The organism is Flavihumibacter cheonanensis, assembly GCF_022352215.1.
Taxonomy (GTDB): domain Bacteria; phylum Bacteroidota; class Bacteroidia; order Chitinophagales; family Chitinophagaceae; genus Flavihumibacter; species Flavihumibacter cheonanensis.
The window spans coordinates 345,217-402,887 of the sequence record NZ_JAKRWF010000001.1 but is presented as its reverse complement, the minus strand read 5'-3'; the positions used below and the strand labels follow the sequence as shown (position 1 = coordinate 402,887).

Genomic DNA, 57,671 nt, shown 5'->3' with positions numbered 1-57,671 from the left:
TACCAACAATGCATAGGTGGTGCTGATCAGCGTCCTGGCAAGTTCGCGATCCTCTTTAGCAAGGGCTTCTGCCAGTTTATTTTTTAGGCCATTACCTAAACCGACATCAAAAAAACTGAACCAGGCAATGATGGAGCTTAATGCCAGCCAGATTCCATACTGGGTGGCGTTCACATAACTGATGGTCAATGGAACGATCACCAGGCTGATCAGTACACTTCCTCCTTTCACGAAAAGCGACCCTACAATATTTTTGATTGCAAGGCTGGTTCGGGCATTATCCGACTTTAAAAAGGCAGGAAGGAATTTACTGCTTAAATTTCTCGCTCTCATATTTCTTGGGTTCCGGCCAAAGCTTCGCCTCCTCAGTCCCATCCATGCGGTTGAGACCGGGTACGATCGATCCGTTCAATTTTTTTATCTGTCTGGAAATGCGGAAGAATACTGCTCCGGATTATTTACCCGGATTGTTGCCATACCCATATCCGTTCCCAAACAATCTAATACCCCAGCCACGACCTTTTACAGCGTTAAATACATAACCAGGGTTTTTAAGTGCCTCCAAATGCCCGTTATACAAGAGCATGGTAAGGTCTGCTTTGGATGTAACTCCTTGTCTGATAACGAATAAACTGGCGTCAGCAATATGTGAAAGTGCCTGAATATTTACATCATCACTAAAAGCCGGACCAACAATTACGATATAATCAAAACTGGCATCCAATTCTTTGATGAGCCCTTCCAATTTGCCACTCATAAGCCATTCAGCAGTACCATCATTGGTTGCCCCAACTGGTAAAATACTGAGTCCGGATGTGGTTTTATCTGTATGCAGCAAATCACCCAAAGAGGCGCCTCCGCGCAGGTATTCAACCATGCCTTTCGCGCTATCCAACTCATACAGTGAACTGATTTCATGCGAATAAAAATCAAGATCAACCAATACCACCCGGGCATTGGTCATCGCCAGGCTGATAGCCAGGTTAGAACCTATGTAGGCTTTTCCCTCACCCCGGGAAGAAGAGGTAATTATTACTTTTTTTACCTGTTTGTTATTAGCGCCAAAAAACAATTTATTACGAAGGCTTTTCAATTGCCCGCTGATCCTGGATCCTACTTCATTCCTTACAATAAATGGATCTTTGGAACTATCGTAGAGGATTTCCCCTTCAACAGGAATGGGAGAAAGCTTTTCCAATTCAGAACGGAAAAGTATCTTTTTATTCAGTCCCTCTTTCAGACTTACCCATACTATACCCGCCCCTAATGCAAATACCAGCGCAGCCAGGTAAAGCAGGAACTTATTCGGACTAACCGGTTGAACAGATGAATATGCTTTATCAATAATGCGGGTATCGCCTTTGTTTGTTGACGTGAACGACAAAGCCGCTTCTTCTCTTTTCTCCAGCAGGAAAGCATAAAGCTGGTTTTTAATGGCCTGCTGCCTACTGATCTCAATCAGTTGCTTTTCCTTTTGCGGAATTGTGCTCAACATGGCAGAGTAACGGTTACCCGTACTCGCAATACTGTTCCGAGTAATATTCAGGTTGATCTTCTGGTTGCGGATATTTTCAAGAATACCCGGCTTCAGTGTTTCGATTTCCTCTTTCAGATTCACCAGTATAGGACTATTCTCGCCTGTTGTACGCTTTAATTTTTCAAATTGTAACTGGGTATTATTCAGTTTATCCAGCATCTGGTTTAATGCAGGGTCGTTCACGCCTACTGCAGATGGTATGATACCTGAGCTTGTTGACTCTTTCTGCACAATGAATTTCTCCACTTCATTCAAAACAGCGATCTGATTTTTGATTTGTTCCAATTGCTGATCATACTGACCAACATTTTCGAGATACTGTCTTCCCTGTGTACTGATATCAATTACACCGGTATTGGTACGGTACCTTTGAATTTCATTTTCAACTGAATCCAGCTGGCCTGCAACTGAACGGATGCGATTCTCCACCATGGCAACTGTACTGGCCGCACGCTGGTTTTTATCCTCAATCTCTGCTTCGGTATAAACTTTCACCAGTTCATTCAAGATATCTTCGGCCCGATCAGGAACCTGGTCCTTAATCGAAATATTGATAACCGTAGCGAGTTTACTGGCCGGCACTACTTTGATCCTGTTCATCAACGAAGCCTGTACTGCCTGACTAGGATATAAGAGAAAATAGAGATTGCGTGTTACTGTATCTCCGTTGTATTTATAATTTGGAATAAAACTGATCTCTCCCCACTTGGTTGTTACCCATTGGTTAATCGGGAAATTATCCTTGCCAATGGTTACCGATCTGGCATCCCGGTTAAATGTAAAAGGAATCTTTTCAACCTTTTTGATTCTGGAAGGATCCTTAAATCGCAACTTTATGGGAGAAGTCAGGTAAGCCGGCGCTTTCTGAACTTTTTTCTCTTCCATCACATCTGCGTATAAACCGAGGTTGTTTACCACATCCGAAATAAAAGAATGAGAGCGCAATATCTCAATTTCATTTTCAACCAGTTTTTTACCACGGAAAAGGTTGAGGTCCTGTAACATCTCGGATTCATTCAAACCTTTTGATTCATCCTTGATCACAACAGATGAATACGCTTCATAAACCGGAATGGTAATTTTTCCATAGATATAGGCAGCTGCAAGGAACAGGGTAATTAATAACAGGTATAATGGCCAAAAAGGCAAATATTTCTGGAGCAATTGCTTAAAAAGATCGTCCTCTTTCGCTTTGAAAGTTTTGTACTGAGTTGGAGGCATTGGAAACTTTTTCAGAGTTAGGAATGTTACTATCTGGCCACTCGATCAATGATGATGGCAAGTAATGCAAAACCACTAAGCAAAGCAGGTAGCAGGGTGGTAAACCTACTAGTACTCTGCACTTTGGCTTTATTCGCCTCTACATAGATGATATCATTGTTCTTCAGAAAATAATACGGAGACCTGAACAGGGATTCATCGTTCAGGTTTATCCTTCGCGTAATTTTTTTATTCCCCTCTTCTCTGATCAGTAAAACATTGTCTCTTTTTGCAGTAAGGGTAAGGTCTCCAGCCATACCTATTGCCTCCAGTAAACTTATGCGTTCATTGGCTACTGAAACCACGGTTGGTTTTCCAACCTCTCCCAACACGGTTACCTTGAAGTTCAGTATCCGCACATTCACAATCGGATCTACCAGTAATTTTCTGCTTTTCAAAGCCAGTGTGAGAGAATCCGTAAACTGCGCTTTTGTCAAACCTGCTGCCTGCAATCTTCCAAGCATAGGAAACGTAATTACTCCTTCAGGATCTACCAGGTAGCCAACAGGCGCCATCGAATTATTAGTATTGCTAAAATAACCAGCCGGGGTAGTATTTAATGAATTGAACGGAAGATTGGCATCCGGGTTCAGTGAACTGATGGTGATTCCCAGGATATCTGCCTTCTGGATGATTGGATCCAGGTTGGCATCCACTAAAGGATACTGAGAAGGCACTGACTCATTGAAGTAGCGGGCTTTTTCTACACTGGCACAGGAGCCAAGAAAAAGCAGTGCAGCTACCAGAAACATCCAACTAAATTTAGTGCAGACGGGTAACAAGAAACGATTCATGAGGTAACAGGGGTTTAATGGTAAACATGAGCTTTCACATCCGTAAAAGCCTGAAGTATTTACTACGAATTTTTACGCTTGTTTAAGATGCGTAAAAGTAATACTTCACCCGACTTTTTGCAAATGTTTAGCAGGTTTTACCAATGACCAAATTCAGTTCTTGCATAGGGTGGCACCGGATCAAAATAACACGCTGAAAATCAGCTGTTTGTTAGTTTTCAAAGCTATTAAGGGTTTACCATTAACGTATCCTGTAGTAAAAAATTGCAACTGTTTCAGTGTATTTCGAACAATTTGAGGAAAGTCTTCATCGTTTTATCGTTGCAACTGTGAATTTTTTTTACCACAGATTCTTGGCACAGATTTTGGTAAAATTATTTTCAGTTCTGAAAATCCAATATCATGAAATCCAGTACCCGCACTCATGTAGTGAAAACGTGTGCGTTCGCGTATATGCTACTTTTCAGCATCGCGTCCAAAGCACAAACCGGCATCATCTTTTACGATGATTGTGAAGCTTCGAACAAACCAGTTATGGTGGGAACAAATGGAAATGTTTCCGCGGGCTGGACTAGCAGACAAGGAAGCTCCACCAACAGTTCAATCTCCCGCTCAAGCGCCTATGCCCGGAAAGGCGGTTTCAGTTACAAACACACATTAAGTAATTCAACCAATGACGGTTGGAATTATATGAAAGCCGAATTGGCCTGGAACTTTCTCCCTGCTGGTTCACCGCTTGGCACCGTCGGGGACCAAACTGCGTATTATCGTCAACCACTTGGGCTTCGCTGGATGGCTGCTTCCACTCTAATTCCTTCAAGCAACAACGATTACAACACCATTACATCCATCCTTTTCAATACAAAACCTGTTGAGGATGACTGGCCTACGCCAACCTATCTGGGAATGGAAGCTGGACGATATGTATTCATCATTACTAAGCTTTCTTCTTCCGGTGCAGCAACTATTACTAAAACAGATGTTGGTCCGGTTGTTAAAGACCAATGGGAAGACTGGGTGATGAACCGCGATTTCACTTCTTCTTCTTCTGGATTTGTTCGTCTTTACAAAAATGGCAAACTGGTTGCAGAATACATCGGTCCTAACTGGAAAGATGATGGCCGCCACAGTAAAGAACCTTACATGCAGATGGGACTCTACAAATGGGCGTTTGGAAACAACCACAACCCTGTTCCAAATGTAAACTATGTTGAAATGTATATGGATGAAGTTCGTTTTGGCAATCAAAACGCCAAGTTGGAAGACTTCCTCCTCGATGGCACTACTGCTCCCCCTCCCGCAAATCAATTACCCACTGTAAATTTAGGAACCAATCGAACCATAACTTTACCTACCAACTCAATTACTATTACCGGAACTGCTGCAGATGCTGATGGAAGTATCAGCTCCTTTCGCTGGTCACAGGTTTCCGGCCCTAATACAGCAACTATTACCAATGGAACATCTGCCTCTGCTACTTTTTCTAATCTGGTGCAGGGCACTTATAGCTTTCGCCTTACTGTTATGGATAATGCAGGGGGTACCTCTGCGGCAACTGTTTCAGTTACCGTAAATCCGGCTCCTGTTGATAATATAGCTCCGGTTGCCAATGCAGGTTCCAACAGAAATATTACTTTACCCACCAGTTCCACTACCCTCTCGGGTTCAGGTACAGATTCGGATGGAACGGTTACGGGTTTTCGGTGGCGACAAATAAACGGCCCGAATACTGCAAATATTGTAAGTGCTACTACAGCAGGAACATCAGTTACCGGTTTAATCCAGGGTACCTATACGTTTCGGCTAACCGTCACCGATAATGATGGCGCAACACATTCAGATGATATGAATGTTACCGTAAATCCGGCACCCAACCAGGCGCCTACTGTTAATGCAGGAAGAAATGTTACTATTACCCTTCCAACTTCCAGCGCCAACCTCTCTGGTTCCGCAACAGACGCAGATGGCACCATCGCATCCTATAACTGGAGACAGGTAAACGGTCCTTCTACTGCAACTATAGCAAATGCAGGAAATGCAAGCACTTCTGTATCCGGACTGGTAGCAGGTGTATATACGTTTCGCCTGACTGCCACCGATAATGATGGAGCTACAGCAACTGATGATATGACCGTTACTGTGAACACTGCTGCCCCCGCCAATGAAGCACCAGTGGCCAATGCAGGCAGCAACCGCACCATTACACTTCCAACAAATAATACTACACTCGCCGGTTCAGGTACTGATAGTGATGGAACAATTGCATCCTATCGCTGGACACAGGTAAGTGGTCCCAGCACCGCATTGATCAATCCGGTTACAGCTGCAAGTACTACTGTTTCTTCTTTAGTAGCAGGCACCTATGTGTTCAGATTGACTGTAACAGATAATGCCGGTGCAACAGATGCTGATGAAACAACTGTAGTAGTGAATCCTGCTCCCGTTCCCAATGCAGCTCCAACTGCCAATGCAGGAAGCAACCGCTCTATCACACTACCAACTAATTCAACATCACTCTCCGGCTCAGGTGCTGATACCGATGGCACTATTACTTCTTATAGATGGAGCCAGGTGAGTGGCCCCAATACAGCTACCATTGCAACTACAACAGCAGCCAGCACAGGAGTTTCCAACCTGATTGAAGGAACCTATGTATTTCGTTTAACCGTAACCGATAATGATGGTGCGCGTGATGCAGATGATGTTACCGTAACAGTTAACCCTGCACCTGTGGCAGCAGTGAAAAGAGCTCCTGTTTCCAATGCCGGCGGCAAGAAAACAGTTAATACAAAATCAACTTCCCTGGATGGTTCTTCTTCCTATGATCCGGATGGAACAATTGTATCCTATAGCTGGAGACAAATGAATGGTCCTAACACAGCCACTTTCAGTTCTGCCAGATCCGCCAGTACCACGGTTAGTAACCTGGCTACCGGTACCTACAGCTTCCAGTTGGAAGTTACCGATAACGATGGATTGAAAGCTACCAGCACCATGACGCTGGAAGTATTACCTCCTCCAGTTGCGCCAGTAGCAAAAGCAGCCAACAAAACCATTTCATTGCCAACCAATCGTATTGAACTGGATGGCTCCGGGTCAACTGATTCTGATGGTACCATTCGTTCCTATCGCTGGTCGCAGCAAAGCGGTCCTGCAACTGCCTCCATCCTCACTCCTACAGGAAGTAAAACTGTTGTTGGTAACCTCGTTGCTGGTACTTACCAGTTCCAACTGGAAGTGACTGACAATGCCGGACTGAAGGGCACTGCTACCGTATCTGTACGCGTACTTCCTAACAGAGCCCCGGTTATTGTTACCAGTGATAGTGTAGAAGTAGTGCTGCCCGCAGATACTGCTACCCTGAATGCCAGTGAATCCTATGATCCGGATGGTCAGATCCGCCTCTTCCAGTGGAAACTGGTAAATGGTCCGAGCAATGCTGCTATGCGCAATCAGAATACTTCTGTATTAAGCCTAAGCGGACTAGTATCAGGCATCTACACTTTCGAAATCCTGATTCGTGATAATGGAAATATTACTGTTAGAAAAGAAGTGAATGTAATCGTTCGTGGTACTTCAGGAAAAGAAACCCTTTCCATGAAATTGTATCCGAACCCGGTTGCAAGCAATGGAGTGTTGAACCTGCGCCTAGATGATAACTCGTCCGGCAGAGGTACCGTACAGTTCTACAGCATCAGCGGTGTATTGGTACAGCGCGATGAAATCAACAAACAGGGTACCCATTTCAACAAGACCTACAATATCTCAAACTTCCCGGCTGGCACTTATGTGATTCGGGTACAGTTTGATGGAATGGCTCCCGAAACGCGGAAATTCCAGAAACAATAAGAAGACGTACTGGCAAATAAAAAGAGGCTGTTGCAATTACTGCGACAGCCTCTTTTGTTTATGTACGAACTAACCCTTTCTTATTTTGCCTTCACCACGCGGATCTGCTGTGTTTCAGTTGCAGTCACCACCCGAACGATATAGGTACCCGGATTATAATCCAGCAATTCACCAAGAGAGAACTGGTTATTTCCTTTCTGCAATTGCAGTTTACGGGAAGATAACAACCGCCCTGATGCATCATGCAGATTGATAGTAGCCAACGCGGCTTCGTTCATATTGATCGTTGCATTAGCAGAACCAGCTACCGGGTTCGGATACACCCTGAACTCTTTCACATTGTTAAGACGATTATTTACTGTAACCACCTGGCTGAACAACTCTTTCCCATCCTGCTGAATTGCACGAATCCGGTAATGGCTTACAGTCGCATTTGGTTTGTTATCGGTGAAATCATACTGAATGGTTCCGGATTGACCGGTTCCATATACTTCATAAATCGGCTTGAACGAATTCCTGGTTTCTCCTCTCTCCACAACAAACTGATCAAACCGCTCATTGGACTCCGCCTTCCAGCGTAACTGATGGGCACCTCCCGCACGGGAGACAGTAAGGGAAAGTGGGTCGACGGGAAGTGAACCAAAGGTGATCGGATAATTTAGAAAGTTATATAATGAACCTCCGCCAGGTTGGGCAAGTGTGCCATTAATTACTGTACCCTCACTTAGGCCTGAATGACCAAAATATGAAATACCTGTTGGATCAGGATTGCCTGCGTTTCTATTAAAATTAATAAGAAGAAGATCGCCTGAAATTGAAACAGAAGATATTGTATAAGCACCTAAACCTTCAAGCCTAAAATCATTTCTTACTACACCATTTGGTGGTAGTTCATCCAAAGCATACGTATCTGTAGGTCTTTCTAATCTGATTGCAATTTGTGTTTTAATTCCCCCAACATTAATAGCAGTAAAATCTGCAGCAATAGGACCAAAAGACCTAGTATTTGCTGAAATTGGCTCCCCATATAATTGTTGTGCCATAATTCTATATACACGATCCGCTATCTTGGAATATCCATCAACGTAACAATAATGACAATCAGGAAGTCCTGTACTTGTCTGATCTACACCATTGGTAGAAATTAATTCAACATTACTATTTTCATCTGCAAATTCTTTTTGTGCCTGCATTATATCTAGGCCATAATAATCATCAAAAAAACCCCCATCTGTTGGAGTATTATCACCAGTTACATTATAACACCCTAGTCTAACTTGAAACACATAAATTCTTGACAATCCGGGATAATCTGATAACCAATTAGAATACATTGAATTTAAGAACAGCTTATAATTAGCTTTAGAAGTAATAATTGCGTTAGTTGGTAATCCCATATCAGTCTCCCCTTGCCACCATAAAATTGCACGAATATGGTTTTTTAACCCAGCTTCTTCAGTCCTCCTCATTAATCTCCAATAATTATTATCATTAGCAGAATAAGTATCAAATTGCCCAATAGGTGTTACTTTGTTGAAATATGGACTAAAAGCTCCATACGCACCATTAAAAATACAAACTGGAATTCCCTTAAGTGTAGCAATCCTTGTCCCAAGCCTCATTCCCCAAGACCCCGTGAATCCCGCAGTATTATTTCCACCAACGCCATTACCAACATACCAAGCTTTTGCCATTGAAGAATGTGTTCCACTTGTTGGATACCCATACACTCGTACAAAATTTCTATTAGGCTCTAAGTTTGGTTGTAAATTTATATTTTCAGCACACCATGGTGATGCCTCCGCATTTGATTGCCCATTGATTATATATGCATCACCTGCAACTACTTTATCTGCACTAGCCAATAAAATTTCTGATCCATTAAAGCCGTACAATTCGTATCGATAATCAAATAATTCTGCAGGCAATTGATGAGATAGTGAAAAGTTTGCCGGAGAACTTGTTGTAGAAATATTTTGAGTAAGAGTTAGCTTTAGGATGTATCCGCCAGGACCATTTCCATCATCATCTCGTAATACTTTAACTCTAACTTGTGAATAATTAACACCTTGATTTATAGTCCCAATAAAATTGACCGTGGCAGTTCCATTTAATGCAGGATTGGCTGGTACAACCCGAGGATATAACTGATTATTGACCGGAAATGCAGTTAATGTTCCTTGTGAAAAGGTCGGTAAAGGTGCTTGCGCTTTCGAACTGCTAACAAAAAGGCATAGGATCAAGGTTAGCACAGAACTGATACGCCAAATCTTTTGATTCGTCTGTTTCATTATCCGTAAAAGGTTTTGTGGTTGAGGCACTAATCATCTGAGCAAGGCGCTTCAATACGGATAATGGAGTTACTCGGCTTAACTCTGATAAGGATGACTCAAAAATAGGCCTAATTATCAGATTTTCTAATGGTAGAAATAAAATATTTTTCAACATTTAATTGATACAACATCAATCTACATAGGCATTTCAGAATTCTGCAATATTTACCGTCATCCTTTACTTATTTACACCAAAAACAGATAAAGATTAATCATATTAGTAATTTTACGATCGTATTTATACGAGTAAAAACTTTTCCACAAGCCTGTTGATAAAACAAAAACTGCCCCCAGATGGAGGCAGTTTTTAGTTCTATATATCGGGTGGATATTAATATCCCATATCACCCATGCCACCACCATGGCCATGTGGAGCAGGCGCTGCTTCTTTAGCAGGCTTGTCTGCAATCACACACTCAGTGGTCAACAACATACCAGCAATGGATGCTGCATGCTCCAGGGCAACACGACCTACTTTAGTTGGATCGATTACTCCCGCTTTGAACAGGTTCTCGAAATTCTCAGTACGAGCATTGAATCCGAAATCACCTTTTCCTTCGCGGATCTTGTTCACAATCACACTTCCTTCCAGTCCGGCATTCTCAACGATGGTACGGATTGGAGCTTCCAGCGCGCGACGAACAATCTGTGCACCCAGTTTCTCATCTTCATTGCTGCTGCGGAAACCATCCAGCGCACTGATTGCACGGATGAAGGCAGTTCCACCACCAGGTACGATTCCTTCTTCAACTGCAGCACGAGTTGCATGCAACGCATCATCCACACGGTCTTTCTTCTCTTTCATTTCAACTTCAGTAGCAGCGCCTACATTCAGTACAGCTACACCACCGCTCAACTTAGCCAGGCGCTCCTGCAACTTCTCACGGTCGTAGTCAGAAGTCGTTGTTTCAATCTGCGCCTTGATCTGGTTGATACGTGCGTTGATATCTTCTTTTTTACCCTTACCACCAACAACAACGGTATTGTCTTTGTCTATGGTGATTGAAGATGCCTGTCCCAGGTAGCTGAGGTCAGCATTCTCCAGTTTGAATCCCTGCTCTTCAGAGATCACGATACCTTTTGTCAGGATCGCGATGTCCTGCAGCATTTCCTTACGACGGTCGCCAAAGCCAGGAGCTTTTACAGCAGCCACTTTCAGGGTACCACGCAGTTTGTTTACTACGAGGGTTGCCAGTGCTTCACCTTCCAGATCTTCCGCGATGATTACCAGCGGACGACCACCCTGTGCTACTTTCTCCAGGATGTGCAGGATGTCTTTCATTGCGCTGATCTTCTTGTCGTAGATCAGGATATATGGGTTCTGCAGTTCAGCTTCCATTTTTTCGCTGTTAGTAACGAAATAAGGAGAGATATAACCGCGATCGAACTGCATACCTTCTACTACTTCTACAGTAGTGTCAGTACCTTTTGCTTCTTCAACAGTGATCACACCATCTTTACCAACTTTTGCCATCGCTTCAGCAATCAGCTTACCGATTTCAGCATCGTTGTTAGCAGAGATAGTAGCAACCGCTTCGATTTTCTTGGAATCGTTTCCAACAGTCTGGCTCTGCTCTTTCAGGGCCACAATTACTTTTTCAACTGCTTTGTCGATACCGCGCTTCAGGTCCATTGGATTGGCACCTGCTGCTACGTTTTTCAGACCTTCTGTGATGATTGCCTGAGCCAGTACAGTTGCAGTAGTGGTACCATCACCTGCTACATCAGCAGTTTTGCTGGCAACTTCTTTCACCATCTGGGCACCCATGTTCTCGATGGGATCTTCCAGTTCAATTTCTTTTGCTACAGTAACACCATCTTTGGTAACAGCAGGAGCACCGAATTTCTTTTCGATTACTACGTTACGACCTTTAGGTCCAAGGGTTACTTTCACCGCATTAGCGAGGGTATCCACCCCTTTCTTCATTTTGTTTCTCGCGTCGAGGTCGAAGAATATTTGCTTTGCCATAGTAGTTGACTTAAATAAGTTGTTGATTGATTGAATTAGATAATTGCCAGAATATCACTTTCCCGCATGATCAGGAAATCGCCGCCGTCGAGTTGCAATTCGGTACCGGCATATTTTCCGTACAATACTGTATCGCCCACTTTAACGGTCATCGGCTCATCTTTTTTACCGGTTCCGGCTGCCACGATGGTGCCACGCTGGGGCTTTTCTTTTGCCGTATCAGGAATAATGATACCGCCTGCAGTCTTCTCTTCAGCAGGGGCGGGTTTAACTACCACCCGGTCGTGCAAAGGAGTAATGTTCAACTTCTTAGCCATATTACTTGGTTTTTATTAAGTGAGTTATTGATTTTGGAGCAATCGCCCCATAGGCAGGCAATGTGGAACGAATTACATGCCAACTTGCCCAACCGGCTCAAATAAAGCCATTTTTGCAGCCGGGGCGCAATTTTTTGACCGGTTTGCCGTTCATTGAACTGACAGCACTGCAATCCGTGCCAATTTTTCAGGTTATGTCACTGCCTCGTAACATAATAGCTTCCTATATTCTGCTGCTGCTGAGCAGCCTTACGCTGTTATCCTGTCAGAAGTCGGAAACAGACGCACCGGTCCTGACAGCTGATCCGGCCCTGGTACAAACCTGGCGCTACCCCTGCGGACCTGCCTGTGACGCCAGTGCCTGGGTGCTGGTAATGCAGAATGGTATCGCGTATGAAGCTCCTAATCTCCCAACTGATTTTCAAATTGATGACCAGCCTGTTTCAGTTCAATACCGCCGAACTGGTAAAAAAAGCACGTTCAATCCGGGAACCGGACTGGAGATCATTTCCATTGTTGCGATAAGACCTCGTTAATTGAGCATCCCCCTTTTGGTAAGCGTCCTGAAATGCCCTAGATTTGCGGCCTTAACAAAGCTCTTGGAGGTATGATCAGCAGAAGAATTATTCGGGTAAAAGTGATGCAGACCCTGTACGCGTTGGATTCCTTTACCCAGCCCTCTAAGCCCGGTGAACCCGTTCGATTATTACAAAAGCAATTCGATCAGACCAGGCAGTTACTTACCTATATCCTTCATTTTATTACGGAAGTGGCCCGTTATGCCGAAACCGATGCCCGGAATCGTGCCAGTAAACATTTGCCCAGCGCAGCTGACCTGGAAGTGAATACCAGGATCGCCGGCAACCAGTTGCTCTGGAAAATCCTGGAAGATACTTCCCTGAAAGCAGCACTCGAAGATGATAAAGTGGAGCGTTTCCTCGATAAGGAACTGGTACGTAAAACCTATCTTGAATTGGTTACTACCCCCGAATACGAGCTCTATATCCATGCTGAAAGCCGGGAATACAAGCAGGAAAAAGCAATTCTTGAATTTATTTATACAAACCTGCTGATCGGGAGGGAAGAATTTACTTCTCACCTGGAGGAAATCTTCAATAATTGGGACGATGACTGCGAGATGGTTCACCAACTCGTGCAACAATACCTGGCCAAACCGGGAAGCTTCAATTTCCAGCAGATGGTGAGTCCCGAAAAAATGGATTTCGCTAAAAGCCTGTTGAATGCGGTGCTTGATAAGGGGGATATCACCCTGGAAATGATCAAACCCAAACTAAAAAACTGGGACCCCGAGCGGATTGCCACCCTCGATATGATCCTAATGCAAATGGGGGTATGTGAGTTACTCTATTTTGAAACCATCCCGCCAAAAGTGACCATTAACGAATATATTGACCTGGCTAAAGAATACAGTACCCCGCAAAGCGGACAGTTTGTCAATGGAATACTTGATAATATTCATAAAGATCTGGTCAGAGATAATAAATTGCATAAAGTAAGCTTCAAAAAATAACAGACTATGCGTTTTCTCCTTTTATCCATGTTCACATTGGCAGCAGTGGCCTGCCAAAACAGCCCGGCTTCTGAAGCAACTTCTACGGATGCACCGGTTACTGCACCTGCAGAAGCCACCAATCTGCCTGATAGTTCCCAGTTTACCAGTATTGAATGGCTGGACCAGGACAAGGATTATGGCAAAGTGACCGAAGGTCAGCAGGTAGAAGTTGCTTTTCGTTTTAAGAACAGTGGCAGCAAGCCCCTGGTTATTTATTCGGTATCTCCTGCCTGCGGTTGTACGGCTGCAGAACCTCCCAAAGAGCCTATCCTGCCAGGAGCAGAAGGTGTGATCAAAGGTTCATTTGATAGCAAGGGACGTGTAGGTACCAATAACAAATCCATTCATGTTCGGGCTAATACAAACGGCAGCATGGATCATCACCTGCAATTTAAAGTAGAAGTAGCGGCAGCAGCAGCCGGAACAAAATAATTCACAATTCACAATTCATAATTCATAATTCAAAATGTCCAACTTAATTTTTCTTCAGGCCGGCGGTGCCGGTGGTGGTACTTTCCAATTGATTTTACTGGGAGGTATGATTCTCGTTTTCTGGCTGTTCATGATTCGCCCCCAGGCCAAAAAAGCAAAGGAAGCCAAGCAGTTCCAGGACAATATGCAGAAAGGAGACAAAATCGTTACCATCGCAGGTATTCATGGCACCGTTAATAAAGTAAACGAAGATGGCACCCTGATGCTGGAAACCTCTCCTGGCAGCTACATGAAGATTGAAAAATCTGCTATTTCCCTGGAGTGGACCAAGAATATCAACAAAACAGCAGCTGCTGAGAAAGCATAATGTTGAAAATAGGCATAACCGGCGGTATCGGCAGTGGTAAATCGATCGTAGCAAAGGTGTTTGAACACCTGGGCATTCCGGTTTACAATGCAGATACCGCCGCAAAAAGCCTGATGGAAAATGACCCTGCCTTACGGGCATCCATAACCGCTTTATTCGGTCCTGATGCCTACCTCAACGGTACCCTGAACCGTTCCTATATTTCCTCTCTTGTCTTTAAAGATAGAAGCAAACTGGAGGCACTCAACGCCCTGGTACATCCTGCAACCATCCGCTTTGGGAAAGAATGGATGAGCAGGCAAACTACCCCTTACGCTATTAAAGAAGCAGCCCTGATATTTGAATCCGGCACACAGGATGAACTGGATTATGTCATTGGAGTATATGCTCCCCAGGCACTGCGCATCCATCGTGTGATGCAACGTGATAACCTAACCCGTGAGCAGGTTCTGCAGCGCATGGCCAACCAGATTGATGAATCTGTAAAAATGAGACTCTGTGATTTTGTTGTAGTAAATGACGATCAGCAATTAGTGTTGCCACAAGTGCTGAAACTACATGAACGCTTGAAATAATTTTTTGGCGCTGAGATCGAATTTTCGTAATATCATATAAGCGAGTTTTCCTCCTTCTGATAAGTAAAGTTTATCATTCCTGAATGGTCAGGAACGATTCCAGAACGGTTCACTGACGGTTCATGAACGGTGATAGAACGATGCCAGAACGGTCAAACAACGGTGCCGGAACGGTGAGTGAACGATCAAATTAAGCTGAATGGACAACAAAAAACACCCGACAGGTTACCCGTCGGGTGTTTCTCTTCTCACGTCTAACGTCTGACGTCTCACCTCCTTACCCTCACTTCAACTTCGCCAGCACTGCTTTAATTCGTGCCATCCCTTCCTCAATCTTAGGCAGACTGTTCGTGTACGCGATACGTATGCATTTATCTTCTCCGAATGCTTTACCTGTAACAGTTGTTACATGCGCATTCTCAAGTATGTAAAAACAAAGCTCATCCGAATTATTTACTGTAGTTGTGCCATCGGATTTTCCAAAATAGGAGCTGATATCCGGGAACACATAAAATGCACCATCCGGCTCATTGCAGGTGATTCCTGGAATCTCTGCAAGTCGCGCCATGATTACCTTCTTCCGCTCTGCAAACTCTTTCACCATTGCCTTGCTGGGAGCCAGGTCAGTTGTGAGTGCTACAATCGCCGCACGCTGTGTTACTGCATTGGCACCACTGGTGATTTGTCCTTGTATTTTTTCACAGGCTTTCACAATCTCCGGAGCGCCGGCAATAAAACCCAAACGATAGCCGGTCATTGCAAAACCCTTGCTTAACCCGTTGATAATAATCACACGATCCTTGATATCCTCAAACTGTGCGATGCTCTCATGTTTACCCACGTAATTGATGTATTCATAGATCTCATCACTCATGATATATACCTGCGGATGTTTGCGGAATACATCTGCCAGGGCAGACAACTCTTCCTTTGTGTACACAGCACCGGTAGGATTGCAGGGAGAAGAAAACATGAATAGTTTGGTCTTCGGTGTAATGGCCGCTTCTACTTCTGCCGCCGTTACTTTGTATCCGGATGCTGCAGAAGTGCGGATCATCACAGGTACCCCTTCCGACATCTTCACAATTTCAGAATAGGATACCCAATAAGGTGTTGGGATGATCACTTCATCACCCGTATCAACCAATGCCATGATCAGGTTCGCGATACTTTGCTTAGCACCTGTAGATACCAGGATATTCTCCGGTTTATAATCGAGGTTATTATCACGTTTCAGTTTGGTGCACACTGCTTCACGCAGATCCGGGTAACCTGCAACCGGAGGATAATGGCTCCAGTTTTCATCTACTGCTTTTTTCGCTGCTTCCTTGATGTGTTCTGGTGTATCAAAATCAGGTTCACCCAAACTCAGATCGATTACGTCAAATCCTTTGGCACGAAGTTCACGGCCCATTTTGGCCATTCGCAGCGTTTCGGGTTCGCTAAAGCGCTGCAACCGGGATGATAAAGACATTTTGTGTTGCTAAATTGGTTTGATTAAGAATGATTGCTTGACAATTGGTAAAAATACGAATTGGCCGGTTTATTCCAGTCATTTCTTTTGCCGAACGGCCAGTATCCGGGGCTGCTTCTCTCCTGTTGAACCAGTTTCACCGATTCCGATAAAGCTATACACTTCTCCCCTGGTCAATAAAAGATCAGCAGTTTCCAATAATACGTTGTTCTTGTCTGTCAGTTCATACCGCCAGGTTCCCGGGAACACATTTACAGAAAAGGCGGTTCCGGTAATTCCGGTGGCTTCCAGGAAGGCACGGCGATTGGCCACCTGAAGGGTATCCTCATTATTGATGAGTATCAAATTCAGGGAATCGGTTCCGGCTATACAATTGATGAAACGCACTTTTGCCAGGGTGTCTGAAAATTCTGGCTCATCTTCAATGATGGTCCATCGCCCAAAACCATTTACCGCTGTGTCAAAATGTAGTACGGTATAATAGCTGTTCGGGTCCCAGATCAAAAACTTATCATCTGTAAGGGTCTCTCCGCCAATCTTCCAGCCAATAGTTTGAACTCCGGGCCGGGCTTTTATATAGCCATTTTCATTTACCTGTCCGGCTTCTCCAAAAGCCAGGTCAGCCGGTGCCAGTGGTTCTCCATCTAGCAGCAGGTTCACTTCCGCAGCATCCAGGGCAGCATTTACCAGCAGGATATTGGTTTTCGGTCCCTCATCGGTTTTGTCCTCCTGCTTCAGGCAGCCTGCAAGTGTCAGGCAGCTAATCCATCCCGCCAGGATCGTATTCCTCCAACTCATAGTTTCTTTTTAGTTCCAGGAGGCACAAATTCCGGAATTTTTCCGGTTCCGGCAGCAATAAACTCCCACCCTGTCAATATTTCATCCGAAATCCTATATTTGCCACTCTTTAAAAAACTACAAAAAACGAAACAAGTATTGCGATGAGAATACTCGTGAGCATCTTTACTGCTTTCTTAATTCTGATTTCTTTGTACCAGTTATCTTTTACCTGGTTCGTAAATCAGCATGAAAAAGGCATCGAAGAAAAGGCACTGCGGTACGTAAACAACACCTACCCTAAACCAGAACAAAAGTACCCCGGTAACCAGGAACTCCAACTCCAGTACCAGGATACGCTGAATGAGATCAAGAAGTCAACGGTTCGTCGTCTGCAGGACAGCACCCGCAATGAAAAAATTACCTGGTGGGGGCACACTTACCAGAAAGCAAAAGAGAACGAATTGCTGCTGGGACTGGATTTGCAGGGCGGTATCAACGTAACTATGGATGTTGCGCTGGACGGACTGATCAAAGGATTGAGCAACAATCCTGCTGATGCGAACCTGAAAAAAGCGATTGATGAAGCAACCCGCAGAAAGGCAAATTCTGATGCGGATTTCATTTCCCTGTTTGCACAATCCTTCAAGGAAGTGAATCCGGGTATCCGAATGGCGCCCCTGTTTGCTAACAGCACCCGTAACCGCCTGAAAGTGGATGCATCGGATGAAGCTGTTGTAAGTTATATCCGCGAACAGGCTACCGCTGCCATGAAGCAGACTTATGATGTGTTGACCAAACGTATCGACAAGTTCGGGGTTGCACAGCCAAATATTTCACTCGATGAAACCAAGGGTATCATTACTGTGGAACTGGCTGGTGCAAGTGATCCTGAGCGGGTTCGTAAATATCTTCAGTCTACCGCCAACCTGCAGTTCTTTGAAGTATATAATATTGGTGAACTGGACCGTAGCCTGGAAGCTTCTGACAAAGCCCTGGCTGCTTACCTGAAAGGAACTTCTGCAACCGACACGGTTGCAAAACCTGCAGCAGTTGATACAAGCGCCAAAGCAACTGATACTACTTCTCTTGCCAATGTGTTGAAGAGTGGAGACACTTCCAAGACTGCAGCAGCACAGACACCGGAAGCGGCCCGTGCAGCAAATCCGCTGCTGGCAACTATCCAGTTTATTCCGCCTCAGCAGGGTCAGGATGGACGCGTATCCTATGCACCTAATCTCGGTTATGTAGCAACGAAAGATACAGCACTGGCCATGTCTTATCTGAAGAACCCCGTGGTTCAGAATAATATGCCTGGCGATGTGAAGTTCCTCTTTGGCATGCCAGAGAAAAACGAAGATGGCAAAGTGCAGGATTTTGTTGCACTCTATGCGATCAAAACGATTCCTGGTTCTGAAAAAGCCAAACTTGAAGGAGAGAATATTACCGATGCCTTCCAGGATTTCAACCCGGTTACCAACCAGGTTACGGTAAACATGACCATGAGCAAGCAGGGTGAAAAAATCTGGGCAAAGATGACCGGCGATAATGTTGGTCGCGCTATTGCGATTGTTCTGGATGATATCGTATACTCTGCTCCTAATGTAAATGAACCCATCACTGGAGGTAATTCACAGATATCTGGTTCTTTCTCTGTTCAGGAAGGTCAGGATCTTTCCAATATCCTGAAGAGTGGTAAACTGGATGCACCTGCGAAAATCGTACAGGAGCAGGTAGTTGGACCTACACTGGGACAGGAAGCCATCTCCGGTGGTTCTCTTTCTTTCCTTATTTCTTTTGCAGTGATCTTCATCCTGATGCTGGTATATTACAACACAGCCGGATGGGTTGCCAATATTTCACTGATCCTGAACCTGCTCTTCACCGTGGGTGTGCTGAGTTCGTTGAATGCAACACTGACAGCTCCAGGTATTGCGGGTCTGGTATTGACCATCGGTATGGCGGTGGATACCAATGTGGTAATCTTTGAACGTATCAAGGATGAACTGACAAGAGGTAAATCTTACCAGCAGGCCGTGAATGATGGCTATAGCCGCTCTCTGGCACCTGTACTGGATGGTCACCTTACCTCCCTGTTAACCGCCTTTATATTGTTTTATTTCGGTTTAGGTCCGGTACTTGGATTCGCAACCACACAGATCCTCGGTTTGTTGCTGAGCCTGTTCTGCGGTATCCTGGTTTCCCGCCTGGTTACTGATTTCTGGACCAATAAAAATCGTCACTTCAAATATTTCACGGGTATCAGTCGCAACCTCTTCAAGAAAGCGAATTTTGATTTCGTGAAAGTGCGGAAAGTAACTTATATCATATCTGCCATCATTCTGGCATTGGGTATTGGTGCTTTGATCAACGGTTTTAACCAGGGTGTGGAATTCAGTGGTGGACGTAGCTTCATCGTGAAGTTTGACAAGCCTGTTTCAACTGCAGCAGTTGCGAATGACCTGGAGAAAGTGCTGGGAAGTACTCCGATTATCAAAACCTATGGTGGTCCCAATCAACTGGATATCACAACTGATTACCTGATTGAACAATCCGGTCCGGAAGTGGATGACCAGGTGCAGGCGAAACTATTTGAAGGATTGAAAAACTTCCTGCCAGCAAATGCGACAGCTGAGGAGTTTGATACCAAATACAAGCAGGGTTCCAAGAAGGTAGTGCCTACTATTTCGGATGACCTGAAGCAGGGTGCTAAATGGGCCACTTTCTGGTCGTTGCTGGCGATCTTCCTGTATATCCTGATTCGTTTCCGCGACTGGCGTTATTCTTTCGGTACAATTGTGGCGTTGATTCACGATGCGCTGGTAACACTGATTGTATTCTCTTTCTTTAAGGACATTGTACCGTTCTCACTGGAGATTGATCAGCACTTTATCGCGGCGATTCTGACAGTGATTGGTTTCTCTACCAATGATACGGTGATCGTGTTTGACCGGATTCGTGAAAACAGTCACCTCATGAAGAATGCAACCCGCGCACAGATCATCAACAAATCCATCAACGATACCTTAAGCAGAACCATTATGACTTCTGTAACGGTATTCCTGACCATCCTGATCCTCTTCCTGGTAGGTGGTGAAGTAACCAAAGGATTTGCTTTTGCGATGTTGATAGGTGTGATCACCGGTGTGTATTCATCCATCTTTGTGGCTGCTCCGATCCTGGTGGATTTCGGAAAAAGCAAACCACTGGGAGGAGATTCCAACGAGGTAATGGAATCCGCTGCTACAACAACAGCTCCATCAGCAGCGAAAGCGTAGTATTATATTTTTATTTCATAAAGGCTGCCTCATTTGAGACAGCCTTTTTTATTTATATAATTTTAATCCGCCTGTTCATGATAAGTTAAAATAAATGCTGCGTTTAGCCGTTGAAGTTAGTTCAACCCTTTGCCGATGAAACTGATTAGTATGCTGGTGGCTGCCATACTGGCGGGCACCCCTTTGCAACTGCTTGCCCAAACGGCTGGCGCAGGTACCTTGTCTACCATAGAAAGCCTGGCTACTACCATCCAGGCCAATGATGAAAAAATTGGAGCACTCAACCGACAGCATCTTGAATCGTATGATGCAGAAAATCAAAAACTCCTGGCGCTAAAAAAGAAACTGAATGACCTCATTGCGGAGAAAGCAAATGCACTCAGAGAACTTCGCAGTGGACTCTATTGCAGTCAGTGCAAAAGACCTAAATCAGAAATTGAAAGAGGTGGCTCCGAAACCTATCAGGGGCATTTACGCAGGGTAAATGGTGTATCCGTACCGGCAACCAAAGAACATATTGATAGTAAGATGGCGGAATACGATCGACTGATCGCAGCCCAGGAGGAATTAATCAAAAAATTCCAGACGGAGGAAAATGAATTTACCAGAAAGCGGGCAGACATTGATAAACAAATGAATGAGCTGCGTGGTAAAACAGATGATATGCGGGCAAAAATTGTAGCCCTGAGTAAAGATTACAAGGATAAAGTTGTTCAGGAAGCAAAATCAATTACGCTGACCTGGGTGGATGAAATATTACGAACGCTGGCTGAGAAACATTATGCCGAAGACCGAATTAATATCATCAATGTTAAACTAAGTGAGTTGCAGCAGGAAGAGGCAAAAGCTCTGAGTGAATTAAAAGAAAAAGTAGCGAAAAAAGTAGAACAGGACAAGAAACAATTCAATGAGAAAATAACTACAAACCGGAGTCGCATCAATGAACTGGATCAATTACACAAGGACCGAAGCAATAGATTACGTTCCGAATTGAATGGTCTCAGAACAAAATTATCTTCTATCAAATCTGAGCTCCAATTAAATACCAAATTAACAGCAGAGCAGAAAACAGCAATGGATACTGACAGCAAGGAGCTGGAAAACCGGATCAGTCAGCAGCTAAGTGAAATACAGGCAACTGATGAAAAATATTCAACCGATCGCCGTCAACTGTTGGAAGAAATTAAGGAAGCTGAAGACAAGATCTGGGAGTTGACAGTAAACCTGTCATCCATACAGGAAGAGGCATTGAAAGGATTACGGAATGCATTTACAACGAAACGAAAAATTCTTCAGGATGCACATACAGCACGCATTGCATCACTGGAGCGGCTTGGTAGCCTTGTAAACAATAAAACGGATGTGTACAGAAAAAAACAATCCGAATATGATGCCAAAGCAAATAATGAACGAATCCGATTATTAAGAGCTTGTGAAAAGGCAGGTTGTTCCTGTTATGGCAGGGATGCCCAGGGAGAATTTAACCTGATCGCCAACAATCGTCTCACCTGTGTAGGGTCAATGGATAACCTGCATGCCAATAACAGTGTTTATTATGGCTGCGAAGAAGAATCTGTAAACTATAAAGGCCATTACCATTCATGGGTAAATGGTTTATCTGATTCCGATATGGATGCGCTTCGTAAAAGCTCATCCAAAACCAGGTACGACATGATCCTGAATAAAATCACTAATTAATTCAATTACTCAATATATGAAGGCAATTCTAACCGGACTTCTGTTGGTATGCAACATACTGGCAATAGCTCAAACCGATGATTTTTTCACAATTGAAAGAAAGATAAAAGATCATATTAAAAATGGCCGTTGGGATGAAGTAGTTGTAGCTGCTCCTGACCTGGTTATTGCAGATCCTACAAAAGGAAATGGATTTTATTATACTGCGATGGCATTCCTGAAATTAAATCAGCCTGATAAGGCCAGTGAATACCTTGCACAAGCAGAACCCTTAGCAGACGCGGAGCTAAAAACTTTGATAGCAGCATTAAAAAATGAGATTAACCAGTACCGGGAAGCAAACCAGGTATTAGAACTTGCCGAAAAACAGGAAAAACAGGGCAGTAAACGAGCTGCTGATGAATGGAAAAAGCTTTGGGAACTCGATAAAATGAAAACCGAGTTTGCACTAAATGCAGTTGAGTTATATGTTGAACAAAAAAACTATCCGCAGGCGTTGGAAATATTAAAAGATCCGGCCCTGGCGAATGATCCTGGAGCCCAGGCTTTATACAAGCGAATTAACAATACCCCGGAGATGACTAAACTCAATGGTTACAATGAAGCGCTGTTATTGGGTAAACAAAATATGAAAAATGGAAATTACAGTACAGCAATTAGCAACTTCTCAACTGCACTTCGTTTCCAGCCGAATGATACAGAAGCCAGTTCGCAAAAAAAACTGGCAGAGGATGAACTTGCCTGGCAGACTACTCGCAAGACTAATACACTCGAAGCATTTGAAAGCTATTTAAAGGGCACTACTTTACGTAATCATAAAGCAGAAGCAGATGAAATTGTGATGCGCGCGCTGATCCGTTTTGGAAACAAAGCTGCGACAGAAAACAATTTCAAAGACATGGAGTATTACTTCGGTAAATACCTGAAACAATATCCAAATGGTTCAGAAACCGCAGCCGCACGTCAAACCATGTGTGATACCTACCAGGCAGCAGCTGATAAAGAAAAAGATAAAAAAACAGCATTTGCACAAAAGCAGTCCATTGCTTATCTGACGAAAGTGCAAACCATATGTAGTAGTACTCCGGCTCTTGAGGCAGCGCTGAAAACGGCCAACAAAAAAGCAATACGGTATGGCAGACCGAATCGTGGCTTTATTGCTTATGTATATGATAGCCTGGCGCCAATCGGCTTATCTTTTGGCACTATTAATAACCGTAAGGTTGGAATGTATGTTACTGTGCGTGCAAATGAGAGTTTCTTTCAGGGAAATAGTTTTTACACAGTAAATGACCAGGGTGTGTATGATGGAAGTGTATTTGATGATGTTCGTCCGACTGGAGAAACGCGTACCAGTCATTTTGATGGCACACTGGGACTAACCAAAAAAATCGCCTTCCCTTTATGGTTGTATGCCGGAGGGGGAATTAATTATTCCCAACTCTCCATTCAGGTAGATGAATACAATGACAGTGGACGATTTGTAGAATCTGAATGGATTAAAAATACCGATCAGCAATTCATAAAACCGGTGGTGGAAGCAGGTGCTATTATCGATGTAGGGGGCTTCCAGTTACGCGGCGGCGGTAAAATGATTGATTTCAAGGACATTTATTATACCCTTGGAGTTGGCTTTTCCTTTCGCCGGGATTGATTCAATCCTATTAAACAGCGAAGGAAGTACCGCATCCGCAGGTCTTGCTGGCATTGGGATTGGTAAAAGTGAAACCACGATTATTGAGCCCTTCCTGCCAGTCGATTTCCATGCCCATCAGGTAGATCCCATGAGATTTGGTCATGGTACAGGGAATACCTTCGATAGTGAACTGCTCATCCCCTTCCTCTATCTTATCAAACCCGAGGATATAACTCATACCTGAACAACCGCCTCCCTTAACGCCTACGCGTAAAACCTGGCTTTTGTCAAATTCCGGAGCTTCCATTAAACGTTTGATCTCACTGATAGCCCCTGCTGTCATGGTAACCGGTGTAGTTGCTATTGTCGTTTCCATACTGCAAATTTAAGGATTTCCCTCCACCCGTCCGGTGGCACCGGACGGGTAAAACCTTTACTTTTGCTGCTCAATCGTTAAGCTATTATGGATAATACAACTGTTTGGATCATTGCCGGCATTGCGCTAGTTGGTTTTGTAGGCCTCTATCTTTATTTCTACCGCAAGGACAAAAAGGCCATCGCCGATATCAGTCAGAAAGTGGATGCCGCTACCAGTAAAGAACAACAGGTGGCTGGTGCTTCCAAACAAATGCAGCTGGCGGCCTATGAGCGACTGGTAATTTTAGCTGACAGAATTGCACTGCCCAACCTCATCAGCAGAAGTAATGATCCGGCTTTTGATAAACGCGGGATGCAACAACTGCTTACCCAAACCATCAAACAGGAATTTGAGTATAATCTCTCTCAACAGATCTATGTGAGTGCTGCTGCCTGGGATGCGGTTCGCAACCTGAAAGAGCAAAACATCATGATTGTTAATCAGCTCGCTGCCATCCTGCCAGATGACATGAGTGGTTTGGAATTCAACAAAAAGATCATTGAATTTGTAATGAACCAGCCCCAGGGCTCCATGCACAGCCTGGTGCAGGAAGCCTTAAGCTACGAAGCAAAGAAAATACTGAGTTGATTGCAAAACGATGAATTGCCATGTCAGAAAAAAAAATTACCACCGACAGCGGAATAGAAATAAAACCGGTTTATTATCCGGGTGATCTACCGGCTGCATGGGATGGTTCCGAGCAACCGGGACAATTCCCCTACACGAGAGGTGTGCAACCCGATATGTACAGGGGAAAGCCCTGGACCATGCGACAGTATGCCGGCTTCTCTACTGCCGAAGAAAGCAACAAACGCTATCACTATTTATTATCGCAGGGAGTATCCGGATTATCAGTTGCGTTTGACCTGCCTACACAAATCGGATACGATAGTGATCATGCCATGGCAGAAGGGGAAGTGGGAAAAGTGGGGGTAGCGATTGACAGTCTCGAAGATATGCAGGTACTCTTCCAGGGCATACCACTGGAATCTGTCAGCACTTCCATGACGATCAATGCCACCGGATTTATTTTACTCTCCTTTTATGTAGCACTGGCCAAACAGCAGGGAGCCGATCTCAGCAAAATCAGTGGTACCATCCAGAATGATATTCTGAAAGAATACGCTGCCCGTGGTACATATATCTATCCACCCAAACCATCCATGCGGATCATCACCGATATCTTTGAATGGTGCAGTGGATCCTTACCCAAATGGAATACGATTTCAATTTCGGGTTACCATATCCGTGAGGCCGGTTCAACAGCCGTACAGGAGATCGCATTTACGCTGTCTAACGGCAAGGCTTATGTGAAAGCAGCACTGGAGCGCGGACTTGACATCAATGTATTCGGCAAACGTCTCTCCTTCTTTTTCAATGCGCATAATAACCTCTTTGAAGAAGTGGCCAAATTCCGCGCTGCCCGTCGCATGTGGGCAACGATTATGAAGGAACTGGGAGCTACAGATCCCAAGGCCATGATGCTGCGTTTCCATACCCAAACAGGTGGTAGTACTTTAACTGCTCAACAACCCCAGAACAATATCAGCCGGGTTACGATTCAAACCCTTGCGGCTGTATTGGGAGGTACACAATCCTTACACACTAACGGGTATGATGAGGCGCTTTCTCTGCCAACGGAAGAAGCGGCTCGAATAGCTCTTAGAACCCAACAGATCGTTGCCTTTGAAAGTGGCGTGGCAGATTCGGTGGATCCCCTGGCAGGTTCTTATTTTGTAGAAGCGCTCACTTCCCAGCTGGAGCAGGAAGCGCTGGACTTAATGGCAAAGATAGATGCCATGGGCGGCAGTGTATCCGCCATTGAACAGGGTTTCATGCAGGATGAGATCGCCCGCAGCGCGTATGAATACCAGAAAGGGATCGAAAGTGGCGAAAAGATTATTGTAGGTGTTAATAAATTCCTGATTAATTCAGAAGCCTCCATTCCTATTTTCAAAATAGATGATAGCATTAGACAGGTACAGATTGAAAAACTGAATGCTTTAAAGAATAACCGTAATCCGGCAATGGTGGACCAGGTGCTGCAAAACCTGAACGACAAAGCAGCTTCCGGTGAAAACCTGATGCCGGCTGTAATTGAAGCAGTTGAACAAAAATGTACGCTGGGAGAAATTGCCGATGAACTCAGGGGCGTATTTGGAGAACATCGCTAGCCGATTTTTCTTAACTTACTGACCAACTTAATCTACACATCATGGTTCGACTACTCACCCTCCTGTTTGCAGCTACCTGTTGCTGCCTAACAGCCGGGGCACAAAATAATCTGGATGCAACCATCCAGGCAAAAGCCAAACAAGTGCTTCCTAAAGTAATTGAATGGCGGCGGCATATACACCAAAATCCCGAACTGAGTAATCGCGAATTCAAAACCATGGAATACATCGCGAATCACCTGCGTTCCCTTGGAATTGAAGTACAGGATAAAGTGGCCAAAACCGGCGTGGTAGGACTCTTAAAAGGAGGAAAACCCGGGCCCGTGATTGCCCTGCGTGCGGATATGGATGCCCTGCCCGTGGAAGAAAGAGTGGACCTGCCCTTTAAATCCACCCAGAAAGCAGATTATCTCGGCCAGGAAGTATCGCTTATGCATGCCTGTGGGCATGACAGCCATGTTGCCATATTGATGGGTACAGCAGAAGTGTTGGCTTCCATGAAAAAAGATATTGCGGGAACCGTGAAGTTTATCTTTCAGCCTGCAGAAGAAGGTCCTCCCGGTGAGGAAGAAGGCGGCGCACCATTGATGGTGAAAGAAGGTGTGATGGACAACCCTAAAGTAGATGCGATTTTCGGTTTGCATATTTCATCCAATACAGAAAGTGGCAGTATCAGATACAAGCCAGGGCCCTTTATGGCATCCTCTGACTGGTTCACCATCAAAGTGAAAGGGAAACAGGCACATGGATCTGCTCCCTGGGGTAGCATTGATCCAATTGTAGTGGGAACTCAAATCATAGCAGGATTGCAGACAATTGTTAGTCGCCAGGAAAATATTGTCAAAGCCCCCGTTGTAATTACCGTAGGCAAATTCCATAGTGGCGTACGCAGCAATATTATTCCTGAAGAAGCGATACTGGAAGGCACCATTCGTACACTGGATGCCGAAATGCAACGTGATGTACATGAACGCATCAAAAAAACGGCGGAAAAGATTGCTGAGGCCAGTGGTGCCACTGTGGAAGTGGATATTGACACCAAAACCCTGGTTACCGATAATGATTCCAGCCTTACAGCCATGATGGCACCCTCCCTTCAAAAGGCTGCGGGAAAGGATAAAGTGCAAACACAATCCTGGACTACCGGTGCAGAAGATTTCTCCTTTTTTGGAGAAAAAGCCCCTGCCCTGTTTTTCAATTTAGGAGGCATGCCGGTTGGAACAGATCCTGCAAAAGCACCGGGGCATCACACACCGGATTTCTTCATCGACGACAGTCAACTCGATGTAGGTGTAAAAGCCTTCTGCCACCTGGTATTTGATTACGCCAATCTCCAGGCAAAACAGAAAAAGGCACAAGTTAAAAAAGGATTTTAACCCTTTTTCTGCTCTTTCGCCCAGGCATCTTTCAATGTAACCGTGCGGTTGAACACGAGTTTTTCTTCACTGGTATCTTTATCCAGGCAGAAATAACCTTTACGCAGGAACTGATAACGCTCGTCAAATTTTGATTTGAGCAAAGCAGGCTCTGCATATACATGATCAATCACCTGTAATGAATCTGGGTTGATATAAGATTTGAAATCCCCTTCTTCACTGGAGGGATCTTCCACTCTGAAAAGACGATCATACAATCTTACTTCAGCAGATACTGCGTGTTTGGCGCTAACCCAATGCAGGGTCCCTTTTACATTGATACCGGAAGTATCGGAGCCACTCTTACTCTCAGGGATATACGAACAATGAAGTTCGGTAATAGTTCCATTTTCATCTTTCACCACTTCATCGCAACGGATGATATAGGCGCTTTTAAGTCGTACCATTTGTCCGGGTGCCAGCCGGAAGAACTTTTTCGGTGGAACCTCCATGAAATCTTCCCGCTCAATGTAGAGTTCCCTGCAAAAAGGAATATCGCGGTGGGTAACAGTTTCCGCTTCCGGATTGTCTTCACTTTGCAACATTTCCTCCTGCCCTTCGGGATAATTGGTAAGAATCACTTTTAGGGGATCAAAAACTACCATGCGGCGCAGGGCGCTTTTATTCAGGTCTTCCCGTACGCAAAATTCAAGAAGGGAAACATCGATCATATTCTCCCGTTTTGCAATACCGATGCGATCACAGAAATCGCGGATGCTGAAAGGGGTATAACCTCTTCTGCGCAAACCGGAAATAGTAGGCATACGCGGATCATCCCAACCCGTAACATGTTTCTCATTTACGAGTTGCAGCAATTTTCGTTTACTCGTAACCGTATAGTTCAGGTTACGACGTGCAAATTCATATTGATGGGAAGGATAGATCTCCAGTTTTTCAATACACCAGTCATACAGTTCACGGTGTGGTACAAATTCCATGGTACAAAGTGAGTGTGTCACTTCCTCAATGGAATCCGATTGGCCATGTGCAAAATCATACATCGGATATATGCACCATGCATCACCTGTGCGGTGGTGATGCGCATGTTTAATGCGATAGAGCACCGGATCGCGCATGATCATGTTGGGATGTGCCATATCGATTTTTGCCCGCAGCGTGCGACTGCCATCCGGAAATTCACCTGCTTTCATGCGGGCGAATAAATCCAGGTTTTCTTCAACAGACCGATCCCGATAAGGACTATTCACGCCAGGTTGGGTGGTTGTTCCTTTCATGGCAGCGATGGCTTCAGAGGTAGAATCATCTACATAGGCCAATCCCTTGTTGATGAGTTTTATGGCAAATGCGTAGAGCTGATCAAAATAATCAGAAGCATAGAGTTCATTTTTCCAGGTAAAACCCAGCCATTTGATATCCTCTTTAATGCTTTCCACATATTCCGTGTCTTCGGTAACGGGGTTGGTATCATCAAACCGGAGATTGGTATAACCGGGGTACTTCAGAGTGAGACCAAAATTCAGGCAGATGCTGGAAGCATGCCCGATATGTAGATACCCATTGGGTTCCGGGGGAAAACGGGTGATGATAGAATTGTATTTGCCGGCAGCTAAATCTGCTTCAATGATCTCTTCAATAAAATTGAGGCCTTTCTCTTCTTCTTTCTTAATGTCGCTCATACGTAATGATTCCTTTGGAAGGGCGAATTTACGGCCTTTTCGCGGAGGATAAAATCCTTAGTTGCGGGCACCAAAAAGCAGACTGCCGATCCGCACCAGGGTGGAGCCTTCTTCCAGCGCGATGGTGTAGTCGCCGCTCATACCAAAGCTCAATATTTTAGTAGTGTCATCAGTAAGGATCGCGGGCAGATATTTATTAGCCCAACCTGTCAATTGCCGGAATTCCTGGCGGATTTGCGCCTCGTTTTCAGTAAAGGAAGCCATTCCCATCAAGCCACGAATATGAACCCCTGCAAACGCCTCGGGATGGTTGCTGACAGATTCAACCAGTTCCTGTAACTCTTTCTCATCCAGTCCGAATTTGGTTTCTTCCTGTGCGATATGAACCTGGAGCAGGCAATTCACCCGCCGGTTGAGCTTTACCCCCTGCTTGCTAATTTCCTTTAGCAGTTTGAGGCTGTCCACCCCATGGATGAGGTATACAAAGGGAACAATGAATTTTACCTTATTGGATTGCAGGTGTCCTATAAAATGCCAACGGATATCTTCCGGTAATTGAGTCTGTTTATCTACCAGTTCCTGTACATAGTTTTCTCCAAAATCACGCTGCCCCGCATCGTACAAAGCTTTAATATCCGACACCGGTTTGATCTTGCTAACTGCCACCAGCAAAGCATTTGCAGTAGCACATTCTTTTTGAATTTTCTGGTATTGAGTAAGGTTGACAGACATGGAGCGAAGGTACGGAAAGGTGAAACGTCAGACGTCAAACGTGAGATGTGAGACATTCCCTTCTCCTTTCTCCCTCTTCCTTTCTCCCCTTTTCACATCTCACGTCTGACGTTTCACAAAAAAAGCGCCCTTCTTTCGAAGTGGCGCTCAAGCAAGCAAAACCAAACCTATTTTAGTACGGAGCGACCAATTACTATGCGCTGTACTTCGGATGTACCCTCATAAATCTGGGTAATCTTGGCGTCGCGCATCAATCGCTCAACGTGATATTCCTTTACATAACCATAGCCACCATGTACCTGTACCGCTTCCGTGCTGATCCACATAGCTGCTTCGGAGGCATACACTTTGGCCATTGAACTACTTGTCGTGTAGTCGAGACCGTTATCCTTTTCCCAGGCAGCTTTCAGACATAAGAGACGGGCAGCTTCCACTTTGGTAGCCATATCCGCCAATTTAAACTGGATAGCCTGGTGGTGCATAATTTCCTTTCCAAATGCCTTCCTCTGTTTGGAATAGGCAACTGATAATTCATAGGCACCGCTTGCGATTCCCAGTGCCTGGGCAGCAATACCAATTCTGCCGCCTGCGAGGGTTTTCATCGCAAATTTAAACCCAAATCCATCCGCACCAATCCGGTTTTCCTTTGGCACTTTTACATCCGAAAAAGAGATGCTGTGTGTGTCACTTCCGCGGATCCCCATTTTATTTTCTTTGGCACCAACACTTACGCCAGGCCAGTTTTTTTCAACGATAAAAGCATTAATGCCGGAAGAACCTTTTGCAACATCTGTTTGTGCTATCACCAGGTATACCGAGGCCGAAGAACCATTAGTGATCCAGTTTTTAGTACCGTTCAACAGGTAATAATCACCTTTATCTTCCGCTGTGGTGCGCTGTGATGTGGCATCACTTCCTGCTTCGGGTTCACTTAATAAAAAGGCTCCGATATATAAGTCGCCGTCCTTCTTTCCCTGGGCTAATGGGGTCAGGTATTTTTGCTTTTGTTCTTCCGATCCAAAGGTTTCCAATCCCCAGCACACAAGGCTGTTGTTTACGCTCATACAAACACTCACACTGGCGTCTACCTTACTGATCTCTTCCATTGCCAGTACATAACTGATGGTATCCATTCCGGCACCGCCATAGGCTTGATCCACCATCATTCCCATGAAACCGAGCTCCGCCAATTGCAGTATCTGCTCTTTGGGAAACTGTTGTTTTTCATCGCGCTCAATCACACCCGGCAAACATTGCTGCTGTGCAAAATCCCGGGCCGCTTTTTGAATCATCAATTGTTCTTCTGTCAACTGAAACTGCATCGGATACGCTTAAAGTGGAGCAAAAATAACCGAAAAAGTTGTTCAACTAACGATTGTTAGCTATTTTTTATAAAAAATTTGGTTCGCTTTGCAACTATTTAGTTGTCAACTACTTACTGGGTTAATCTATATGAAAATAGTAGCTTTGAAAGATGTCTAGCAAACTTGACAGCCAGTACTGGAATGATCGGTATCGCAATGCTGAAACCGGTTGGGACATCGGTTATGCATCCCCTCCCCTAACCAATTATTTTGATCAGCTAACGGATAAGAATAAACGAATCTTAATTCCTGGTTGTGGTAATGGATATGAGGTCGCCTATTTATTAGAGAAAGGCTTTCAGCATATAACTGTTATTGATATTGCTCCGGAACTGACAGCTATACTCGCTAAAAAGTATGCACCCAATGTTGGCAAAGAGCTTACCATCATTACGGGTGATTTTTTTGAACACCGGGGGAACTATGATATCATAATTGAGCAGACTTTTTTTTGTGCGTTGAATCCATCCCTGCGCACTCAGTATGTCGAGAAAATGTTCGATTTACTTGCTCCCGGTGGAAAACTGGTAGGGGTACTATTTAACAGGGCATTTGAAGGGGGACCACCATTTGGAGGATCTAGAGAAGAGTATGAAAACCTCTTTGCAAAAACATTCAGCCGGAGAAGTATAGAGCCCTGTTACAACTCCATACCTCCCCGGAGAGATGTTGAATTATTTATCCGAATGGAAAAATAGAACGACTTATTTTGGCAGTACCACACTGTCAATCACGTGGATTACTCCGTTGGTTGCTTTCAGATCGGTTGCAGTTACCCAGGAAGTTCCACCGTTTTCATCAGTCAGTTTTACTTTACCTCCATCCAATGAAGCTGTAAGTTTGCCGCCACTTACAGTTGACAATACAGCTTTACCACCACCTGCCTGGATGGCTTTTACAACTGCAGCAGCATCCAGTTTACCGGCCACTACATGGTAGGTCAGAATTTTAGTAAGTGCAGGCTTTGCTTCAGGCTTTAACAGACCATCTACTGTGCCAGATGGCAATTTGCCAAAAGCTGCGTTGGTAGGAGCAAATACGGTGAAAGGTCCTGCTCCCTGCAAGGTTCCTACTAAATCAGCTGCTTTAACAGCAGCCACCAGCGTGCTGTGATCTGCACTACCTGCAGCTACTCCAACGATGTCTTTACTTTGTGCGTTTACTGAAAAAATAGAGGCAGCACCGATTACCATGAAAAGGAAAAACTTTTTCATAAAAATGTTTTTTTAATTGTTGAGATTAATTACCCGTTAATTGAAATACTATCACCGGGCCCTGGTGATCTGCTGATTGTAGGTTATTCAGGAAAGCATAACCCAAAAAACCAGCCAAGGTTGCGAAAGCACAAAAAATTAATCCTGGAAAGAAATCCTTTTTACATTTTCTTAGCGCGCGTTGAGGAAATGTGAGACGTCAGACGTGAAACGTGAAACGTGAGAAGTGAGAAGTGAGACGAATCCCACTTCATAATTCATAATTCATACTTCATAATTCCATTGGTTCTTGCTGACTCAAGCAATGAAAACTTCCCAGCCCCCAGATAATCTCAGTAGAATCTATCCCGATAACCTCGCGGTCGGGGAAGCAACCCTGTATGATCTGTAATGCCCGGTCGTCTTTTGTACAACGAAAGGTGGGAACAATCACATATTTATTCGCGATGTAAAAGTTGGCATAAGAACAAGGCAGCCGCTGGTCATCATATACCAGTTCATCCGGCATAGGTAGTTCTACAATATTCAGCTGTTTACCATTAAGTAAGCGCATCTGCTGTAGCTGCTTCAGATTGGTCTGCAACAAGGCATAATTCTCATCTGCTTTGTTTTCTTCAATTACTGTTAATACCGTGCCTTCATTCACAAAGCGAACCGTATCATCAATATGGCCATCGGTATCATCTCCTACAATACCCTCATCTACCCACAATACCTGCTGCACACCGTAATATTGCTGCAAGTACCATTCAATCTTTTCCTTGTTTAATGTCGGATTGCGATTCGGATTCAGCAAACAGGCCGTGCTTGTCATTACTGTTCCCTTTCCATTGAACTCCACCGAACCTCCTTCCATCACAATGCCCGGATGAAAAACCGGGAGTCCAAAATGTTCTGCTATTCGGGTTGGTATCACATCATCCAGGTCAAAGGGTGGATACTTCCCTCCCCATGCATTATAACCCCAATCCACAACTGCTTTCGGTTGCTCCAACGACGGGTTGAGCAAAAAAGCAGGACCATGATCCCGGCACCAGGCATCATTGGTAGGAAAGAAAAAGAAATCCACCTGCGACAAATCAACACCAGCTTTTTCAAGGTGCGAAAGGGCAAACGTCTTCATGGCCTCATCTCTAACGTTGATGCATACCCGCTCACTTTTGGCCAGCCATTTAACAAACTCAGCGTAGTATGGAAAAATCGTATGAATTTTTCCCGGCCAGCTGGCTTCCTTGTGTGGCCAACTTAACCAGGTAGCGCGGTGCAACTCAAATTCAGCAGGAAAATAATAACCCAGCTCTGCCGGTGTCTTATGATTCATCGATATATCTTTTGGTGATGGGCTGATAGGAATCAATTCTTCTGTCGCGCATAAAAGGCCAGTGTGTCCGGTACCTGTCTGTTTTGGATAAATCTATTTCCAATACCTGCACTTCTTCCTGTTCGTGTGATGCCTGGTATAATACAGTACCAAATGGATTACTGATAAAGGATCCTCCCCAAAATTTCATCGCGCCGTCCTGTTCAAAACCAACGCGGTTCACACTTACCACATGAACGCCATTGGCAACCGCATGGCTCCTTTGAATCGTTTGCCAGGCATTGTATTGCTCGGTATTAGTTGCATCATCCTGTGAAGTAGCCCAACCAATTGCCGTGGGGTAAAACAGGATCTCTGCACCCATTAATGCAGTTATCCTTGCCGCTTCCGGATACCACTGATCCCAGCAGATTAAAACGCCGAAGGTGGCAAATTTGGTTTTGAAAATTTTATATCCGAGATCTCCCGGTGTGAAGTAAAATTTCTCGTAGTAAGCCGGATCATCCGGGATATGCATTTTGCGGTACTTACCCAGGTAGGTACCATCCGCATCCAACACTGCTGTTGTATTGTGATACAATCCCTGTGCTCTTTTCTCAAAAAGGCTGGCAATAATTACTACGCCCAACTCTTTGGCTACTGCACTAAGGCGGTCAGTTGATGGTCCGGGTATAGGCTCCGCCAATTCAAAATTGGCATAGTCTTCCACATCACAAAAATAAAGGGAGGTAAACAGTTCCTGGAGGCAGACGATCTGTGCGCCTTTCTCAGCAGCCTGTTTAACTCCCGCTATAGCTTTTTGTAAATTTTCTTCCTTATTGGCGGCACAACTCATTTGTACCATTCCCACCCTTACAGTTGACATTCAGTAGAATTTAGAGCGCCAAATGTAAGAAGAGTTCACGACTATCAGGAACGTCCCATCTGCTTCAGAAAGGATACATGGGAAGCGATCGCCAGTCTTGTTTTCGGATACTCAATATAAGGAATACCATACTCAGCACAGGCATTTCTGATGATCTTACTGATCTCAGGATAATGCACATGCGAAATCTTTGGGAAGAGGTGATGTTCCACCTGGAAATTCAATCCGCCTACCAGCCAGCAAACCAGTTTGTTATTGGTAGCAAAATTGGCTGTGGTTTTCAACTGGTGAACAGCCCACTCATCTTCCAGTCTTCCTGTATTCACATCCGGAACCGGGAAAGCAGTATGCTCAACCGTATGCGCCAACTGGAATACGATGCTGAGCACCAATCCGGCAAACATGGTGAATACCAGGAAGCCTACCAGCCAGGGCAGGAATCCTACCATATAAATCGGTAATCCTACATAGAGGAATAGGTTGAACACTTTGAATGCCCAGAAGGTGATATGATCACTGAGTTTCATTTTCTTCAGTGGCATGCTTCCGATTTTGCTCGCGAAATATTTGCTGTAATCGAGCACAAATATCCAGAGGATATACAACAGCGCATACAAAAACCAGAAGTAAATATGCTGATACTTATGGAATTTATATTTAGGCTGCGTGGTACTCATCCGCATCCAGGGCTGGATATCAATATCATCATCCAGTCCATCTACGTTGGTATAGGCGTGATGGATCACATTGTGTTTTACGTTCCACATAAAACTGCTACCACCCAATACATTCAGAGAGAAAGCAGCTACCTGGTTCAGCCATTTGTATTTGCTGAAACTTCCATGTGCACCGTCGTGCATAATGTTAAAACCGATCGCCGCAACAATACCGCCTAACAGCAGGCATTCGAGGATCGCTACCCAGGTTACCGGCGTAAAAAACACCAGGTGCACATAGGTAAAAACAAAAGCAACCAACAGAATAATCGCCTTGGTATACAAGGTCATGTTGCCGGTTGTGGACTTTCCTTTTTCTTCAAAATACTGATTGATACGTCTTTTCAATTCTGCATGAAAGGATTGAGCAGAAGAACTAAACTTTGGAGTAACCATGAGAAAAATAGCAGGTTCGAAATAAAAATTAATGCGTGAAGGTACAAAAAACCTTCACGCATTTCACTTGTGTTTAGTCTTTGAACTGTTAATCTTATGTCTCATTTTGGATAAGTGCATCCAGGCTACTGATTCCCAATGTCTTCTGTGTTGTGAAACCTTCTGCGTAACGAACACCGATTCTTTTTCCTAGCATCCGGGCGCGGGCCACTACCGACTCCCTGAAATCAGGTGTTGAGATATAGGTTGCTGGTCCCTCTGTTTCCATATCCGGATTGTAAAACTGGGTAGAATACGCTTCAATTGCCTTCATCCGCTGCTCAAATACATCGGAGATATCTACCAGCAGATCCGGCTCTTGCAGTCGGTCCTGGATATAATGCAACACATATTTAGGACGCCAGCGGTCCTGGATCCTGCCATCCTCATCTTTGGTTTCTATCTTGATCAATCCCGCCAGGAAACAGGCATCCGCAATCAGCTTCCCTGCCCTTCCATGATCCGGATGGCGATCCTCCAGTGCATTTGCCAATACGATCTCCGGCTGGTATTTCCGGATAATGCGAATTAGTTCCAACTGATGTTTTTCATCATTGGCAAAAAAACCATCCCGCATTTTCAGGTTTTCCCTTACATGAATTCCCATGATCCGGGAGGCTTCCGCAGCCTCGGCATAGCGGGTTTCGATGGTTCCCCGGGTACCGAGCTCTCCCTGTGTGAGATCCACGATGCCAACCTTCTTTCCTTTTCTGATTTCGTTGATGATAGTGCCCGAACAACCCAGTTCTACGTCGTCTGGATGGACACCGATAGCCAATAGGTCTAGTTTCATAATGTGCAAATGTAGTGGGTTTAATATCCTACCTTTGCGCAAATTTTGATATATGATAACATTTGATGGGTTAGGACTTGATGAGCAATTGGTTAAAGCGACGACGGCCCTTGGATTTGTAAACCCTACCCCGATTCAGGAAAAAGCGATTCCTATTCTTCTTAGCGGAACCACTGATTTAGTGGGACTTGCACAAACCGGAACCGGTAAAACGGCAGCTTTCGGATTACCCCTTTTACAACTAATTTCCACTACCGATAAATACCCGCAGGCGCTGGTTGTTTGTCCAACCCGCGAACTCTGCATCCAGATTGTAACAGAAATGGAGTTGTTCAAAAAGTTCAAGACTTCCATCAATATGGTGGCGGTTTATGGCGGGACTTCCATTGGCGCACAGATCCGCGATATCAAACGCGGTGTTCAGATTGTGGTGGCTACTCCAGGTCGTTTGATTGACCTGATCGAGAGAAAAGCAATCAATCTAGAACAAATAAAATATGTGGTACTGGATGAAGCCGATGAAATGCTGAACATGGGTTTCCAGGATGATATTGAATTCATTCTGAAGAACACACCTCAACGCGAAAGTACCTGGTTGTTCAGTGCTACTATGCCACCTGAAATCAAGAAGGTAAGCAAGCGTTACATGAACGATCCGAAAGAAGTGCAGGTTGGAAAGGTAAACACAGCAAACAAAAACATTGATCACCAATACTATATAACGTCTGCACAACACCGCTATGAAGCATTGAAACGCCTGATTGATTTCAACCCGGGCATGTATGGTATCATCTTTACCCGCACCAAACTGGATGCCCAGGAAATAGCAGAAAAGCTGACGCGTGAAGGGTATGATATCGATGCCCTGCATGGTGACCTTACCCAGGCACAACGGGATAAAGTGATGGGTCAGTTCCGCGATAAGAGCCTCCAGTTGCTGATTGCAACAGATGTGGCTGCCCGTGGTATTGATGTTAAAGAAATCACGCATGTGATCAACTACGAATTACCCGACGACATCGAAGTATATACCCACAGAAGCGGCCGTACCGGCCGTGCCGGAAAAACCGGTATCTGTATGTCGATTGTGCATAGCCGTGAGACTTTCCGTCTCCGCCAGATTGAAAAAATTGTTCAGGCACCTTTCAATAAACTGGAAATCCCAACCGGTAAAGATGTATGCCGGAAACAGTTTTTCTATTTTATGGACAAGCTCCTGGAAACAGATATTAGTCATGGTAATTATGAAACCTATGTGCCCATGCTGGAAGAGAAATTTGCCGACATGAGCAAGGAGGATATCCTGAAGCGGGTGGCTGCCATGGAATTTGACCGTTTCCTGAAATACTATGAAAATGCAGAGGATCTGAACATACGGGAAGATCGCAGCAGAGCTCGTCAGCAGGTTGGCAGAGATTTCGGCAGCAGGGGTGATGGACAACGGCGGGATAGAGATGCGGGTCGCGGAAGAAGTTTTGAAGGTCCGGCTAATACCACCAAACTCTTTGTGAATCTTGGCACGAAAGATGGGTTCTACAAAGCCAGCTTTCTTCAGTTCATCCTGGACATGAGTGATTTGCGCAAAGACGCTCTGGGTCGGATTGATATGAAGGAAATGAACAGTTGGATTGAAGTGGACAAAGCTGCTGCATCCAAGATGATCAAAGCGATTGACGGGAAGACATACAAGGGTCGCAAGATTCGTATGAATGATGCCAATCGTTAGTGGTTTGGCGATTTGGGGCTTCTAAGTTAGTTTCGCAGATCAGATAACAAAATATCAACCTACAATTAAAATATAGATTATGGCATACGACGTTGTTGTGATCGGTAGTGGACCTGGTGGTTATGTGGCCGCTATCCGTGCTTCACAGTTAGGGTTTAAAACAGCCGTTATTGAAAAGGAAAGCCTGGGAGGAGTTTGTCTGAACTGGGGTTGTATTCCCACAAAGGCATTGCTGAAAAGTGCGCAGGTGATGGAATACATCAAACATGCGGAAGCCTATGGAATTGAAGCAAGTGGAAAGCACAATTTTGAAAAAGTAATTAAACGCAGTCGCGGCGTTGCTGATAAAATGAGTAAGGGTGTACAATTCCTGATGAAGAAGAACAAGATCGATGTGATCATGGGCTTCGGAAAGGTACAGTCCAAAGGTAAAGTGGAAGTAAGCAAGGCGGATGGCACCAAAGAAGTTGTAGAAGCCAAACACATCATCATTGCAACCGGTGGTCGCAGTCGTGAACTGCCAAGCCTTAAGCAGGATGGTAAAAAAGTGATCGGCTATCGCGAAGCAATGGTATTACCACAGCAGCCGAAGAGCATGATTGTAGTGGGAAGTGGCGCCATTGGTGTGGAGTTCGCGTATTTCTACAACAGTATGGGAACAAAAGTGACCATCGTTGAATTCATGCCGCGGATTGTTCCGGTGGAAGATGAAGACATTTCTAAAGAATTGGAGAAGTCGTATAAAAAATCCGGCATTGAGGTGATGACAAATTCATCCGTGGAATCAGTTGACACATCCGGTGCTGGTGTAAAAGCAAAAGTGAAAACACCAAATGGAGAAGTGACACTGGAAGCGGATATTGTATTGAGTGCAGCCGGAGTGGTTGCGAACATTGAAGGAATTGGCCTGGAAGAAAATGGCATTAAAACAGATAAGGGAAGAATTGTGGTAGATAAGTTCTACCAGACAAGTGTTCCTGGCATTTATGCGATTGGAGATTGTGTACCCGGACAAGCACTGGCGCACGTAGCATCCAAAGAAGGAATTATTTGTGCAGAGAACATCGGTTATGCTGAGAAGAAATACCACCATCAGCCGGAAGCCCTGGATTATAATAATGTTCCGGGATGTACCTATTGCACACCAGAAATTGCATCAGTAGGATTTACTGAGAAAGCTGCCAAAGAAGCCGGTTATGAAATTAAAGTGGGTAAATTCCCGCTGAGCGTTTCCGGTAAAGCGCAGGCTGCCGGTGCAACGGAAGGATTTGTAAAAGTGATTTTCGATGCCAAGTACGGCGAGTGGTTAGGCACACACATGATCGGATACAATGTAACCGAAATGATTGCTGAAACTGTAGTAGCCCGCAAGTTGGAGACCACTTACCACGAAGTGCTAAACAGCATTCACCCCCACCCCACCATTTCTGAAGGAATCAAGGACGCGATTGAAGTGGCGTATGGAGAAGCGATTCACCTCTAGGAAGTGAAAGGTGAAAAGTGAAAACACAATACGTGAAAAGGCTGTATTTTGGTACAGCCTTTTCTTTTTACAAACCACTCTGTTTTCACGTTCATATCTTTTCACCACTTTCACTTTTCACCTTTCACCTTTCACATTTTCACAAACCTCCCCACCGCCTGGTCTGCCCTGTCCGTTTTTATAAGGTATTGACCAGGTGCCAGTTTACCAATCGGAATGATGACCTGGCTGCTGCGAATGGGTACCTGCATTAGTTGTTGACCCATCATGTTATAAATGAATAATTGTTTCTGTTTGAGTGTTTCGTAATCCGAAATTTCAACCCGGATTTCGGTGGAAGCGGGTACAGGGAATATCTGTAAGGGTTGTGCTTTTATGGTGGCAGGATCCGGCAGTCCCCATTCAGGATCAATTGGTTCACCGTCTGTTTGTAATGCAAGTCCGGCTAGTATGCTGTTCCTTGGCGCACCAGCTGCAAATACCGAACGCATTCTTTCCCGTTGTCCAAGGGTAAACATATACATGCAACTGTCATCTGTGAGGTCCATGTAATTCATATACATATCACCGTTAGGATCATTTCCGCAGGAATTTATTACTCCGGAAGGACAACCACGATTGTATGTTTTTTGAGGGGGAGTATCGGCAATTCCATCATCACCACAATATGCATCTCCCCATATATGTTTGAGACCTAACCAGTGACCTACTTCATGTACAGCCACCCGACCGAGTGTATATCTTCCTCTTTTATTCAGTGTACCAAATACTGTGTGATTTAATACCACTCCATCCAGTTCCGGAGCATCCCCTGGCATACTGGAATACCCCATAATACCACTCACCATATTGCCAACCCAAATATTCAGGTAATGTGCAGCAGGCCAGGCATCCGCTCCACCTCTTGAGCGAAACTTGATCCTGTTATCGAGAGAGAATTGATTTACACCTGCTTTTACACGAACGATCCCGGAGGTTGGCTCGCCGGCAGGATCTACTTTTGCAAGTTCAAAGCGGATATTACAATTGGCTGCCAGGTGTTTAAAGCGATCCGGAACCCTTACCAGGTCAGCGTTTGCAGCCTGAAAATCGCGGTTGAGCGCATTGAGCTGTGATTGCACCTGCTCATCTGAAACAGAGAATGCAGCTGATTCAAGAATATGCACAACAACGGGAACCGTTATGCGAGCAGGTATTTCAAAAATCGGTGCAAGCGGAGAAGAAGAAATTGACGGTGATATGGAGAAAGAAGTATTGGCAATAAGGGGAGAGCCGTCCTGTACACACGCTTTCTGGGCGAATATAAGGGCAGGTATGATCAATAATAGTAAGAGTACCAGTATCCGTCTCATGAACAAATGGATTGTTTGGACGGCCTATCATAGCGTGGATTAACAGCAATTCATTGGGTAGATTTCGACAGTACTTGTCAAAGGATATTCGATGAAGAACTGTAAAACAACTGCTTTTTGGTTGAAATTCAAAGATTAATGGCCCTTTTTTAGCGTTTTTTAGACGAATGGATACCAACGGGACAGTAACTTTGCTCCCATGTCAATTAAAAAGAACCCTCTTTTTGCAATCTGTTTCCTGTTTCTGATAGCTGCCTGCAATAATGCGCCGCAGCCAAGTGGTGAACTGCCTGGTCAACCTTCCACGAATCTACCAGCCCCCGCCAGTTTTCAGGTGAATACGGTAAATATATATCTGCATGATACCAGTTCTTATGTACAGGGATTTGAAGTTTACAAAGGACAACTTTTTGAAAGTACCGGAGGCAAACCTGGCGTTAATCCATACCAGTCCAGGATTTCCAAAATTGATCTCAGCTCAGGAAAAGCTATAGCCACCCAACCCTTAAGCAAGGATTATTTCGGTGAAGGGATAACCATATTCCAGGATAAATTATTTCAGCTTACCTGGACAGAAAGAAAAGGTTTTATTTACGACCCGGCCACGCTGAAAAAAACAGGCGAGTTCCAGATTAAAACCGAAGGATGGGGACTCACTCACGACAGCACCCACCTGATTTTATCAGATGGCTCCAGCAATCTGTATTTTCTTGATGCAACGGATTTTAAAACAGCCCGCATTCTGAGTGTAACAAATGAGTATGGACCTGTTAATAATCTGAATGAACTGGAATATATAAACGGGTATATTTATGCGAATCAATGGCAAACGAATTATATCCTGAAAATCGATCCTTCAAACGGTCAGGTGATTGCCCGAGCTGATTTATCCAATATGCTGGATTCCATGAAACAACAGTACTTTCCAAATACCGATTACAATAACGGAGATGCTGTATTGAATGGAATTGCCTATGACTCCGCATCCGGGAAAATCTATATTACCGGCAAACTCTGGCCGGTGCTCCTGGAAGTTCAGTTCAACTAAATTTTTTTGATAACATAAATTAGGGAACTCGCTTTCTCGCGATCCCTCATTGCGGCAAGATTGGATTTCAATCCCTGCCAAAAGGCCGCAGCTAGGTTGGATTTGCCTTTCCGATAGGTTTCACTGAGCATGCTTACATAAAAGCTATCAAACCACATGGGCAGTATTCGCATCACTCTGAAACTGTGTTTTTCCATGAGTGTGCGCATGGCTTTGGGAGAAAAGTGATACAAATGCCTAGGCACATCGTAAGCTGCCCAATATTGCTGATAATGATGGGCATCACCGGATGTATAATTGGGTACTGCAATAAGTAAAACTCCATCCCGCTTCAATAAACCATGAAATTTATCAAGATACTCATGTAATGAATGAACATGCTCCAACACATGCCATAGTGTGATAACATCAAAATTTTCAGCAGGTAGTTGAAACAGAGTATCCGGTTCCTGAAGTAATAAACCTGTTTTAGATTGCGCCAGTATTCTTGCATCCGCATCCGGTTCAAGACCAGTTACATTCCAGCCGGCAGCTTTCATTTCCATAAGAAAAGCACCGGTACCTGCCCCTACATCCAATAACCGCCCGGAACTTTTTGCGCTTTCCCGTTCTACCAAAGTACGTTTGCCTCTTAATGTAAACCGTCTAACCAAATGGTATAACCGATTTATAAATCCCTTGTTAGTATCACTATGAGATATATAATTTTCAGATTTATAAAAAGGTGCGATGGCAGCCTGGTCAGGAATATCCTGCGTAAATCGAAAACTGCACTGTTCGCATTCCCATATAGCAAATGCCTGTTTGGATACCGATAAGTCCTGAAGTTCAAGTACCGGGTGGATGGTACCTGCAGCACAAATCGGGCAGGCAGTAATATGAATCGATCCCATACTAGTTATTAATTGTTCTGCTGGTGGAAGGCATTTGGTAGGCAGGAACTTTCTGCTGGCTTCCCCCACTTTGTTGACCTTGGTCCTGAAGGAAATAATGGTAACCGATGGCGATCAATGCCAGCGCCGCGATAATCAATGCATAAATCCACCACGAGCCCCGTTCAATGAAAACTGCCTCGGTAGATTTTTCTGTAAGATCAGATACCACCACCTCACGATCACCAATCAAAATTGCATGTTCCGTGTGTTCGTGTATGATCCGGTTTGCAGGAACCGGATCCGGAAGATCAAAAGAAGGCTTCTCTGTTACAAATGTGATTTCACCTTTATCATCTGAAACAAAACTTCCCAGCCCGGGCCATTCTGCAGCTTCATTATTCCTGATTTTGGATCGTAATGCATAAGCAAATTCATTGTACCATTTTACGGCTTCAAAATCCGGGATACCAAGGTGATTAGACAAATAACCAAACAGGTCTTTATCCGGTGCGTCAAAATACTGATCAAAACGGAATCTGTACAAAGGCGGAAGAATCCGGGCATTCACAAAATCTGTTCTAGCCGGTACCCTCTCCATATGGAGTGTGCCCAAACCAGGAATGCTGATTCGCTTTTGTTGCAATAAATAATTGGTTAATACATCCAGTCTTTCCATACAGGTTCCAATCGGACAAAAAACCGAATTTTACCTGACCCGTCAAAAAATACTTATCAGATCAGCGGTTCAATCTCAAAATCACCCCGCCCAGCACGTTAAAACCATATACCTGGTATTGGTTCCAGCGCTCGTACCGATTGTTCAGGATATTATTCATTTGCAACCAGAGATCAATGGATTTAGTTACCTTAAATTCCAATCCGGAACTGAGGTCAAATGCCTTATCTCCTTTAAATGCCAATCCGGATTGATTCCGGTAAGCCGGACCATCCCAACCGATGAAATCTGTTTTGAAATACAGATCATCCATGATTTTCCAGCGAAGGCTTGCATTTACTTCCAGTGGGAAAAGGCCCCATGCTTTTTCCTGTCCTTCCACATCTACGAAATTATTGTAGGTAACTCCAGAGGTAAAGGTGAACTTCTCTCCTTTATGATACCCTATTTCACCATGCACTGTTACAACATCCATTTCTGGAGCATAGACCGTTAAAAAGGTTTTACCATCCCTCAGGTCATTTACAAACAGGTTTACATTCCGTTGTTTCTGTACACCCAGTTTGGCATTATAGGTAAAATGTTGCGCCAGCACCCCTTTGATTCCACCATACAGTTCTACTACCCTGGTGTTAAGCAATTGATCGGGCTGTGCAATCCAGGGATTGATGGTCGAAAATCGCTGCATACTTCCCTTATTGAAATAACCGATATAACCCGCCTGAAAGGTAAACTGCTTGTCGTTGGTGGTAAAGTCTGCCAGAATATTTGGCAACATATGAAACACCTTATTATCCCAGGACGGGAGGATGCCCGTTTGAATAGATACGTTTGGTGTTTTCAATAACAGGGAAGGCGCAAGTTGAAACAGGTTGTTTTTGATGGAAGATTTTCCATCGGCTTTATAGTTTGTCAGATCACCAGTAAACGCCAGGTTAATGCCAAAACTTTTTCCAAATGTTTTCTGAACCGGCAACTTAAACACAAAATTCTGTTCACGAGCACTGCTGTCGGCATTTTTGTGACGGAAGGATACAACTCTTACAGTAGGCTGATAACTCAATCCAAATTCAGTAGGGTCGGTGTTGCGTAAGGTAACCTCACCATCCAGCGTCTGAAACTGCTGTCGTAATTCACGCTTGGTGAAATCCAGCGTAGTTGGCCGGTAGCCATACAGAAAATAATCTTCGCCCTTGAAACCAACCATTGCTGAAACCTGGTGATTTTTATTCAGCATTTGACCGGCCCTGGCCCTGGCTTCCGCCATATTATGCTTTTGAAAATCAAGCTTTCCTTTACTGGCAAATACTTCTCCGTACAAATTCAGGTAAGATGTTTTTCCTTCACCAAAACTAAATCCGGCCTGAGCATACGGAATATGATTGTTGCCCACGCCAACTTTTACATACTGGCTATTCTTCCAGGGTACCAACGAGTCAATCTGCATGGCAACCGGTTTCAATGTTCCTGGCTGATAAGGCAATTTAACCTGCTGAACGGGTATGGAATAACCCAAAACCGGCCTCGTGGTATCAAGTGCCGGTTGTGCGGCTGAAAAATTAAGTTTTACCGCATCCCGCAAAACCGGTTTAAATGTGGAGGTTATATCAATGGTTTTTCTTTTACTGCTATCCTGTGCCATTGCACAAAGTCCCAGGAATACTAACCCTGCTCCCAGCACCAGCGATTTTCCAATTACCTGAATATTGCTCATTGAAATACGTTCTTTAGTTGATTCAATTGTTGGCGGAAATGGTATTCTGTTTGCTCTCTGCCTCGGTTGCCTGCTTGAGTTTTTGTTGTGCCAGTTCCTTCAATTCAGGAATGGAGGCATTCTCTACAATACTCTGATAGGTTGCTTTTGCATTGAAATAATCCTGCTGTTTCATATAAATATCTCCCAGCAATAAATAGGAACGTGTTACCCATTCTTCATAAGAACCGCTTTTATTGATTACTTCAAATGCTGCTTTTTCCGACTCTTTTAATTTTGACTGCTCAAATAAACACCAGGCAATCTGGTAACGTGCTTCCGCACTATACGCACCTTTTCCACCTGTCACTGCCGCTTTGTAGTAAGAAATGGCCAGGTCATAGTTCTTTTCTTCCTGGGCTGCCCGTGCTAGCACCATATTGCTGAGCAGTTTATCATCGCCACTGGCACCTTTTGCTTTTAGCAATTCCTTCGCATTATCTACAGCTTCAGACCATTGTTCCAACTGAAACTCACTTCGTAACTGTCCGCGCATGGCCTCCAGTTTATTTTCTTCTGTGCTTGCAAAATTCTTTAATTGCGCATACAGGCCGGCCGCTTTTTCATATTGCTTCAGATCGAAGAAATTGATCCGGGCTGCCTGCAACAGTGATTTTTCTCCAAACTTATTTGGAACACGACTAGCCACGGCTTCATAAGCTGCAGCAGCTGGTGCGAATTCTTTTCTGCTTAGGTGAATTTCTCCCTTATAATAGTTTGCCTCCACTACATAGCGACCCTGTGGATAGTTTTTAAGATAAGTATCAAACCGGCTGATGGCATTGGTGAAATTTCCGTTGCTCAATTGTATTTCTGCTTCAGCATAAGAAAGTGAATCCTGTTGACTGGTAGAAATATCCCGGCCCATTTTTCTGGCATACCCGATATATTCACTCGTACGGCCCTCTTCCACATAAATGCTTCTTGCATTGTCCAGTGCATCTTCCGCCTCGGTTGAATTGGGATATTGTTCCAGTAACGTATTGTATTGCTCCAATGCCGCTTCATTATTTCCCAGGTTATAGTGCGCAATGCCTGCACGTAAATAGGCTCTTGGCTTCAGGGCTTCACTGCGGGCATCTTTGATCACTGCCTGCAGATAAGGAATTGCTTCTTTAAAATCTTCATTTGCCAGGTAAGATTGGGCAATTTCCATATTCGCATCCGGTATCAAAGAAGAATTGGGGTACTTCTGCTGTAGTTGCTGCAACAGCCGGATTTTATCGCCAGAATTGGAAATACCGGCGATCATGGCTTTCTGAAAATTCGCATAATCACTCGAGGCCCATCCCAGTTGGATGGCACGATCATACATAGAGGAAGCTTTTTTATAATCACGCTGCATGTAAACCGCATCTGCAGACCTGATAAAAGCATCCTGTTCCACCTGCGATGATCTTGCTGCAGGTGTTTTTATCACCGCATCAAAACTGGCCTGTGCCTGGCGGTATAACTCTTTTCGCAGATAGGCGTAACCCAAATTATAATTCGCATTGGTACTGCTGACTTCATTATTGGTCACCGGATTTTTGAGGTAATCGGAATAATATTCAATCGCTTCTTCAACTGCACCGGTGCGATATGCAAGCTCGCCTTTCCAAAACTGGGCCAACGGTAGAATGGCCGTATTGTATGGTGATTTCAACGCTTTGTCGAGCAACAGGTCGGCTTCCTCTAATCGGTTATCATTGATCAGTTCAGTCGCGCGACCGTACAATATGGAAGGATAAAATCGTTTTACCTGCTCCGATGGCTGGCGAATGCCTTCCAGCAAGGTTAGCGCGTCTTTAAAATTGCTGGTGGTGGCCATTACGCCTACCAATACTTCACGCGCTTCAGCTGCATAACTGGAATTGGGGTAGGTGGTCAAAAACTGCTGCAATTCATTTAATGCAATATCATGGTATCCCAATTCGTAGGATAACTTACCATAATTGAATTTAGATATCTCCTGCTGCGTTGGATTTGAACTGTTGATGGCACAAAATAAAAATGCATTTCGTGCATTGGCTTTTTGCCCGGTTTTCAGGTAGGCATCGCCAAGTAGATACATCGAGTTTTGTGCCAGCGAATCTTCTTTTCCAGATAGCTTTTTAAACCCTTCAATCGCCTTAGGATATTGTTTTAACTGGTATTGTGTGTAGGATAACTCATACTGGTCGTAGCGACCCAACGTATTTCGCTCAGCAAATTTTTCAAGGTAAGGCAGGGCTTTTGCATACTCTCCTTTTTCAAACCAGCCATGTCCAACCAGCTTTGATAATTCAAGGTCATAATAACCTTTTCCCTTTGACAACTTTCCGCCGGCATATTCCAAAGCCTTTTCCTTATCACCTGTTATATATAAAATACTGGCAATATAATAAGGAACAACATCACTATAGGCCTCCGCATTTTCCACGATCCGGAACGATTCCAGCGCTGTTCGGTACTGGCGGTCTCTGAACGCGATAAAGCCATAATAATAATTGGCATCCACATAGTGGGGTGAACTTTTCATCTGGCGCACTGCATCCAGCAGCGGCTTTGCTTTTTCAAACTGCTGAAGGTTGAAATAACTGTAACCCTGGTGAAATTTCAGGGTTGCCACCTGGCTGTTTTCCAGATTTGTCAGGGAAGTCTTTTCGTAAAAATTTACAGCCTGGTAAAAATCTTTCTGACGAAAATAGTATTCGCCAAGATGATAACTCATCAACTCTACCCTACTAACATTTTCCTCCAGTTCTACATATTCTGTTGCCTGTTCAAGGGCGCCTTTTTCATTCAGCATCAAACCGCAGGATAAGGTATAAAACCGTAATTCCTGGGAGTTAAGGGCATTGTTGGTAATATCTGGTTCCCGCTGCTGCTGATACAATTCACGAAATATCGGGTAAGCAAGACTGTATTGTCCCTGCTGATAATATTCCTTGGCTTGTTTATATCCGTTCCGGGGATCAGTGAAAAATCCAGTTTGTTGTGCCTGTCCAAATTGAAGAAGGGAACAGCACAGGATCGTTGCGACGAAGTTTCTCACTTGTTGTTGATTTTATTTTCAAAGGCCACTTGAAACCGGGTAAAGTTTTCAAATATTTTAATCCTGACCAAATAACGTTCCAAACAACTGTGGATAATTGAAATCATTAACAATTCTTTCTGTCGAGTGCCTATTTTTGGCAAAAAATCCAGAATGAAAAAACTACTTTCCACGAGCTACCAGGAATGGGCATTTGATACTATGAGCTTTTTGATGCGAATTACTTTCGGAGGTTTAATGCTGGTTGATCATGGTTTTCAGAAATTAACAAAATACCCAAGTCTGCAAAGCAAATTCAGCGATCCTTTTCATATCGGATCTGACTGGTCGCTCATCCTGGTCATATTTGCGGAAGTGTTTTGCAGCCTGCTGATCATGGCAGGATTGTTTACCCGGCTGGCAGCTATCCCGCTTGTACTTGCTATGGGCGTGGCATTCTTTATTTCGCATAACCATGATATTAAGGAAGGCGAAAAAGCCGCGCTGTTCCTGGCTGGTTTTCTTTCTATCCTGCTGGTTGGCCCTGGAAGAGCCTCCCTTGACCGCATGATGGGAAGGTAAGGAATGTGAGAAGTCAGACGTCATACGTGAGACGTGAGACGAAAGATTTAGGAATTAACATAAGAAATTGTAAAATGTATATTTCAGAAACCCAGGTACGCGTTCGGTATGCAGAAACTGACCAGATGAATGTAGTGTACCATGGCAATTATGCACAATATTTCGAAGTAGCCCGTGCTGAAAGTATCCGGCAACTCGGATTCAGTTATAAAGACATGGAAGCAATGGGCGTGATCATGCCCATTGTGGAATTACACACTAAATTTTTGCGTCCTGCTCATTACGATGACCTGTTAACCATACGTACTACCCTTTCGCACCTCCCAACCGACCATCGGATAGAATTCCAGCAGGAAGTTTTCAATGAACACCAGAAATTGCTGACCATCGGAAAAGTGGTACTTTACTTTATCAAAGCAGATACAAGAGAAAAAACATCCATGCCGGATGCTTTATTCCAGAAACTGGCGCCTTATTTCAATACATCCAAAACGGAATAAAGCGATCGGACAGCAGCAGTTCCGGAACCGGTATAATTGTTTACAAGTATGGCAACGACGTATTTTTTCCCATCTGCAGCTGTATGAAAACCTGTATAGGCACGGGCGCCATTAATGGAACCGCTTTTTAGTTTCATACCGTTATAGAGAGGAAAGGAATCGTAAAATTGCCTGTACCAGCTTTGTTTGGTAGACCAGAAAACAGCAGTTGCCAGTGCATTTGCTGTAACGCGGTTTTGTGGAGATAATCCACTTCCATCCATCAGTTGCAGCGCCCCGGGTTCGATGCCTTTCGCTTTCCAGAATCCAACCAGGTACTCTGCTCCGGCTGCTGTTGAGGATGTTTTCCCTGCCTTGCGGGACAATTCTTTTATCAATGCTTCGCCATAAAGGTTGATGCTTTTCCGCATGAACCAATATACCAGTGAGTCCAGCGGGGGCGATGCTGTTCTCGCAAGCGTACCTGTCTTTCCTGATGCTGTTACCCCGCTTTCATTTGCGAGTTCTATACCTGCATCCGATAGCTCCTGTTTAAAAGTGGCAATGAACTGATAAACCGGATCAGGCATTGACCCGGATATTGAAAAAGCCTGCTCTCCCTGGGGAATCGTGCCTCTTATTACCCCCTGCTTTGAGCCAGGAGCCAGGTAGATGTAGGCATTGTCGCCACTTCCTTTTGCACCGGTTGTTAAAGCTGATCTCAGTTCTACTTCATGCAAAGCAGGTTTGGTACGCAAAAACCGAACCGGGTCGCCGATTTTTTGTCCGGCTGCCAATAAAACATCATACTGGTTTTCTCTCCAGTTCAGTGAACCTGCTCCAGCTCCGTAATAATTGCCTATATCCTGCCAGATCCATCCATCCGGTATTCGTTCCATATCTGGTTCCTCTTCACTTAGCAGGATACTTCCTGTTATTTTTTTTATGCCTTTTGCTTTCAGTGCCTTTATCCAGGACGCCCAGAAAACGTCTTCTTTGGTACCTGCATACCTCCAGGAACCCAGGGAAGGATCGCCCCCACCTTTAATCAGCAGATCTCCATGTAATACGCCATCCCTCATTTCACCCCGGAAATCAAGCCGCGTTTCGAAACGATAATCGGGTCCCAGGGATTCAAGGGCAGCCATCGCCGTTAATACTTTCAGTGTACTGGCTGGTGCCAGTCCCATCTGCTCATTGTATTCGTACACAGGTTTACCGGTTACTCCATCCAAAACAGAAAGCGCCACAGCAGCATGTTTCATGTTTGGCTCTTTGAGCACCGCCTGAACTTTTTGAGAAAGCCGGGCAGGCACTGATTGCGCCTGCATTGAAATACCAATCAATACAGAACCAAGACCACTACAGATTTGTTTCCAACTCATCCGGCAATTTAGGAAGAATTGCTGCTACCTTTACGCATTGAATCAATTGTATGGAATTATTGAGAGCCAGTATTATTACCATTGGCGACGAATTACTGATCGGTCAGGTTATTGATACCAACAGTGCCTGGATGGCACAGCAGTTAAATCTGGTAGGCATCACCGTTAGCAGAAGGGTTGCCGTAGGAGATGAATGGAATGCCATCTGGTCAGCCCTCGATGAAGAGCTCGAAAAATCCGATATCATACTGCTTACAGGTGGCCTCGGTCCTACTGCAGACGATATCACCAAACCCTTGCTCTGTGAATATTTTGGCGGTAAACTGGTCAATGATCCAAAGGTACTGGCACATGTTACCTTCCTCTTTGAAAAAGTACTAAAACGACCCATGATAGAGCGGAATATCCGCCAGGCAGATGTACCGGATGTGTGCACCGTGTTACACAATCGGAATGGTACTGCTCCGGGAATGTGGTTCGAAAAAAACAATAAGATTGTTGCTTCGCTTCCAGGCGTTCCGCATGAAATGAAGGGGCTCATGAGTGATGAAGTGATCCCCCGCTTGTTGCAGCACTTTCAGCCTCCTGTTATTGTACATCGCACCCTGCTTACTGCCGGTATTGGTGAATCCTTCCTGGCAGAACGTATCAACGCTTTTGAAACCAGTTTGCCCGCTTTCATAAAACTGGCTTACCTCCCGAACTACGGAATGGTACGACTCAGGCTAAGTGCCTCCGGTTTTGACAAGGAAACCATTGAAAAAATCATGGAGGAACAGTTCACCCTTTTGCAGGAGCAAGTGGCAGATGTGCTGGTCACCAACAAGGATGAATCCATGGACCAGGTGGTTGCCCGGATGTTGCTGGATCGTGGGGAAACACTTGGAACAGCCGAAAGCTGTACGGGGGGGTATATTGCTCAATTGTTAACTTCTGTTGCTGGCAGCAGCCGCTATTACCTGGGCAGTATCATCAGTTATGACAACCAGGTGAAAAAAGACCTGTTAAATGTCCCGTATACCACCCTTGAATCGGTAGGTGCGGTAAGTGAAGACACTGTTATCCAGATGGTCAAAGGCGCATTGGCAGCTCTTAAAACGGATTATGTTATTGCTACCAGCGGAATAATGGGTCCGGATGGCGGCTCTCCCGAAAAACCGGTTGGTACCGTATGGGTTGCTGTTGGCAATCAGGATGAAATCATCACCCAGCAGTTTCATTTCCGGTTCGATCGGCGCAGAAATATCGAACTAACCGCCACCAACGCCTTTAACCTGTTAAGAAAATTTATAATCAGTCGGGGTATGGAAAAAACTAACAGTCATTAACATTAATACTGAATCCTTACCTTTGGCCCACAAATGATTGAATGCTTATGGCTCTAGTTGACCTGGTAATGCCTAAAATGGGAGAAAGTATCATGGAAGCCACTGTGCTGAAATGGCTGAAGAACCCCGGGGATACGGTGAAGCAGGATGAAACCGTACTGGAAATTGCAACTGATAAAGTGGATAGTGAAGTGCCCAGTACGGCGGACGGAGTGATTGAGGAAGTATTGTATCAACCCAATGATGTTGTTCCCATTGGTTCTGTTATTGCCCGTATCCGCACCAATGGAGCAGCGGCTGAAACACCCGCTCCTGCTGTTGTTACTGCGTCCATAGAACAGAAAGCACCAGAAGCAGTGGCTGTTCATGTTGCACCGGCAGCTCCGGCTGCTGAACCTGTTGTGGCCTCCCATCCGGAGCACACCATAGCAGGTAATGGCAATCGATTTTACTCTCCGCTTGTATTAAATATTGCGGCAAGTGAAGGTGTTTCCATGAGCGAACTGGAACATATTCCAGGTACCGGCAATGAAGGACGTGTAACCAAAAAAGATATTCTGCAATTTGTTCAGAATAAAAAATCAGGAACACCCCAACCAGTTGCAACACCAGTACAAAAGCCTGTTGCTACAAAACCGGCAGAACCTGCTCCGGCTTCCAGCCAGGTGATTGAAAGAGCCTCCGGTTCTTATGGCAACAACGTAGAGATCATTGAAATGGATCGCATGCGTAAACTGATTGCCGATCACATGGTGAAGAGCAAGCAGATCAGTCCACATGTTACCAGCTTTACAGAAGCCGATGTTACCAACCTCGTTTTATGGCGCGATAAAGTAAAGTCTCAATTCATTAAACAGGAAGGTACCAAGATTACATTCACACCACTTTTTATTGAAGCCATTGTTCGTTGCATAAAAAAATATCCGCTGATCAACAGCAGTGTGGAGGGCGATCGGATCATCGTAAAAAAAGATATCAATATTGGGATGGCTACTGCCCTTCCTTCTGGTAATCTCATTGTGCCGGTGATTAAAAGCGCCGACCAACTCAACCTGGTAGGACTTACCAAACAGGTAAACACGCTGGCGGATGCAGCGCGTAACAACAAACTAAAGCCTGAAGATACACAGGGTGGAACTTTTACACTTACCAATGTAGGTACATTCGGAAGCCTGATGGGTACACCGATCATTCCGCAACCGCAGGTAGCTATCCTGGCCGTTGGAGCCATTAAAAAACGTCCGGTGGTTATAGAAACCGAACAGGGCGATTCCATCGCGATCCGGCACATGATGTACCTCAGCATGAGTTACGATCATCGCATCATTGATGGCAGCCTGGGAGCTACTTTCTTAAGCGCTGTTGCAAGAGAACTGGAACATTTCGATTCGCATAGGGAAATCTAAGCACACACATAGAGATCACTGCGGAGAGGGCTGACCAAACTTGGATTGAACAAGTGTCAGCCTTTTTCCTTTTTTGGTGATGATATACAGATTATCATACGCCGCATCCGGCAGGTCCTTCAAGAGTTGCTGTCCGGTTAATCCATTAACTAGCTCATCTACTGTATTGCTGTGACCTACGATCAGTGTGTTTGATTTCAATGCTTTAAAATTACTGATCAGACTGGAGTCTATTCTGCCATATGTTTGAATAGTCAGTCCTGCCTGCGCGGCAGTGGGGGTCGCCGTTTCCCTGGTTCTTATTGTATTGGTTGAATAGATCGCGCCAATCTTCTCTCCTTTTAATCGTTCAGCCAAATCCTTTGCACGCTGTTGCCCAGCATCCGATAAGGGTGGATTACCAGCCGTTTGCATGGTAGCACCACTACTTTCCTGCGCCTTCTCCGCATGCCGTACGATATAATATTTCTGATAACATCCCGTTAGTAAAAAAGTAAGGAGCAGCAATGGCAGGACTGATTTCATAAACGTTGTTTTAACAGCAATTTCAGTAAATTAAGGAAAATAAGTTCACCATGAAAACATTATCCCAAACCTGGTTTGCCGAAGGATATATTGATTTCGAACTGAAAAAATATACCCTGCTTGCTTATCTGCAGGAAGTTAACCAGCACTTCAATGAAAACCGGCTCTATCCCCAATTGGCAGATATCATTTTTCACTATAACAACCTGGTTCAGTTCAGGGAGAATAAAAAATTTCTGCAGGAACAGTTTCCCAAACGCCTCACAGGCATCCAGCTTGAAAAATTGCAATTGCTCTATGAACAGATGATTGAAGACGATGAAATGATGGAAGAACTTGAAAACATCATTCACTATTCAACCGGCAAGATGAAAGACACGATTCGAAGTGGTACAGAAATCTTCGAATTTGTTGAAGATAACATTCAGATTGAACCGGTAGGGATCATTCCACTGGAAAATAAAGAAGGTTATTTTTTCCTAAGTACTACCAATAGAAAAGAAACGCTTATCTATTACTACCGGTTAAGCATATTCGAAAAACACGACGAACAGTATCGGGCCATCAAAACAAATTTTGTAGCGGAATGGCATCGCAGTATCAGTAATACGTTTGAGCAAATGAAAGGATTACTGATAAAAGAAAAGAAAGAGCTTCCCAATCCGGCGGTGTACACCATCTGTTCAGATCTTTCTTTTCCTGTAGAGGAAACGCTTTTACCAATAGCTAAGCGCTGCCTCGTACGATATATCTCTTAGTAGTCGAGTCCCCAGTTGATTCCTTTCAGTGTTGCCGGCACCCCTTCCTTCATCCATACCGGTGCCGGTGCACCTTTCAGATAATGATCAAAGAATTGAGCCATGCGGATGGTCCAGTCCTTTCTATTTCTACGTTCATTGATTCCGTGTAATTCATCATTGTAATTAATCATCCACACCGGTTTGCCTAACCTGCGTAGTGCCGTAAAATATTCAATGCCCTGGTACCAGGGTACGGCATCGTCCTTATCGTTGTGCAACATCAGCAAGGGCGTTTTAACTTTGTCAGCACGGAATAGCGGACTGTTCTTAATGTATAATTCAGGTTTCTCCCAAAGCGTGGCACCTAATCTGCTTTGGGTCTTTTCATACTGGAACTGGCGACTAATGCCTGTTCCCCAGCGAATGCCTCCATACGCACTGGTCATATTACTAACCGGTGCACCTGCTTCTGCTGCTGCAAACATATTGGTTCGGGTAATCAGGTAAGCAATTTGATAACCTCCCCAGCTATGTCCCTGTAATCCCATTTTTGTGGAATCCACAAATTTGAATTTCGACAAATACCGGGCAGCCGATACAACCGAATTATATGCATCTTCACCAGGCTGACCGGTTTTATAATAAATATTGGGATCAAATACCAGGTAACCATTGCTGGTGTAATAGGCGATATTAACAGAAGCCCTAACTGGCATAGGTTCTATATAATTATACCTCCTGTCCGCATTCTTTTCATAGAAATAAAAGATCACCGGATATTTTTTTGAGGCATCAAAATTCTCTGGTTTGTAGAGTAGCCCTTCACTCATTTTTCCATCCAGCATTTTCCATTTATGAAGTTCCACCGTAAACCAATTGTATTGGTGCTGCTGTGGATTGAGTTCACTGACTTTTCGATGGGCTGTCGCGTTTTCGGCTTCGTTTAAGCTCGTCAACCAGAGATCCCTGGCAGACGGCATTTCTTTTACAAACAGCAGTTCATTACTTTTCTTCGCTTTGATCACACCATCCACTACTGATGGATGGATTAAAGTAGCCGGATTACCTGCTATAAATGCAGCACCCATTGTATAGGTTTTCCATCCGTATCCTTTTGAAACATTGTCAAACAATTGAAATAGCAGGGGCTGACCATCTTTCAGGAAGCGCTCTTCCCGATCGAGTACTTCATTCCGAATACTGATTTTGTTTTTTCTTCCCCAGCCCTGGGTTAGCAATTTTGCTGCTTCCTTTCCATTCGGATCCAGTTCCCAGATATCATATTTATCGTAGATGTACACTTTCTCATCCTTTTCCTTCCACCCCATCAATCCATGCGGCGGCGCATCTGAAGGCGTATCATGCTCTTCATCATAGAGGGGAACTGTAATTGATTTTGTAATAACCGATTTTAGGCCAGACTGATTTGAATAGCTGATCCAGTGCTTCTGCACAGGATCATACCAAATCACAAAATTTCCTGCAGGAGACAAACGTACAGTTCCGCGGTTAGCCCGCTCTGTAATCAGCTTTCGCTTCCCTGTTTTTATATCCACCAGGTATAAACGAACCGCACCATCCTGTTTCCATTGTTGTTCAACCCGGTAACCCAGGTTGCTCATTCCCAATGCATGGATTGCATTTCCCTCATCACCCGGCATCACAGTTTCGCAACTATCATCAGCGAGCTGCAACCAGCTTCCTGTTTCCTGATCCCATACAGCCAGCCAGCTTTTTTTCAGCTCATTGGATAGATTGACCAGTTGCTGTGGTTGCAGGTAATCATCTTTATAATTCCATACATCCAGTTTAGCCGATTCAAATTCAACCAGGCTGGTATCCTTAACCGGACGATCAGGAGCGAGTCCGAAGAAAAGTCGTTTACCGTTCTGGCTGAAATAATTCGAGAAATCCGGACTGATGACCTGTTGCTTTCTCATACCCGGTGAAGATCTGTTGAGCAGTTCTTTTGCTTTACCCTGACCCGTTTCAAAATAATACAACTGGTAATATTTTTTCAGCGCTTTTGCACTGCTGTCTTTTTGAATTACAAAAGCAAGCCGATTGCCTGCTTCTGAAATGGCGAATGATTTTGCTTCCTGGAAACCGGATAAGATGGTATCAATCCGGTTATTGGTAAAATCCTGCCACAACAAACGGGCTTCACTTAAGCTGTCATTATTCTTTCTGCTCTGTTCAATTACCAATCCCTGCCCAAATTCTGCGAACTTATATTCCAATACCAGCTTATGAATCCATTCCTTACCTGTACTCAGATCGCGAACAATCAATTCCGTTCCTTCTTCAACAGACTCGGGCTTTTTGCCCGCAACCTGCGGTTTGGCTGGCTGGATAGCTGCCATGC

General features: G+C 44.5%; 46 protein-coding genes (2 of these 46 only partly in view). 21 read left to right on the top strand and 25 right to left on the bottom strand.

All coding sequences use genetic code 11. The annotated features are described in order from the left end of the window. The 3 genes from MD536_RS01810 to MD536_RS01800 all read right to left on the bottom strand — a co-directional run. Nucleotides 1-333, bottom strand: the 5' end (the start) of a protein-coding gene (locus tag MD536_RS01810; protein WP_239595124.1) for a lipopolysaccharide biosynthesis protein. 1,035 nt of this gene lie to the left of the window's left edge; 333 of the gene's 1,368 nt are visible here — the first part of the coding sequence; it begins with the start codon at nucleotides 331-333; its stop codon lies beyond the left edge, outside the window. A gap of 121 nt (nucleotides 334-454) precedes the next feature. Then, a complete protein-coding gene (locus MD536_RS01805; RefSeq protein ID WP_239595123.1) occupies nucleotides 455-2,758 on the bottom strand; it encodes a GumC family protein in 2,304 nt (767 codons plus the stop codon). Between the two features lie 29 nt (nucleotides 2,759-2,787). Next, nucleotides 2,788-3,549: a polysaccharide biosynthesis/export family protein gene (locus tag MD536_RS01800; RefSeq protein WP_239595121.1), complete on the bottom strand. Its 762-nt coding sequence runs from the start codon at nucleotides 3,547-3,549 to the stop codon at nucleotides 2,788-2,790. Between the two features lie 444 nt (nucleotides 3,550-3,993). Here MD536_RS01800 and MD536_RS01795 point away from each other — a divergent pair, with 444 nt between their 5' ends. Next, nucleotides 3,994-7,440, top strand: coding sequence for a PKD domain-containing protein (locus MD536_RS01795; RefSeq protein WP_239595120.1), 3,447 nt, complete (start codon nucleotides 3,994-3,996; stop codon nucleotides 7,438-7,440). Between the two features lie 80 nt (nucleotides 7,441-7,520). Here MD536_RS01795 and MD536_RS01790 read toward each other — a convergent pair whose 3' ends face one another. The 3 genes from MD536_RS01790 to MD536_RS01780 form a co-directional block, all read right to left on the bottom strand. After that, nucleotides 7,521-9,731 (bottom strand): T9SS type A sorting domain-containing protein, encoded by a 2,211-nt coding sequence (locus tag MD536_RS01790; RefSeq protein ID WP_239595118.1) that lies wholly within the window; start codon nucleotides 9,729-9,731, stop codon nucleotides 7,521-7,523. A 373-nt stretch (nucleotides 9,732-10,104) separates the two neighbouring features. Further along, nucleotides 10,105-11,742, bottom strand: a complete 1,638-nt coding sequence (gene groL / locus MD536_RS01785; RefSeq protein ID WP_234865733.1) for a chaperonin GroEL — start codon at nucleotides 11,740-11,742, stop codon at nucleotides 10,105-10,107. Between the two features lie 35 nt (nucleotides 11,743-11,777). Continuing rightward, a complete protein-coding gene (locus MD536_RS01780; RefSeq protein ID WP_239595116.1) occupies nucleotides 11,778-12,059 on the bottom strand; it encodes a co-chaperone GroES in 282 nt (93 codons plus the stop codon). Nucleotides 12,060-12,253: 194 nt separating this feature from the next. On the opposite strand from MD536_RS01780, the gene MD536_RS01775 reads away from it, so the two are divergent. The 5 genes from MD536_RS01775 to coaE all read left to right on the top strand — a co-directional run bounded on the left by MD536_RS01775 (nucleotide 12,254) and on the right by coaE (nucleotide 15,006). Next, nucleotides 12,254-12,595: a hypothetical protein gene (locus MD536_RS01775; RefSeq protein ID WP_239595115.1), complete on the top strand. Its 342-nt coding sequence runs from the start codon at nucleotides 12,254-12,256 to the stop codon at nucleotides 12,593-12,595. A gap of 71 nt (nucleotides 12,596-12,666) precedes the next feature. Beyond that, the gene (gene nusB, locus MD536_RS01770; protein WP_239595113.1) at nucleotides 12,667-13,590 is read left to right on the top strand and encodes a transcription antitermination factor NusB; all 924 of its coding nucleotides are present in this window, start codon (nucleotides 12,667-12,669) and stop codon (nucleotides 13,588-13,590) included. A gap of 6 nt (nucleotides 13,591-13,596) precedes the next feature. Continuing rightward, nucleotides 13,597-14,064 (top strand): DUF1573 domain-containing protein, encoded by a 468-nt coding sequence (locus MD536_RS01765; RefSeq protein WP_239595111.1) that lies wholly within the window; start codon nucleotides 13,597-13,599, stop codon nucleotides 14,062-14,064. Nucleotides 14,065-14,098: 34 nt separating this feature from the next. Further along, a complete protein-coding gene (gene yajC / locus MD536_RS01760; protein WP_239595109.1) occupies nucleotides 14,099-14,431 on the top strand; it encodes a preprotein translocase subunit YajC in 333 nt (110 codons plus the stop codon). Further along, entirely contained in the window at nucleotides 14,431-15,006 is a 576-nt protein-coding gene (gene coaE / locus MD536_RS01755; protein WP_239595107.1) for a dephospho-CoA kinase, read from the top strand. The genes yajC and coaE overlap by 1 nt, the downstream gene beginning before the upstream one ends. A 283-nt stretch (nucleotides 15,007-15,289) precedes the next feature. Here coaE and MD536_RS01750 read toward each other — a convergent pair whose 3' ends face one another. Both MD536_RS01750 and MD536_RS01745 read right to left on the bottom strand, forming a co-directional pair. Further along, on the bottom strand, nucleotides 15,290-16,480 hold the full coding sequence (locus MD536_RS01750; protein WP_239595105.1) for a pyridoxal phosphate-dependent aminotransferase: 1,191 nt from the start codon (nucleotides 16,478-16,480) through the stop codon (nucleotides 15,290-15,292). A gap of 78 nt (nucleotides 16,481-16,558) precedes the next feature. After that, a complete protein-coding gene (locus MD536_RS01745) occupies nucleotides 16,559-17,278 on the bottom strand; it encodes a DUF4397 domain-containing protein (protein ID WP_239595104.1) in 720 nt (239 codons plus the stop codon). Nucleotides 17,279-17,421: 143 nt separating this feature from the next. Between MD536_RS01745 and secDF the strand changes: the two genes are divergently transcribed. The 3 genes from secDF (at nucleotide 17,422) to MD536_RS01730 (ending at nucleotide 23,887) form a co-directional block, all read left to right on the top strand. Continuing rightward, entirely contained in the window at nucleotides 17,422-20,535 is a 3,114-nt protein-coding gene (gene secDF, locus MD536_RS01740) for a protein translocase subunit SecDF (protein ID WP_239595102.1), read from the top strand. Between the two features lie 135 nt (nucleotides 20,536-20,670). Then, nucleotides 20,671-22,233, top strand: coding sequence for a hypothetical protein (locus tag MD536_RS01735; RefSeq protein ID WP_239595100.1), 1,563 nt, complete (start codon nucleotides 20,671-20,673; stop codon nucleotides 22,231-22,233). Between the two features lie 16 nt (nucleotides 22,234-22,249). After that, nucleotides 22,250-23,887 carry a tetratricopeptide repeat protein gene (locus MD536_RS01730; RefSeq protein ID WP_239595098.1) on the top strand — a complete coding sequence of 546 codons (1,638 nt, stop codon included), beginning with the start codon at nucleotides 22,250-22,252 and terminating at the stop codon, nucleotides 23,885-23,887. Between the two features lie 10 nt (nucleotides 23,888-23,897). Here MD536_RS01730 and MD536_RS01725 read toward each other — a convergent pair whose 3' ends face one another. Then, nucleotides 23,898-24,245: a HesB/IscA family protein gene (locus MD536_RS01725; RefSeq protein WP_239595096.1), complete on the bottom strand. Its 348-nt coding sequence runs from the start codon at nucleotides 24,243-24,245 to the stop codon at nucleotides 23,898-23,900. An 87-nt stretch (nucleotides 24,246-24,332) separates the two neighbouring features. Here MD536_RS01725 and MD536_RS01720 point away from each other — a divergent pair, with 87 nt between their 5' ends. The 3 genes from MD536_RS01720 to MD536_RS01710 are packed head-to-tail and all read left to right on the top strand — an operon-like array spanning nucleotide 24,333 to nucleotide 27,837. Further along, nucleotides 24,333-24,875 carry a DUF7935 family protein gene (locus MD536_RS01720; protein ID WP_239595093.1) on the top strand — a complete coding sequence of 181 codons (543 nt, stop codon included), beginning with the start codon at nucleotides 24,333-24,335 and terminating at the stop codon, nucleotides 24,873-24,875. A gap of 20 nt (nucleotides 24,876-24,895) precedes the next feature. Continuing rightward, nucleotides 24,896-26,461, top strand: coding sequence for an acyl-CoA mutase large subunit family protein (locus MD536_RS01715; protein WP_239595091.1), 1,566 nt, complete (start codon nucleotides 24,896-24,898; stop codon nucleotides 26,459-26,461). 41 nt (nucleotides 26,462-26,502) lie between these two features. Continuing rightward, complete coding sequence (locus MD536_RS01710; protein ID WP_239595089.1) at nucleotides 26,503-27,837, top strand: amidohydrolase; 1,335 nt, start codon at nucleotides 26,503-26,505, stop codon at nucleotides 27,835-27,837. Here the strand turns inward: MD536_RS01710 and MD536_RS01705 are convergent. From MD536_RS01705 to MD536_RS01695, 3 genes are all read right to left on the bottom strand, one after another. Then, nucleotides 27,834-29,513, bottom strand: a complete 1,680-nt coding sequence (locus MD536_RS01705; protein WP_239595088.1) for a glutamine--tRNA ligase/YqeY domain fusion protein — start codon at nucleotides 29,511-29,513, stop codon at nucleotides 27,834-27,836. The two genes, MD536_RS01710 and MD536_RS01705, sit on opposite strands and share 4 nt — an antisense overlap. Before the next feature lie 57 nt (nucleotides 29,514-29,570). Continuing rightward, nucleotides 29,571-30,245 carry a YggS family pyridoxal phosphate-dependent enzyme gene (locus tag MD536_RS01700; RefSeq protein ID WP_239595085.1) on the bottom strand — a complete coding sequence of 225 codons (675 nt, stop codon included), beginning with the start codon at nucleotides 30,243-30,245 and terminating at the stop codon, nucleotides 29,571-29,573. Between the two features lie 167 nt (nucleotides 30,246-30,412). Further along, a complete protein-coding gene (locus MD536_RS01695) occupies nucleotides 30,413-31,567 on the bottom strand; it encodes an acyl-CoA dehydrogenase (RefSeq protein ID WP_239595082.1) in 1,155 nt (384 codons plus the stop codon). A 152-nt stretch (nucleotides 31,568-31,719) separates the two neighbouring features. On the opposite strand from MD536_RS01695, the gene MD536_RS01690 reads away from it, so the two are divergent. Next, the gene (locus MD536_RS01690) at nucleotides 31,720-32,307 is read left to right on the top strand and encodes a methyltransferase (protein WP_239595081.1); all 588 of its coding nucleotides are present in this window, start codon (nucleotides 31,720-31,722) and stop codon (nucleotides 32,305-32,307) included. 6 nt (nucleotides 32,308-32,313) lie between these two features. Here MD536_RS01690 and MD536_RS01685 read toward each other — a convergent pair whose 3' ends face one another. The 5 genes from MD536_RS01685 to bshB1 all read right to left on the bottom strand — a co-directional run bounded on the left by MD536_RS01685 (nucleotide 32,314) and on the right by bshB1 (nucleotide 36,953). After that, nucleotides 32,314-32,823 (bottom strand): fasciclin domain-containing protein, encoded by a 510-nt coding sequence (locus tag MD536_RS01685; RefSeq protein ID WP_317208102.1) that lies wholly within the window; start codon nucleotides 32,821-32,823, stop codon nucleotides 32,314-32,316. Nucleotides 32,824-33,094: 271 nt separating this feature from the next. After that, nucleotides 33,095-34,144, bottom strand: a complete 1,050-nt coding sequence (locus tag MD536_RS01680) for an agmatine deiminase family protein (RefSeq protein WP_239595079.1) — start codon at nucleotides 34,142-34,144, stop codon at nucleotides 33,095-33,097. Next, nucleotides 34,134-35,009, bottom strand: coding sequence for a carbon-nitrogen hydrolase (locus tag MD536_RS01675; protein WP_239595078.1), 876 nt, complete (start codon nucleotides 35,007-35,009; stop codon nucleotides 34,134-34,136). The genes MD536_RS01680 and MD536_RS01675 overlap by 11 nt, the downstream gene beginning before the upstream one ends. A gap of 44 nt (nucleotides 35,010-35,053) precedes the next feature. Then, on the bottom strand, nucleotides 35,054-36,121 hold the full coding sequence (locus tag MD536_RS01670) for a fatty acid desaturase family protein (protein WP_239595076.1): 1,068 nt from the start codon (nucleotides 36,119-36,121) through the stop codon (nucleotides 35,054-35,056). A 94-nt stretch (nucleotides 36,122-36,215) separates the two neighbouring features. Next, complete coding sequence (bshB1, locus tag MD536_RS01665) at nucleotides 36,216-36,953, bottom strand: bacillithiol biosynthesis deacetylase BshB1 (protein WP_239595074.1); 738 nt, start codon at nucleotides 36,951-36,953, stop codon at nucleotides 36,216-36,218. Nucleotides 36,954-37,005: 52 nt separating this feature from the next. On the opposite strand from bshB1, the gene MD536_RS01660 reads away from it, so the two are divergent. Then, nucleotides 37,006-38,679, top strand: coding sequence for a DEAD/DEAH box helicase (locus tag MD536_RS01660; protein ID WP_239595072.1), 1,674 nt, complete (start codon nucleotides 37,006-37,008; stop codon nucleotides 38,677-38,679). Between the two features lie 79 nt (nucleotides 38,680-38,758). Continuing rightward, complete coding sequence (gene lpdA / locus MD536_RS01655; RefSeq protein ID WP_239595070.1) at nucleotides 38,759-40,162, top strand: dihydrolipoyl dehydrogenase; 1,404 nt, start codon at nucleotides 38,759-38,761, stop codon at nucleotides 40,160-40,162. 131 nt (nucleotides 40,163-40,293) lie between these two features. Here the strand turns inward: lpdA and MD536_RS01650 are convergent, their stop codons facing one another. Then, on the bottom strand, nucleotides 40,294-41,514 hold the full coding sequence (locus MD536_RS01650; protein WP_239595068.1) for a M43 family zinc metalloprotease: 1,221 nt from the start codon (nucleotides 41,512-41,514) through the stop codon (nucleotides 40,294-40,296). A gap of 199 nt (nucleotides 41,515-41,713) precedes the next feature. On the opposite strand from MD536_RS01650, the gene MD536_RS01645 reads away from it, so the two are divergent. Next, nucleotides 41,714-42,562: a glutaminyl-peptide cyclotransferase gene (locus MD536_RS01645; RefSeq protein ID WP_239595066.1), complete on the top strand. Its 849-nt coding sequence runs from the start codon at nucleotides 41,714-41,716 to the stop codon at nucleotides 42,560-42,562. On the opposite strand, the gene MD536_RS01640 is transcribed toward MD536_RS01645, so the two are convergent. The 4 genes from MD536_RS01640 to MD536_RS01625 all read right to left on the bottom strand — a co-directional run bounded on the left by MD536_RS01640 (nucleotide 42,559) and on the right by MD536_RS01625 (nucleotide 48,882). Further along, the gene (locus tag MD536_RS01640) at nucleotides 42,559-43,455 is read right to left on the bottom strand and encodes a class I SAM-dependent methyltransferase (protein WP_239595064.1); all 897 of its coding nucleotides are present in this window, start codon (nucleotides 43,453-43,455) and stop codon (nucleotides 42,559-42,561) included. The genes MD536_RS01645 and MD536_RS01640 overlap by 4 nt on opposite strands. Before the next feature lies 1 nt (nucleotide 43,456). Next, nucleotides 43,457-44,113: a hypothetical protein gene (locus MD536_RS01635; protein ID WP_239595062.1), complete on the bottom strand. Its 657-nt coding sequence runs from the start codon at nucleotides 44,111-44,113 to the stop codon at nucleotides 43,457-43,459. Nucleotides 44,114-44,174: 61 nt separating this feature from the next. Beyond that, entirely contained in the window at nucleotides 44,175-45,827 is a 1,653-nt protein-coding gene (locus MD536_RS01630) for a hypothetical protein (RefSeq protein ID WP_239595060.1), read from the bottom strand. 22 nt (nucleotides 45,828-45,849) lie between these two features. Next, on the bottom strand, nucleotides 45,850-48,882 hold the full coding sequence (locus MD536_RS01625; protein ID WP_239595059.1) for a tetratricopeptide repeat protein: 3,033 nt from the start codon (nucleotides 48,880-48,882) through the stop codon (nucleotides 45,850-45,852). A gap of 153 nt (nucleotides 48,883-49,035) precedes the next feature. On the opposite strand from MD536_RS01625, the gene MD536_RS01620 reads away from it, so the two are divergent. Both MD536_RS01620 and MD536_RS01615 read left to right on the top strand, forming a co-directional pair. Beyond that, nucleotides 49,036-49,443 carry a DoxX family protein gene (locus tag MD536_RS01620; protein ID WP_239595057.1) on the top strand — a complete coding sequence of 136 codons (408 nt, stop codon included), beginning with the start codon at nucleotides 49,036-49,038 and terminating at the stop codon, nucleotides 49,441-49,443. 74 nt (nucleotides 49,444-49,517) lie between these two features. Next, nucleotides 49,518-49,943 carry an acyl-CoA thioesterase gene (locus MD536_RS01615; RefSeq protein WP_239595054.1) on the top strand — a complete coding sequence of 142 codons (426 nt, stop codon included), beginning with the start codon at nucleotides 49,518-49,520 and terminating at the stop codon, nucleotides 49,941-49,943. On the opposite strand, the gene dacB is transcribed toward MD536_RS01615, so the two are convergent. Then, nucleotides 49,916-51,307 carry a D-alanyl-D-alanine carboxypeptidase/D-alanyl-D-alanine endopeptidase gene (gene dacB, locus MD536_RS01610; protein ID WP_239595052.1) on the bottom strand — a complete coding sequence of 464 codons (1,392 nt, stop codon included), beginning with the start codon at nucleotides 51,305-51,307 and terminating at the stop codon, nucleotides 49,916-49,918. The two genes, MD536_RS01615 and dacB, sit on opposite strands and share 28 nt — an antisense overlap. Before the next feature lie 50 nt (nucleotides 51,308-51,357). Here dacB and MD536_RS01605 point away from each other — a divergent pair, with 50 nt between their 5' ends. Both MD536_RS01605 and MD536_RS01600 read left to right on the top strand, forming a co-directional pair. Next, nucleotides 51,358-52,635: a CinA family nicotinamide mononucleotide deamidase-related protein gene (locus MD536_RS01605; protein WP_239595050.1), complete on the top strand. Its 1,278-nt coding sequence runs from the start codon at nucleotides 51,358-51,360 to the stop codon at nucleotides 52,633-52,635. Nucleotides 52,636-52,682: 47 nt separating this feature from the next. Continuing rightward, on the top strand, nucleotides 52,683-54,041 hold the full coding sequence (locus MD536_RS01600; RefSeq protein ID WP_239595048.1) for a dihydrolipoamide acetyltransferase family protein: 1,359 nt from the start codon (nucleotides 52,683-52,685) through the stop codon (nucleotides 54,039-54,041). Nucleotides 54,042-54,056: 15 nt separating this feature from the next. Here MD536_RS01600 and MD536_RS01595 read toward each other — a convergent pair whose 3' ends face one another. Further along, a complete protein-coding gene (locus tag MD536_RS01595; protein WP_239595046.1) occupies nucleotides 54,057-54,566 on the bottom strand; it encodes a SixA phosphatase family protein in 510 nt (169 codons plus the stop codon). Nucleotides 54,567-54,616: 50 nt separating this feature from the next. On the opposite strand from MD536_RS01595, the gene MD536_RS01590 reads away from it, so the two are divergent. After that, nucleotides 54,617-55,324: a hypothetical protein gene (locus MD536_RS01590; protein WP_234865693.1), complete on the top strand. Its 708-nt coding sequence runs from the start codon at nucleotides 54,617-54,619 to the stop codon at nucleotides 55,322-55,324. Here MD536_RS01590 and MD536_RS01585 read toward each other — a convergent pair. Then, nucleotides 55,321-57,671, bottom strand: partial view of an alpha/beta hydrolase family protein gene (locus tag MD536_RS01585; RefSeq protein ID WP_239595044.1) — the 3' portion only. 589 nt of this gene lie beyond the right edge of the window; the window shows 2,351 of its 2,940 coding nt (coding positions 590-2,940); the start codon falls outside the window, past its right edge — the gene reads right to left on this strand; its stop codon occupies nucleotides 55,321-55,323. The two genes, MD536_RS01590 and MD536_RS01585, sit on opposite strands and share 4 nt — an antisense overlap.

Excerpts from the sequence above, each read along its gene's own strand:
- MD536_RS01790 (WP_239595118.1), bottom strand. The coding sequence starts at position 9,731 with ATGAAACAGACGAATCAAAAGATTTGGCGTATCAGTTCTGTGCTAACC.
- MD536_RS01750 (WP_239595105.1), bottom strand. The coding sequence starts at position 16,480 with ATGTCTTTATCATCCCGGTTGCAGCGCTTTAGCGAACCCGAAACGCTG.
- MD536_RS01725 (WP_239595096.1), bottom strand. The coding sequence starts at position 24,245 with ATGGAAACGACAATAGCAACTACACCGGTTACCATGACAGCAGGGGCT.
- MD536_RS01805 (WP_239595123.1), bottom strand. The coding sequence starts at position 2,758 with ATGCCTCCAACTCAGTACAAAACTTTCAAAGCGAAAGAGGACGATCTT.
- MD536_RS01780 (WP_239595116.1), bottom strand. The coding sequence starts at position 12,059 with ATGGCTAAGAAGTTGAACATTACTCCTTTGCACGACCGGGTGGTAGTT.
- MD536_RS01595 (WP_239595046.1), bottom strand. The coding sequence starts at position 54,566 with ATGAAATCAGTCCTGCCATTGCTGCTCCTTACTTTTTTACTAACGGGA.
- dacB (WP_239595052.1), bottom strand. The coding sequence starts at position 51,307 with ATGAGTTGGAAACAAATCTGTAGTGGTCTTGGTTCTGTATTGATTGGT.
- MD536_RS01695 (WP_239595082.1), bottom strand. The coding sequence starts at position 31,567 with ATGCAGTTTCAGTTGACAGAAGAACAATTGATGATTCAAAAAGCGGCC.
- yajC (WP_239595109.1), top strand. The coding sequence starts at position 14,099 with ATGTCCAACTTAATTTTTCTTCAGGCCGGCGGTGCCGGTGGTGGTACT.
- MD536_RS01650 (WP_239595068.1), bottom strand. The coding sequence starts at position 41,514 with ATGAGACGGATACTGGTACTCTTACTATTATTGATCATACCTGCCCTT.
- MD536_RS01720 (WP_239595093.1), top strand. The coding sequence starts at position 24,333 with ATGGATAATACAACTGTTTGGATCATTGCCGGCATTGCGCTAGTTGGT.
- lpdA (WP_239595070.1), top strand. The coding sequence starts at position 38,759 with ATGGCATACGACGTTGTTGTGATCGGTAGTGGACCTGGTGGTTATGTG.
- MD536_RS01715 (WP_239595091.1), top strand. The coding sequence starts at position 24,896 with ATGTCAGAAAAAAAAATTACCACCGACAGCGGAATAGAAATAAAACCG.
- MD536_RS01590 (WP_234865693.1), top strand. The coding sequence starts at position 54,617 with ATGAAAACATTATCCCAAACCTGGTTTGCCGAAGGATATATTGATTTC.
- MD536_RS01735 (WP_239595100.1), top strand. The coding sequence starts at position 20,671 with ATGAAACTGATTAGTATGCTGGTGGCTGCCATACTGGCGGGCACCCCT.
- MD536_RS01745 (WP_239595104.1), bottom strand. The coding sequence starts at position 17,278 with ATGAGTTGGAGGAATACGATCCTGGCGGGATGGATTAGCTGCCTGACA.
- MD536_RS01645 (WP_239595066.1), top strand. The coding sequence starts at position 41,714 with ATGTCAATTAAAAAGAACCCTCTTTTTGCAATCTGTTTCCTGTTTCTG.
- MD536_RS01615 (WP_239595054.1), top strand. The coding sequence starts at position 49,518 with ATGTATATTTCAGAAACCCAGGTACGCGTTCGGTATGCAGAAACTGAC.
- coaE (WP_239595107.1), top strand. The coding sequence starts at position 14,431 with ATGTTGAAAATAGGCATAACCGGCGGTATCGGCAGTGGTAAATCGATC.
- secDF (WP_239595102.1), top strand. The coding sequence starts at position 17,422 with ATGAGAATACTCGTGAGCATCTTTACTGCTTTCTTAATTCTGATTTCT.
- MD536_RS01685 (WP_317208102.1), bottom strand. The coding sequence starts at position 32,823 with ATGAAAAAGTTTTTCCTTTTCATGGTAATCGGTGCTGCCTCTATTTTT.
- MD536_RS01635 (WP_239595062.1), bottom strand. The coding sequence starts at position 44,113 with ATGGAAAGACTGGATGTATTAACCAATTATTTATTGCAACAAAAGCGA.
- MD536_RS01690 (WP_239595081.1), top strand. The coding sequence starts at position 31,720 with ATGTCTAGCAAACTTGACAGCCAGTACTGGAATGATCGGTATCGCAAT.
- MD536_RS01700 (WP_239595085.1), bottom strand. The coding sequence starts at position 30,245 with ATGTCTGTCAACCTTACTCAATACCAGAAAATTCAAAAAGAATGTGCT.
- MD536_RS01680 (WP_239595079.1), bottom strand. The coding sequence starts at position 34,144 with ATGAATCATAAGACACCGGCAGAGCTGGGTTATTATTTTCCTGCTGAA.
- MD536_RS01795 (WP_239595120.1), top strand. The coding sequence starts at position 3,994 with ATGAAATCCAGTACCCGCACTCATGTAGTGAAAACGTGTGCGTTCGCG.
- MD536_RS01600 (WP_239595048.1), top strand. The coding sequence starts at position 52,683 with ATGGCTCTAGTTGACCTGGTAATGCCTAAAATGGGAGAAAGTATCATG.
- MD536_RS01605 (WP_239595050.1), top strand. The coding sequence starts at position 51,358 with ATGGAATTATTGAGAGCCAGTATTATTACCATTGGCGACGAATTACTG.
- MD536_RS01660 (WP_239595072.1), top strand. The coding sequence starts at position 37,006 with ATGATAACATTTGATGGGTTAGGACTTGATGAGCAATTGGTTAAAGCG.
- MD536_RS01800 (WP_239595121.1), bottom strand. The coding sequence starts at position 3,549 with ATGTTTCTGGTAGCTGCACTGCTTTTTCTTGGCTCCTGTGCCAGTGTA.
- MD536_RS01710 (WP_239595089.1), top strand. The coding sequence starts at position 26,503 with ATGGTTCGACTACTCACCCTCCTGTTTGCAGCTACCTGTTGCTGCCTA.
- MD536_RS01675 (WP_239595078.1), bottom strand. The coding sequence starts at position 35,009 with ATGTCAACTGTAAGGGTGGGAATGGTACAAATGAGTTGTGCCGCCAAT.
- bshB1 (WP_239595074.1), bottom strand. The coding sequence starts at position 36,953 with ATGAAACTAGACCTATTGGCTATCGGTGTCCATCCAGACGACGTAGAA.
- MD536_RS01620 (WP_239595057.1), top strand. The coding sequence starts at position 49,036 with ATGAAAAAACTACTTTCCACGAGCTACCAGGAATGGGCATTTGATACT.
- MD536_RS01670 (WP_239595076.1), bottom strand. The coding sequence starts at position 36,121 with ATGGTTACTCCAAAGTTTAGTTCTTCTGCTCAATCCTTTCATGCAGAA.
- MD536_RS01775 (WP_239595115.1), top strand. The coding sequence starts at position 12,254 with ATGTCACTGCCTCGTAACATAATAGCTTCCTATATTCTGCTGCTGCTG.
- MD536_RS01765 (WP_239595111.1), top strand. The coding sequence starts at position 13,597 with ATGCGTTTTCTCCTTTTATCCATGTTCACATTGGCAGCAGTGGCCTGC.
- nusB (WP_239595113.1), top strand. The coding sequence starts at position 12,667 with ATGATCAGCAGAAGAATTATTCGGGTAAAAGTGATGCAGACCCTGTAC.
- MD536_RS01630 (WP_239595060.1), bottom strand. The coding sequence starts at position 45,827 with ATGAGCAATATTCAGGTAATTGGAAAATCGCTGGTGCTGGGAGCAGGG.
- MD536_RS01705 (WP_239595088.1), bottom strand. The coding sequence starts at position 29,513 with ATGAGCGACATTAAGAAAGAAGAAGAGAAAGGCCTCAATTTTATTGAA.
- MD536_RS01730 (WP_239595098.1), top strand. The coding sequence starts at position 22,250 with ATGAAGGCAATTCTAACCGGACTTCTGTTGGTATGCAACATACTGGCA.
- groL (WP_234865733.1), bottom strand. The coding sequence starts at position 11,742 with ATGGCAAAGCAAATATTCTTCGACCTCGACGCGAGAAACAAAATGAAG.
- MD536_RS01640 (WP_239595064.1), bottom strand. The coding sequence starts at position 43,455 with ATGGGATCGATTCATATTACTGCCTGCCCGATTTGTGCTGCAGGTACC.